Here is a 51,161-nt window from a genome sequence, read left to right as displayed (position 1 = left end):
GCGATGCTCTACCAACTGAGCTACGCTCTCAGACCACAATACCAAGTTAGCACATTTAGGCGATGACCAATAGCCTTCAAACCATGCCAGCGCAAGCTGTTACCTTCACTGACCATCGCGCGTCGTCATCCAGAACAGCATCTCATCTTGAGTGGAACCGCGATGCGCTCCTCTTGGATTGACCTATGATCGCGAAGCTGCGTCCCATTGAATTCTTACACTTAAGTCGCACGACGGTTTCATTGACTTGAAGTGGCACCCACAGTAGCCTCAGGTTATTGCATAGGAACAGGTGCAATGGTCTTTTTGAGCTGGCAGCGAACCGGCGCAGTTCAAACTAAAAAGAAGTAGCACGATGGAATACTTAGGACCAAGAGCTATGGACTCTCGCGGTACAGGTAAGATCACCGACAAAATTGAGGATCTTTCAGCAGACGAAACCCCTGAAGATGTTGCTGTACTTTACTCTTGGGCAAATCTTCACGGCGCGAAGTATCGCGATTTTTCCGCGTCGCGTCGCGAGTATCGTGCACAACTTCGGCATCGCGCCGCAGAGCAGGTCAAGGAGCAAGCTTTGCTGGCGCAGGCCGAGGCGGAAGACGCTGCTCTATCCGCAGAGGCTGCGGCTCGCCACGCATCGAAGGCTGCTCTAAACCATATGTCTGAAGAGTCCGAATCCGTACGAAGACGTGCACTACGCGATGCTGATGAAGCCGCTCGCACGGCTGCTGCTGAACGGGTCGAAGCTGCCCGCCGGGCCGAGGCTGCCGCGGTTGCCGAAGCTGCTGCCCGACGGGAAGAGCGTGAGATTGCAGAAGCCCATGCCTCCGCTCAAAGACAGGCTGCCAGGTATGCCGACTCAGAGATCCGCCGCAGAACTGTCAACGATCAACGTTCTGGGTCGGAGCTACCCGGCCAAATCTCTGACCCTTATAATTCTAATTCTCAGGCACGTGTGCTGACACCTTCAGAGCCGATCTTGCGCTCTAATTTTGAGACCGACCCTCGGCAGCCGATCATTTCATCCCAGGAACCGCCCTTGAGCAGTGATCATAAAGAATCCGCTCCACCTTCTTCCATAGAGCCTGAGCGGCGTGTCTTCGTCCAAAAAAATATGACACCGCGCCGTCCGCAAGGATACCGGCCCGACGATGCATCAGGCGTCCGTCAGATTTACCGCGGCCCTGATGACTCTCAAGCCGAGTACACTACCTCTGATTCAACCAGACATTTGAGTTCACCCCAGAACCGTGCCGTGCCTGGAACTGTCGCACCCCCTGAAATGAAGCCGGCCTCCGAACAGTCCGCAGCGTTGCCGCGTTCGTTTTCCAGCGCTAGCGATGGGACTTCCTTATTGGGTCAGCGTCGCACCGACCCGTATCCGCATGCTGAATCCCGGATGCCACCGAAAGATTCATTGCTCGCAAGCTCTGCAACAAATCCAGAGTCTCGAGTCCCCTTCGCGAAAGATCGCTCTGGCGTTAGTAGTGATTTGCCACTCGATCCCATTCGGGACTCTTCGGCGAGTATTTCCCCAGCAATGCCTACTCCTCCCAGGCTGTCGGGAACCTTTCGCTCTACGCCACACGCCTCTTCTACTTCTTCGAGGCCTGTCTCTCCGTTCTCACAGGCGTTGGTACCCTCCGATTCCACTCGTGGCCGGCGTGCGCAGGACGACTTCGATTATCAACAGCCGCATCCCCCCCCTGATCTCTCTCTCCGTAACTCTGGGGAGTCTTCGCCTGAGCCTGCTCCGCTGGCCTCTGCGCGACCTGCCTTCCAGTCAGATCCGGCTGGTCCAGCGTGGCTGTATGCTGCACCGGTTCAACCCACCGCCGCTAAGTCTCTTGTTTCGCCTTCTTCGGCTTCCCAATCGTCCGTGGCCGATACCCTCCAGCACTCCAGGGAGCGTGTTGCTGCTCGCTGGTATGCCCTTAAAGGAGTTTTTGAGCACCCCGGGCATGATCAGCCAGAGGCAGCACCAGTACGTCAGAAAGAGACTCGTACACCGGTCCTTGCCGTCTTCTCTCTCGCAGGTGGAGTCGGTAAAACCAGTCTCGTCGCAACGGTTGGACGGGCACTCTCCTCGATGGGAGAGAAGGTTCTGCTCACCGATACTACTTCGCACGGTCTTCTGCCGTTCTACTTTGGTGCCAGTGAACTGCGTCATGGCACTGTCCGGACATTTTCTCCTCCTAGCGGAAGCACCGACGCGCCGATCTACCTGGTCAGTTACGATGTAGACCAGAAGCAGACAGCTGATGAGGCACAGGAACTTCTTGCGGAAGAGATCATCAGCAATGGCCGCGGAGCGCATCGGATTCTCCTCGATCTCACCGTAGGTTCAAGTTGGATTGTTAGTCGCATGTCGCGGATGAGCCCGACAATTCTCGTTCCTGTCGCACCGGACATGAACTCCGTCATCAGCTTGCAGACCGTTGAGAAGTTCTTCAGCGGTGTCAATGATGGCGATGGGCGTCCTCTTCAACCTTTCTACGTGCTTAATCAGTTCGATACTTCGTTGCCGCTGCACCTCGACGTTCGCGAGGTCATGCGTCGGCAGTTAGGAGATCGCCTCCTTCCCTTTGTCATTCGTCGAGCGCAGTCCGTAAGCGAAGCTTTGGCAGAAGGCATGACCGTAGTGGACTATGCGCCAGATGCACCTGTCGCCGAAGACTACCTTAACCTCGCCACATGGCTTCGCACCGTCGCTGCACCAGCTACTGCAGGCTTCCGCAACGTTCGCTGGAGCGAGCGATGAGGTCGTCGCCTCTCTTTGAACAGGTACAGTCAGGTAATGCACTCTTCTACAAAGCTCTTCGTTTTCTCATCCTTTTCTGTGGGGTATTTTTACTAGCGTTCACCGGCATTCTGGAACTCACGTGGCCCCAGCAGATCGTTCTGGGCATCCTTACCATCGCGCTGGTCATTTGGATGGACCGTAGTTCCGGTTCCTACCTCGTTACGTTGACTTTGATGCTGGCCTCGATGTTTTCCACTTTTCGCTACGGCTTTTGGAGAGTTTCTACCACACTCAAATTCTTCATGGATCCGGGTTCGACCTGGAGTTTCCTAGACGGCTTCTTTATCTGTCTTCTGCTCTTCGCCGAGATCTACGCCTTCGTCGTTCTCTTTCTCGGTTATCTGCAAACGCTCTGGCCGCTGCGACGCACCCCTGTCTCGCTGCCTGACCAAGTGAGCCAATGGCCGGCGATCGATCTACTTATCCCCACATATAACGAGCCGCTTAATGTAGTCAAGTACACGGCACTTGCGGCGATGAACATCGACTGGCCGGCTGCCCGACTTAATGTTTATCTCCTTGACGACGGTAAGCGTGAAGAGTTTCGTCAGTTCGCGGAAGAAGCCTGCATCGGCTATATGACGCGAGATGACAACAAACACGCGAAGGCTGGCAACATTAATCACGCTCTCGCACATCTTGAGGCTCCCTATGTCGCTATCTTCGACTGTGATCATGTCCCCACGCGAAGCTTTCTGCAGGTCACCATGGGCTGGTTTTTACGCGACAAAAAGCTCGGCATGCTGCAGACCCCGCACCACTTTTATTCTCCTGATCCCTTCGAGCGGAATCTTGACCAGTTCCGCACAATCCCTAACGAGGGAGAGCTCTTCAACGGGATTGTTCAGGATGGTAACGACTTCTGGAACGCGACGTTCTTTTGCGGATCCTGCGCGATTCTCCGCCGCTCCGCGCTGGACGAGATCGGCGGCATTGCGACTGAGACCGTAACCGAAGATGCACACACTTCACTTCGCATGCAGTCAAAGGGTTGGAACACAGCGTACATTAACATTCCACAGGCAGCAGGTCTTGCGACCGAACGTCTAAGCGGCCACATTCGACAGCGTATCCGCTGGGCTCGCGGGATGGTCCAGATCCTGCGCATCGACAACCCGCTCTTCATCCGGGGACTCAGCGCGGCACAGCGGCTCTGTTACTTCAATGCGATGACGCATTTTCTTTACGCTCTGCCGCGTCTTATCTTTCTTACTGCGCCGCTCGTCTATCTCATTTTTGGACACGTCAACCTACCCGGCTACTGGGTACTTATCTTCGCCTATGCGCTCCCGCATCTAGTTCTTGCGAACATCGCCAACTCTCGCATCCAAGGTCAACATCGACACTCTTTCTGGAATCAGATTTATGAGACAGTCCTTGCACCCTATATCCTTCTTCCCACGTTGTTCGCTGTTATCGCTCCGAAGGCTGGCAGCTTCGATGTGACTGCCAAGGGCGGTGTAGTAACACGAAGATTCTTCGACTCCCGTGTTGCCCAACCTTTCCTCTTCCTGATAGCGATTAACGCTCTAGGCATCTTCTGTGCCGTCCCCCGGTTCTTTCAGTTTCCCGGAGCCGGGACGCCCTCGCCTCTTCATTTCATTGCGGACCTCTACGACGGCAGCCATCCTGGCACTATTCTGATGAACCTGCTGTGGGCATGCTTCAACATGGTGATTCTTGGCGTTGCCACCTCCGTTGCCTGGGAGAGCCGTCAGCGGCGTCAGTCCGTGCGTCTTCCGATGTCTGTTCCGGCCGACGTGCAACTCGCTAATGGGATGATCGTTCGTGGCGTCACCAGCGACATGTCCAGCGGTGGCCTCATGATCCGCATCGAGCGAGCCTTCTCTGCCCGCACTGGCGAAGCGGTTAAGCTAACGCTGCCGGTTCTCGACGGCAACGCTACCTTGCCAGCAACACTCGTAGGCATTGACGGCAATGTACTCCGCGTGCGATTCGATCCGCTGACTCTTCGAGAAGAGGAAGCCCTCACCATGGTCCTCTACTCCCGTGCTGACACCTGGTTAGGATGGGGAGAAGCCCACGAAGCAGATAAGCCATTGGCCAGTCTTGGCCGCATCATCCAGCTCTCTGCTCATGGTCTTGTTCAGACATTTCGACTTGGGACAGGGGTGAGGGAACGCTCGCCGAAAGGAAAGCTTTCCCCCAGCGTCGTTCCGCTTCTTGGGTTGGCCCTCCTTTTGAGTTCTTCTCTCCTATTGGCTCAAGCCTCGACTCCTGAAGAAACCAAAGCTGCAGGAGTTGGTCAAAAGACGGCGCCGATCAAGCCAGCGCCGCAGACGAAGTTGCTCCCCAGCAATAGTTTAACGTTACAGGAGGCTCCGGCTGCACCCAGTACTTTCGATAACACCGTCTCGCTTTCAGAACTCGGAGTTCGCCAAACCATTGTGATGCAGGGCATGGATGACTTCAACACGATCCACTTCTCGTTGCCACAGAACCAAACAGTAAAGACGGCGACAATACACCTTCGTTACCATTTTTCTCCCGGCTTGATTCCATCAGTCAGCCATCTCAAGGTCAGCCTTAACGGTACCTTGTTCGCAACTCTTGCTGTTGAGAGCAAAACCTCGGACACAGTTCAACCGAACGCATCACAAGGCAATATTGTCTCGAATCAAAACAGCGACCTCCTTGAATCAACCGTAGTTCTTCCAGTCGATACTCTGGCACGCGATAACAGACTTACTTTTGAGTTTGTCGGACACTACGCCTCGCAGTGCGAAGACCCAACGCACTCTACTCTTTGGGCCCACATCGACAACAACTCGACTATCGAATTTGCAGGAAACCTTACCCATTTGCGGGATGATCTCAAGCTCCTCCCCGCGCCATTCTATGACTCCATGGTGAATCTCCGGCCAGTCATTCCGATAGTTTTTTTGAGCCAGCCCTCACCCAAAATCCTACAGGCTGCCGCAGTAGTAGCCTCATGGTTCGGCGTTCTCACCGACTCACACCCTGTTCGCTTCCCGGTCACAATCGGCGCCATCCCCAAGGGCAACGTCGTTGTCTTCAGCCAGAGTGGCGCCGTTCTGCCTGCCTCGCTCCAGATTAACTCTATTGCTGGGCCCACCATTGTCATGCGGCCGAATCCTTCGGATCCTTACTCAAAGGTTCTTATCCTCACGGGAGAGACGGATGGCGACGTTCTCAATGCGGCCTTGGCGCTTGTGCTTCAGCGCGATTTGTTCCTTGGAGACCGGATTCGTATCCCAAGCTTGACAACTCCTGCTCCCCGCGAAGCCGACGACGCACCGCGTTGGCTCAGAACGGATAAGAACATCCCTATCGGTGACCTTGTTCAGACAAGTAACCTTCAGACGAATGGCTCCGACCCGGTTGCCATCTCCATGCGATTGCCTCCTGATCTTTTCTACGGCGCGCGGCAGAATCTTGGTTTCCACCTTGAGTATCGCTACAACGGTATCCCTCTCTCGGACGAAAGCTCTCTTCAGGTCTACCTGAATGATTCTTATGTCAATTCGTCTCCGTTATCGCATAGCGATAAACCAGCACCTGCGCGCATTATTCCATTTCCAGTCTCAGATCTGCGGCCCTTCTCGAACTCAATCCTGCTGCGATTTCTCTTTCAGCTTGCAAAAAAGGATGATTGCCCTGGTGCAGCACCTTCTAATTTGCAAGGCTCGATCCTGAAAGACTCCTTTCTTGACCTCAAGGGCATTCCTCACTTAGCTGTTCTGCCAAATTTAGAGATCTTTGCCAACGCCGGCTACCCTTTTACGCGCAAAGCCGATCTCTCCGACACAGCAGTGGTATTACCCAATGTTCCGAGCGGTGAGGAGATCGAGATGTTCCTTACTCTGATGGGTCACTTCAGCGCTCAGACCGGCTATCCCGTTCTCAACGTCTCCGTCATTAATGCGGATGGAATGAAGCCCGAGATTCACAAAGACTACCTCGTTCTTGGTACAGTTGACGATCAAGCTGCGATCAACCGGCTTAATCCATCGCTACCTGTCAGTGTCGATGGCAGTGGTCTCCATATCCAGGACACCCAGGACTTCTTTGCGCAACTGCAGCATGCCTGGTGGAAGGTACGCAGCGCAGACCGGGTCCAGTCCGGCCAACTCGAGATTGCTGGCAGCATTCCTGATGCGCTCATCGAAGGTGTCGAGTGGCCCAGTGGATCAAAACAGTCCGTCGTCGTGATTACCCTTCGTGAGAAAAGCGTCATTTCTAACTTTATCTCTGCCTTCCTCCAGACGTCTCAGTCCTCGGACATCTCTCAGTCGGTCAGCGTTCTGCATGGCTCCCGCTTTTCCTCTTATCGCATAGGCAACGATGTTTACAGGGTGGGATCACTTTCGCTGTGGCTTCAGCTCAACATGCTTTTTTCGGACTACCAATGGCTGATGGTGATCTCCACCCTGGTCTCCTGTTTTCTTCTCTCCGTCATCCTTCGATCGGCATTGCGCCGACGCGCCCGCGCCCGTTTACAGGGAAGCAATTAGGACCGGAACCGAGGGAGACTAACTTTTAGAAGAAGCTTAAGACTTGCTGCCGCTTGGCTTTCTTTTCAGGGCAGGCGGCATACCTTTACAGTTTTATTCTCATAAACGCAGCCGAACCCAACCGATGCACCACGCTCCAGAATTACCCATGTTGCACCAACGGATTTCAACGCAGTAAAGCGCGTGGGATCGGACCTTTTGTCGATTCCTGTCTGCAGCGCCATTCCCTGTGCCCAAGCCTCCGCCAATGCAGGTCGGTTGGTTGCGGTTCCACCATCTTTGGAGTCGGGTACAGAACTCCTCTCGCCAATAGCGCGGAAGTTCTGTGCGTCCTCCCCATCCTTAACCGTGTAATACGCATCGAGTGCGATGATGGCGTTCTTTGGGGTGTTATCTCGAACCCATACAAACGCTTGCTCCCAGTAGTTATTTCCGCTCGCTCGGTCCCACGACAGAGCGTCCGGAAGCTCAAGGTGCTTGGAAGCAGGAAACGTCTCTCGATTTACCAGGAACATTACTGTCGCCAGCAGAGAAAACGCTGCAATCCAGCGCCACGCGCGGCGCCGCAAAGCCCACTCTCCCAAGGCTGCTCCGGCAGCCAGAATCATTACTATGTACACCAGTTGAAAGATTCGTAGAGGCTGCAACCTCGCAACCTGGTGCACTGGCGCCCCCATTCGCGCAAAAAGGACCGCGACGGCCATCGCCGTTATGCCTGACGCTATGGCAACGTGAGCCAGGCCCACGCGTGGAGCCTCATCTTCGTAGGCTCTTTTCGTGACAACGATCGACAAAATAAGCAGCGGTCCAATGAGTCCAGCCCACTCGTACCAATGCCATTGGCTGAGGAACCAGTAGCTTCGCGTCATCATTACCATTTTGTAGGCAATGCTCTCTGCCGGAGCTGCTCTTTGCACTATTGCCGATATTACCAGTGCTGTCAGGCACAATCCGATGGTCCCCCATACTCGCACCTGTCGGATCCACGACATAGCCGTGATCAGTAGCAAAACAGATCCGAGTGCGTATGCGGACATCAGAGGGTGCATCGTCCCACCCGCCACAAGCGCTCCACCACAAAGAACTAATCCACGCCGTCGTTCCCACGTCTCCCCATCACTCTCAAATCGAGGTAACAGATACTGCAGTATCCCTACCATGGCTAACAGAGCACAAGGAGTTGAAAGACTACGTGCCGTCACGTAAGGATCCATCAACATCAGGGAGGTTCCTGCAATGGGTATCGTCAGCCACACTGCCAGTAGAGTCACTGCGCCGCTTCTAGCCTCACGCGATCGATAGCAGCGAGCCGCCAGCAGCCATGCTGCAAAGAGCGTCATCCAGATGCTCGCCAGATAAACCAGCAGCAACACCAACCCCAGACTTAGGTGAGACTTGCGAACTAGTCCAGCTATCAGTTGTGCGAAAAAAGAATATGCAAGGTGACCTACTACAAACCCGGTACCAGACGGATATAGCCCAGGATCGAGCAGCTTTTTGATCTCGGGCAAGTAGATACCGCCATCCTCGGCATATGGATGATAACCATGTATGAGTAGCGCGAAGAAAGTCAGTCCTGTTACAAGCGCCGCGGCAAGGCGTCGCTCATGCCGATACTTTTCCAGGTCAAACTTTACCGAGGTGGGATGTGATGCAATTAAAGTAGCCAACTATCTGTTGCTCCTGCCTCGGTGATAGCTCCGGAATACTATGTCAGTCTGACGTAGCTTTAGAATATCAACGTATTAGACGGTCAAATTACCCTGGAGTCTCACTTCCACCGCCTCAAGCGAACATAAGAGATTTTTCCAGGTTGTTTTCGAGCTGCATTTTTCCAAGTTGATCGCCGTGAGCCCATGACAACGAACAGGGCAAAGCAACACGCAGAAGATACAATCAAAGTTGCATGCTTTATCGTTCCCATTATTTCCTAGACTCCCGTGAAACAGTCCATCGCACCCTGCGTTGTTGGTTGCCTTCATGAATGCCACCAATAGCCGCAGCCTGCTGAAGACCATCCCGGGCCTGCTTATCAGCGCTTTTTTTCTTTGGTATACCTTTCGGGGAATCTCGTTCAACCAGATCCTTGCCCTCCGTGTGGCTCATCCGGTATGGCTACTAGGTGTACTTTGCTTCACGGTTGCGAGCTACACCTTGCGGTGTGTTCGGTGGAGTCAGATGATGCCTCGCAACGGACGCACTCTCCGCGATCACTTTGCCGTATGCGCCCGTGTTCTCATGACCTCGCTTGCCGCCAACAACATTCTGCCTTTGCGGATCGGCGATATCATGCGCATCTTTACCTATGCAGACGACCTCGGTACCTCGCCGTCCGTCATCCTCAGCACCGTCATCATTGAAAAACTTCTCGACATCTTCATCCTTGTGCTGATGTTTGTCTCTACGGTAGGCAGTATTGCCACAGCGCGCCTCCGGCTGATTGCCAATATCTCTCTCGTCATTTCAACCGTTGGACTGCTGATCCTACTAGCGGCCGCGCGTAGTTTGCAGGAGCCAGTCCAGCGGCTCTTTGCTCGTCTCCCAGACAGTCCGCTACTGAAGAAAGTTGAACACTGGATCACCCTGGCCTTGGACGCCACTGGCCGGCTTGGCATCACGGGCTCACTGCTTCTTTTGCTCCAAACGACCATCATCTGGACTTGCGAGGGGATGATCTTCCTCTCTGCCATTCGTCTGCTTGGTCTCACCGTGGATGGGATTGCTGCGTGGCTTGCCGTCTCGTTCGCAAATTTGTCTTACCTGATTCCAAGTTCTCCTGGAGCGATTGGTCCCTTCGAGCTTGCCGTTAAAACCTCACTCGTAAACCATGGTGCCACCATGGCTCAGGCCGCAGTCTTCGGCCTCGCTATCCATGCCTGGATGCTTCTTTCCGTCACAGGCGCGGGGGGCGTCATCTTCCTGCTGCACCGTGTGCGTATTCATAATCACAAACCCCTTCTCGAAGAGATCGAAGATCTACCCGTCGAAATGCCCTAGTCTTTCCCCGATGTTCTGCCAAAGCCGAACAAAGATAGAGGCTGCAGGTCACTCCACCAGAAATACGCTTCAACGCCTCTAGTAAACTGAACCTATCTTCCAAAGTGGTGACCCACAAGCATGTACCGCACAATTCAGCAGTCCTTGATGGCTCGCATCCAAGCCATCCTTCTCGCGAAATATGACGTCACGCTCGCTCACCTTGCGGTCGAGCAGCCACCCAGTATTGCTCTTGGTGAATTGGCCCTTCCCGTAGCTTTTGAGCTCGCCAAACGTCTCCGCAAGGCCCCTCGTGCGATCGCAGCCGAGCTTGCCTCTGAGCTTACTACCGTCTTACCGGAACTCGAAGGTGTCGCCAGCGTCGAAGTAGCTGGGGCGGGCTATCTCAATATCCGCCTCGACCGAGCCTCTACTATTCGCCGCATTGCTGCAGACCAGCACGCAGACATAGGTGGTCCCGGCTTCCGTCTTGTTGAACACACAAGTATCAACCCTAACAAAGCCGCCCACATCGGCCATCTGCGCAACGCTATTTTAGGCGATACCTTCCAGCGGCTGCTCCGCCCCGACGCTTTTAAGACGGGCTATGCAGTGGGAGTACAAAACTATATTGACAACACTGGTGTTCAGGTTGCGGATATAGTCGTCGGTCTGGTTCACCTGGAGGGCAAAGATCTCTCCAGCACTCGCGAATTGCTCACCGAACTTATGGAGACCAATCAGCGCATTGATTACTATTGTTGGGATCTCTACGCTCGTGTCTCACAATGGTATACCGCAGATCCGGCTCAAATTGCCGCTCGTAAACAAATCCGTCTTGACACACTCCATTCTCTAGAGACAGGCAACAATGACACGGCTGAGATTGCTGATCTCATATCCACCGCAGTCTTGCGTCGTCACCTCGAAACCATGCAACGCCTCAGCATCGAATACGACTTCCTTCCCCGCGAGAGCGAGATTCTCTCTCTCCACTTCTGGGATGCCGCCCGCGAACTCATGCTGGAAAAAGGCGTTCTTTATCTCGAAACCACAGGGAAGAATAAAGGTTGTTACGTCATGCGCCGCGCAGGCAGTGCAGAAGAGATCGCTACCGAAGACACTAATCTGCCCGATGAAGACGCGAAAGTGATAGTCCGTTCTAACGGCACCGTAACCTATGTCGGCAAAGATATTGCCTATCATCTCTGGAAGTTCGGACTCCTTCCCGGAAAAGATTTTGGTTATGCAGGATTTCATGAGTACCCCGACCACACCTGCTGGATCTCCACAGTTGATGGTCAAGATCCGCATCCCACCTTTGGCAAAGCAGATGCTATTTATAACGTCATCGACTCACGCCAGAACGATCCGCAGAACAATGTGATTGCGGCTCTCCGAGGTATGGGCTATACCGAAGCTGCGGACCATTACACTCACTTCAGTTACGAGATGGTGGCACTCACTCCTCGTTGTGCCATCGATCTCGGCTATGTCATTAGTGATGAAGACAGGGCCAAATCTTATATAGAAGTTAGTGGACGCAAAGGCTTTGGCGTCAAGGCTGACGATCTTCTCGATCAGCTCATCGCGGCCGCGAAGGCCGAGGTCGATACCCGCCATCCTGAGATTGATCCCGCCGAGCGCGTCGCCATCGCTACCCAGATTGCGGTGGGTGCGCTTCGCTACTTCATGCTCCGATTCACGCGCAACACAGTCATAGCGTTTGATTTCAAAGATGCTCTCAGCTTCGAAGGCGAAACAGGACCTTATGTGCAATACGCAATCGTCCGAGCTGCCAACATCTTTCGTAAAGCCAATACAACGGGAGCCGAATCCCTTGCTTCTGTTGCCACGCTTGATCTTTCCAATATCCTCGACGGCGAGGAGGGAAGCAGTCTGTGGGAGACCTGGCTTCTCGCCTCAAAGCTCACGTTGCTTATCGAACAGTGCATCGCTACTGCTGAGCCAGCCTATCTTGCAAAGTATGCCTTCCAACTAGCCCAGCAATTCAATAACTTCTACCACCGCCACCATGTCCTTAACGAAACCGATCCAACTCGCAAGGCGTTACTTTTGGCTACTGCAGCCGTAGCACAGCGCGAGATGACTCGGGCACTCAACTTCCTAGGCATCGAAGCTCCACCGGTTATGTAAAAGACGGGAGCCCAGTTGATCTGGGCGAATGCGCCAGGAGCAAAGTTTGCGAAAAGCTGTAAGTTTCCCCTCGCAGAGACCGCAGCGTTCTGCTTTTACGCTTCCGGCAGCTTAAACAAGACGAGGCCTCCATTTGGAGGCCTCGTCTGTCTTGCTGCAAGCGATTTAGTCCGAGTAGCTCCATACCCACTCCAAAATCGAACGTACGGCAATACCACTTGGTCCATTCGCAATCCAAGGTCTACTCTCGTCGTTCCAGGCGCACCCTGCGATATCCAAGTGCAACCATGGGGTCTCGCCGACAAACTCCTTGAGAAACATCGCCGCCGAGATTGCGCCGCCCCACCGATTAGCGCCAGTATTTCTCATATCTGCGATCGAACTCTTGATCTGATCCTTGTAGTCATCGGTGCAGGGAAGCCGCCAAAACTTTTCGCCCGATATTGCTGTAGAAGCCATGAACTTCTGCCAGGTCTCTTCATCGTTCGAAAACAAACCGGCATTCAAAGTTCCCAGAGCCACTACGCAAGCTCCTGTCAGGGTAGCCGCGTCGATCAGGTGAGTACAACCTAGTGTCTTTGCGTAGTGCAGTCCGTCCGCCAACACCAATCGGCCCTCGGCATCTGTATTGATTACCTCGATTGTCTTACCTGACATTGCTGTCACGACGTCACCTGGCCGATATGCCTTACCATCCGGCATATTTTCTGCAGAACATACTACGCCGATCACCTTCACCTTAGGTTTCAGCTGTGAGATGGCCCTCATCGCGCCGATCATCGCGCCCGCGCCAGCCATGTCATACTTCATCTTCTCCATGCCATCGCCGGGCTTTATCGAGATTCCTCCGGTATCAAACGTAATCCCTTTGCCTACCAGACCCAGTACTGGAGCGTCTTTTGCTAGCGTCTCGCCCTTAGCCAGCTGCGGCTCATAGGTCATCACTATCAGCGCCGGAGGCTGCTCAGAGCCCTGAGCTACTGCAGCAAACGCACCCATCTTCAATTCGAGCAACTTTGCGGTCGAATGTACCTCGCACTTCAACCCCATCTCCGCGCACATTGCAGCAGCACGTTTGCCAAGTTCTGTTGGTGTCAGTATGTTTCCTGGCTCATTTACCAACGACCGCGTAAAGTTTTGCGCTGCAGCCACTATCAGGCCCGCATCGAAACCTTCCTGAATCTCGGCTCTGGTCGACTTCTCGACGTCTTTGGCGATCACCGAGAGTACCCGTACCGACCGGTCTTTCCGTTCGCTTCGATAGGTGTCCCAATCTAGTTCCGCCAGCTCCGCTCCCTCGATAAGCACCCGCGACAGCAGTGCGCAGGGCAGTGTCTCGAGGTGTTCGTCATCCAGTGCATGGTCTTCAGGAAACGCGATCGCCAGCTCTCTTACTCCGAGCGGTTTGGCTGCACGAACCGCAGTCCCGGCACCCTTTCGAACCTCGTCGACTGAGAGCCCCTTGGCCTTTCCCAAACCCACCAGTAACAGCCGTTCAGCCTTTAGCCCGTTGGGAGCATGCAGTAGCAGCGTTTCTCCCAAAGTTGCTTTGAACTCACCCGACGCCAGCACCTTCGCCGCCGCCCCTGTCACCGCGTCCGAAGTTGTCAACAAAACCAACAAAGGCTCCGCATCCTTGCCGATAGCGATATCCACGACAAATACTGCCAGCAGGGGTGTCTGGAAACCGGCAGCATCCTGAAAATTTAGCTTAGTATCCATGCGTCTATCGTAACCCGGCTGCATGTTGATCATTTCGAAAGTCACAGTGCAACGAAAGTAGAACTAATTTCGTTGGCTTCTAGCAACTGCGGCCTTGGCTTCGTTATCGGCCTCGCGCTTGCGTTCGGTGGCGCGCTTGTCATACTCCTGCTTGCCCTTTGCCAGAGCAATCTCGCACTTCACGCGACCATTCCGAAAATAAAGTCGTGTCGGGATCAGCGTAAATCCCTTCTGCTTCGTCATACCCTCGAGTTTGCGAACCTCGCTCTTATGCAGCAGCAACTTACGCGTCCGCAGGGAATCGTGATTCATAGCATTCCCATGGGAGAACGGTCCAATGTGTGCATTCAGCAGAAAACACTCGCCGTCCTTCAGCAATCCATAGGCATCTTTCAGATTGGCCTTGCCTTCGCGAATCGATTTAACCTCGGTCCCCCGCAAGGCAACGCCCGCCTCAAACTTGTCTGTCAAAAAGTAGTTAAAGCTTGCAGATCGGTTAAAAGCAGCATCTCTCTTGCCCGCCGCCACCGGATCGCGGTCCTTCTCCTTTACCGCCGGTTTCGGCTGGTGAGCTGCAGTCGTAATGGACATAGAACGAGCCATGCAATCTCTTACTTTAACATGCCTGCAACTTTAGGTTCATGCAGGCTCCTCACCCGGCAACGTTGCGTGCGTCTAACCAGAAAACTCAACTGCCTAAAAACTTATATAGGCTTGAGTCCGACTAATCTGACAGCCGCGAGCCGTGATGCGAAACGACCGCGGACCATCCACGGTTCCTATCTGTTTTTGACGAGGTCGATATTGGAGCGAATGCTATACTCACCCGAGCGCAGAAGCGGGGAAAGCACGGTCGTTACAAGGAGCGCCGAAGCCGAAAAAATCTTCCCGGCGGGCGTTATCTCCGGCAAACGCCATACTCTTCACGGTGTAAAGGACGAAAACGGAAGCAGCATGGGTCGCGGGTACAAATCAATCAACAAACTATCGACATCTCTCCGTCACGCGCTCCCAGCTTTGCTTCTGTGCGGCGTAGCGGGCTTCAGCGCAGCAACTGCGTGTGCCCAGTCAGCTGCTAAGTGGGATAAGCGCGGCGTCGACGCAGAGGCACGTCAGGACTTTGACGCGGCCTACGAGGACTACCACAACGCTGTTCTCAAAAAGCCCAAAGACCTGAGATTCCAAGAACACTTCGAGCATATGAGGTATCAGGCGTCGGTGACCCACGTCGACCGCGGCCGCGTTCTCCGTCAAAACGGGGATCTCAACGGCGCCCTTGCTCAGTACACCCGCGCCCTCCAAATCGACTCCAGCAACCAGAGCGCACAGCAGGAGATCGATGCTATTCAGGAGCTACAGAAGCAGACTCACGACAACACGCCGCAGGCCAAGGAGCAGATGTCACGGCAGAATGAGACTCTGAGCACGATCAGTTCCATCTCTGGTCCGGTGGAACTCAAGCCCGTCTCGAACGATCCCATCACCCTCCACATGGTAGAGGATGTCAAAGTGATCTATGAGGCTATCGGCAAAGCAGCCGGCCTCAATGTCTTGTTCGATCCTGACTACAGCTCAAAACGCATTCCTGTCGATCTCACCAACGTCACCCTGTCGGATGCCCTTCGTATCGTCGGAACGATTTCCGGCACCTTCTACAAGCCCATTACCTCGAATACGATCTTTGTCGCCACCAACTCCCGCACCAAGCGCACGGACCTCGACGAGCAGGCCGTCCAGACCTTCTATCTTACGAATGCAAGTCAGCAGAACGACGCAAACGAAGTCGTTATCGCAATCCGCAACCTGCTCGATCCGAGCGTCAAGATCTATCTCGTTCCCAGCCAGAACGCTATCGTCATGCGAGCGACCCCCGACCAGCTGCTTCTCGCGCAGAAACTTTTGAACGACCTCGATCGCGCCCGTCCTGAAGTGGTTGTCGATGTCGCCGTACTTGAAGTCAACAAAAATGTCGAACGCAATCTAGGTATTACGCTTCCCACCTCCATCAGCCTTACACCCCAGGCCAACCCAAACACTGCGGCGAGCGGCAGCAGCGCAGCAGCGGGCAGCGCCGCCTCCAACACCACCTCAAACTTCACTCTCAACTCTCTGGCACACCTCAATGCAAATAACTTCGCCGTGGGAATCACTGGAGGCACACTTAATGCGCTGCTCAGCGATGTCGACACCCGTGTTCTGCAGAATCCCAGCATCCGGGCTACTGACGGTCAGCGCGCGACTATGAAGATTGGATCCAGGATCCCTGTCGCTACCGGCTCTTACAACGCGGGCGTTTCTACAGGTGTCGCCAGCATCGGAGTGCAGACCCAGTTCACCTATCTTGATATCGGCGTTAACATCGACATGACGCCAACGGTCCACTACGACCGCGAGGTAACCCTTAAGATGAAGATTGAGGTGCTCTCGCATATCTCTGACCAAACAATTAGCGGTGTGACCGAGCCGGTCATCGGCCAACGTACCTCGGAACAGGTCATCACGCTAAAAGATGGCGAACCCAGTCTTCTCGCCGGCATCATTACAAAGTCGGATAGTCTCAATATCAACGGCACCCCAGGTATAGGAGAACTTCCGCTCCTGAAGTACTTTTTCAGCTCGCGCGACAAAGTCAACGACAAGACTGAGATTGTCTTCATCATCATTCCGCACATCGTCCGTGAATCTGTCCTCACCCGTACCAACCTTCGGGCCATTGATACAGGCACAGGCCAGTCGATCGAATTGCGTCGCGATGTCTCCGCTGACGACAGTAACTCAGAGCCTGTATACGCCAATAAGCCTCGAACCCCCGGCTCCCCTACCAGCGCGGCCAACGCGGCCAGCGCCATGGTGCAACAGCTCAGCCAGCAGGCGCAGCCCGGCGGTGCTCCTGCTTCTTATCTTCCTGGGGCCGATACCCCTGCAGCTCAACCATCTACAACGCAAGCCCCAGCGCCCAACGCCGGTGGTCCTCCCGTCAGCTTTACCGTAGTACCGCCAGAGTCTAATCAAGCTGTCGGCAGTACCTTTCAGGTCGCTGTGATGCTTGGCAACGGACGCGACGTCTTCTCTGTGCCGTTACAGCTCCAGTTCAATCCGGCTCTTCTCCAGCTTGTAAACGTCGATGCGGGGGACTTTCTTGGTAAAGACGGCCAACCCGTTTCACTCGTGCACCGTGAAGACAAGGGTCTCGTCGCTATCTCTTCCATTCGTCCGCCAAATACAGCCGGGGTCAGCGGGACAGGGAACCTCTGTATTCTTACCTTCAAGGCTGTAGCTCCTGGAGATTCTTCCCTCGCCCTCGTGAAAGTCGGCGCCCTCAACAGCGCGCAGGCCAATCTTCCGGCCGTCGGTTCGCAGGCCGTGGTACATGTCAAGTGAGACGCCGTACCAATTCAGGTATCCCACGTCCAAACTCCTGGACGTGGGATCGAACTGTGGACTCCCCGCCGTTTACCCCACAGGCTGGCCTTACCCTGGTAGAACTCATCATCTGTGTTGCCATCGTTGCACTCCTTGCCTCCGCTGCGATTCCTATCGCCCGCTTTCAGGTCAAACGAACTAAGGAACGCGAACTCCACCGCGACCTTTGGGAGATGCGTGACGCCATTGACCACTATAAAGATGCCGCCGATAAAGGAGCCTTCCAGATCAAGGCAGACTCGCTGGGATATCCTCCCGACCTCCAAACCCTCGTCGACGGAGTTGAGGTAACGGCTGCTCAAGGGAAGAAGGTAAAATTTCTTCGTCGCATCCCCATCGATCCAATGACAGGGACGACCGACTGGGGAATGCGCTCCAATCAGGATGACACCGACTCCGACTCCTTCGGTGGACAGAACGTCTTTGACGTCCATAGCAAAAGCACAGGAACTGCACTTGACGGGACGAAGTACTCCACATGGTAGTCAATCGCTCAAACCGCGTCATCAGCCCGTCTAGGCTCTCTCTCCGCAGCGTATCGGAGGGAACACACTCTCTCCAGAGCCAACCCGGTACAGTGGACGATGGGTTCACTCTGCTTGAGCTCATGATCGTCATGGTCGTCATTGGCCTTCTCGCTGCGATCGCCATCCCCGCGTACACCAGTAACATTCGCAATGCCAAGGAGGCTGTCCTCAAAGAGGATCTTCATACCCTCCGTCAAGCTATCGACTCTTACACCGTCGATAAAGCCAAAGCGCCGCAGTCTCTCGATGATCTCGTGCAATCCGGGTACATCAAAGTCATGCCAGTGGACCCATTTACGCATCGTTCCGATACGTGGCTGCCCGTCCAGGAAGACACCCTCTCGAGCCTCGACCAGACAGAGTCCGGTATCGACGATGTCCACAGCGGGGCTCAGCAAACCGCCTCCGACGGTACCTCCTACTCCACCTGGTAGGATCGCCTTCTCGCCTCCGCTCACCAAAAGGCGCATACTATGGTCTAAGACACGTCGAGCTGCGTCCGGTCAACAGGGAAGCGGCCCACCAGGAGACTCCCATGCGTTACGTCGCGCACTTTGGCCTATGCGCTTTCCTTATCCTCTCCGTTGCCGCCTACTCGCAGAGTCCGACTGCAGCTCCGGCACCGCCAGCGCAGACCCCGGCCAAGACAACCCCAGACACAACTCAGTCGACTACCCCTGTTACGGACACAATCCCCTCGGATGTGCCGGCAGAAAAGCCCATTCCCGGCCATCCCACCGCGACACCCAAAGAGAATAAGGACGCGGCAAATAAGGTTAAAGCAGAAAACAAGACCGACCGTCTGCCATCCCCAGGCGAAGACATGAAGACTAACATCAAGGCCGGTAGTGAGGATGATGTCAATGCTGTAGGAACACGCAACATCGGCGGTCGCGGACTTGCCAACTGGTACTCCACTGACTGGGAGATCCGCACTGGTAAGCAATACTCCATGGAGATTGAGAAGTCCGCTCACATGGTCAACGACCCCGTGATTGTGGAGTACGTCAACCGCGTCGGCCAGAACATCGTCAAAAACTCCGACTGCAAAGTTCCCTTCACCATCAAGGTCATCGACTCCGATGAGATTAACGCCATGGCTCTTCCTGGCGGCTTCTTCTACGTCAACTCGGGCCTCATTCTTGCGGCCGATGAAGAGGCGGAGTTAGCTGGTGTTATGGCCCATGAGACAGCACACGTCTGCGCTCACCACGCTGCTCGTCAGATGACTAAGATGAACTACGCGCAGATCGGCTCAATCCCGCTCATCATCTTCACCCAGGGAAGCTGGACTGGGTATGGGATTTACGAGGCAACACAACTGGCTATCCCTCTCAGCTTCCTTCAGTTTTCCCGCATGGACGAAGCCGAAGCTGATTGGCTTGGCGTGCAATACATGTACAAGTCCGGCTATGACCCACAGGCGTTCGTACAGTTTTTTGAGAAACTCGATGCGCTTGAAAAACATAAACCGGGCACGCTTGCCAAAGTCTTCGCCGACCATCCCCAAACCCCAGACCGCATAGGCCACTCCGAAGAGGAGATCGCCACCATTCTTCCCGCGCGTCCTGACTACATGGTCACCACTTCAGAGTTCGACGACGTTAAAGCCCGCCTTGCTCGCCTAGAAAACAAACGCAAGATCACCGATGGCAAGGGTGGCAACAAACCTACTCTCCGCCGCACCGCCAGTGGTAATGGCAATAACGATCCTAATAACCCAGCCAGCAGTACCGACGACCGTCCAACCCTGGGCCGTCGTAACTAGATCTGGGCCCTGAATGTGACCAAAGGGAGGACCGAATCATTCGATCCTCACAAAGGTATAAAGTAGCGAAGTGACCGCCCGCGAGGAACGGGTTCGGCCGATGGGACGCCAATCAATTCCTCACTTTCAGCAAATCCACACCAGTCCGACCGTGAGCTCAGCCTTTACGCCATCTTTACGAAATAAGGCATAGCGTTAACGCTTGCTGTCGGTTATAAGGGCCTTTGCAGTTCAAGGCCAGGAAGTGCAATGCTGTTTTGGAAATCGTTAGTCTCTTTGCTCGTCGCACTGCCCTTGTACTGGGGTATGGTGACCGCGTTCCACCTACTCAATTTGCCGAGTGATCGGGCTGTCCTAGGAGGACTGTGCCTGCTGCTTCTCATCGCAGCAGGTGGATTCATTGCGTTTCGTAAGATCTGGAGGCTGTCGTGACTCTCTTTGGTGAAACTATCAACCCTGGCAATAATCGCAATTTCAACGCTCAAATCCCCGGTGTAACCCGACTCCTCAAGCTCGCAGCAGCCGCGGTTGCCGCACTGATCTTTTGTCTCATCTTCTTTAACTACATCGCCTCCATCACACGCATCGGAGCAGGCTATGTAGGCGTTGAGGTCGTTCTAAGCGGCTCGCAACGCGGTCCCGCAGAGATTCCTATCCGCACGGGTTGGGTCTTCTACAGTCCGTTGCGCAGTCAGATCATCGAGTTTCCAACCTTTGTCCAAACTGTGAAGTGGACCCACGATCTTAACGAAGGCCATGCCTCCAACGAAGAGATGAGCTTCAACACGAAAGAAGGGATGGAGATCTACTCCGACGTCTCCCTTAGCTACGCCATCGATCCGCGCCGCGTGCCCGACTTCTACGTGAAGTATCGTCTCAGCGACCTCGATCTCTTCACTCACGGTATCCTCCGCGACGTCGTCCGCAATTCACTCAACGAGGTCGCCTCGACCTACAGCGTGGAGCAGATCTATGGAGAACAAAAAGCCGAGTTCCTCACTAAAGTCCAGGCCCTCATCCAGTCGAAGATGGAGCCGGTCGGCGTAGGCATCCAGCAGTTCGGCTTCATTGGCGCTCCCCGTGTCCCGCCCGTAATAGCCGCAGCCATCACCTCGAAGGCCCAGGCGATCCAGGACGCGGAGCGCGCACGCAACGAGCTCGCCAAGACGCAGGCCGAAGCAGCCAAGACCATCGCCGAAGCAGAAGGTGAAGCTAAAGCCGCCGTCACCCGTGCCAACGGCGAGGCCGAAGCGAATAAGATCCGCCAAACTTCGCTCACCCCGCAGCTTCTCGAACTCCGCAAGATCGAGAACCAGAAGGCTCTCATCGAGCGGTGGAACGGACAACTTCCTACCGTCCAAAGCGGCAGCGGCGGTCTCCTGATGGAACTGCCAAAGACGCAATAACCGACAAGGAGGAAGATTGCGCCAGCAGTGTCCTCCTTGTTGCTTCATAACAATTTAGAATTGCGAACACAGCAGCGAGCAACTAATCAGAATTGGTGAGGCAATCGATGAAGCTCTCTAGAAGGCAGTTCAACCAGGGGATAAGTGCACTCGCGGTTGCAGCCGCCTACTCGCGCGAGAGCTTCGGATTTGTGGAAAATGGCCTGAGTCTTGGACTGAATACATGGAGTCTGCGAGCTCTTTCACAAGAGGAAGCAATTCCCGTCATCATTCAGGCGATGAAACAGGCGAGTCTGCACGACTGTCAGATTCTATTCACCCACGTGGAACCCGCGAAGTTCAATCCCGTGTTTCCAGACGGAATTTTCAGCCCACCCAAGTTATCTCCAACGGCACAGCAACTCGAAGAACAGAAGGCGACCGCAGCAGCGCTGACGAAGTGGCGACTCTCCGTTCCGATGAGCTACTTTGGAAACATCCGGTCCACTTTCGAAAAACAGGGTCTCAGAATCAAATCCTATTCGGTCAGATTGGGAACCTCTGAGGCAGAGATCGACCGGCAATTCCTGATGGCGAAAGCTTTGGGAGCGGACTCGATCGCTACCCGCCTCCCGTCAACATTGACAAGCATGACAGCTGCCGCAGCGGATAAACATCGAATGATCGTTGGTATCCAGTTTTCTGATGTGAATGATCTGAAGGAACAGCTCGCCGCCTCTCAATACTTCCGTATGGACCCCGACATAGGCGACCTGACGAAAGCAAAGATCGACGCATTACAGTTTGTCCAAACTAACTATTCATCCATGTACGCGTTTGATCTCAAGGACGCGATGCCCGGAGGTCCAAGTGTTCCGTTTGGAGAAGGCGCATCGCATATGAAAGAAGTTCTTCAGTTCTTGAAGAAAAAGCAAGCTTCGATCACAGCCTACGTAGATTGCGACTACGCCGGAACCGGTCGTTCACCGGAAGAAGTAGAGAAGTGTGCCTCGTATGCGAGAGGCATAATCGGCTAAGGAATGGTCCAACGATGACATCCTCAACGACCCTCTGTCGCGTTAGGTTCTTGTAATGCGGTTGATGGAGGCACACTCAGCAATCGGATCAGATTGAAGTCGTCGCTTTATTAGCGGACATTCTATTTAGACATTCAGTTCCATTATTTCGCCTTAGAGGAAATTCATGAACGTGTCCAGATTTCATCGCTTAGTTATATTTTTGCTGGTTATCTTTAGTTTGAGGGTTACCTATGGAGCAGCTACCCAATCGCCTTCTCCGACCGATGGATCCCTTTATCTTGGCACAGCGTGGTATCCCGAACAGTGGCCAGAGCTACGTTGGGAGACTGACCTTGCATTGATGGAAGCCGCGCATATCCGCTTTGTCCGGATTACGGAATTTGCTTGGAGCGCGATGGAGCCAAGCGAAGGCCATTACGATTTGGACTGGGTTGAGCGTGCAATTCGGTTAGCAGAAAAACATCATATCGCCGTTGTACTTGGTACTCCAAGTGCGGCACCCCCGGCTTGGCTAACGTTTAAGTACCCGGAAACACTGCGAACCAAAGAAGATGGACGCAAAGATGAACACGGAAACAGACAACAGTTCGATTGGTCAAATGCGAAATATCGAGAGTTAGCTGGGAACATGGCGGAGCAGATGGCAATTCACTTCGGGCACGATCCGAATGTCATTGGCTGGCAGATCGATAACGAGTACGCGAACGAATCCTATGGAGCTGACACTAGGAGTCAGTTTCAAGCATGGCTGAAGGCACGATACATTACACTCGATAACCTGAATGCCAAATGGACGACGAGCTATTGGAGTCAGACCTACTCAGACTGGAGCCAGATTCCCATCGAGACCTTTGGTGGAAATCCCGGCTTATTACTTAGTTGGAGAAGGTTCGTCAGCGATACATGGCGCAGCTATCAGAAGATTCAAATTGAAAAGATCCGAGAGCACAGCGATCCGCGACAGTTCATCACGACGAATATGATGGGTTTTTTTGATGCGTACGATCACTACACCGTCAGTCAGGATCTAGACTTCGCATCGTGGGACGACTACGTTGGTACCGGTCAGTTGGATCCGGTACGCAATGGTGCAGCACACGATTTAACACGCGGATTCTTACGCAGAAACTTCTGGGTGATGGAGACTCAGCCAGGATTCGTAAACTGGTCAAAAGACAATAATGCCCTCAATAAGGGAGAGACGCGGGCCATGGCGTGGCACGACATAGGTCATGGAGCTGATGCTGTCTCCTATTGGCAGTGGCGCAGCGCGTTGAATGGCCAGGAGGAATATCACGGCACCTTAGTGGGAGCAGACGGTACTCCAGTCCCTCTCTACGAGGAGGTCGCACAAATTGGAAAAGAATTTGACAAGGCTGGACCCGCGTTAAAGGGAACCGAACCTCACTCAGAAGTGGCCATTCTCCACTCGTACGATAGCCGCTGGGCAATTAATTGGCAGAGGCATAATCAAAAGTTTGATCCCATCGATGCACTCATAAGCTACTACGGGCCACTCCGTGACTTAGTTCACACCATTGATATTGTTTCTCCCTCAGTTTCCCTGACTCAATATAAGTTGGTGGTTGCACCTGCCCTCAATGTCTTAACTGACGAACAGGCAAAAAATCTAATGGACTATGTTCGTGGCGGGGGACATTTGGTATTGGGCCAGCGCAGCGGAATGAAAAACGTAGACAACGGGCTAGAGATAGAGCGGCAGCCCGGTCCTCTCGTGGAGATGCTTGGAGGTCGTGTGGAGCAGTATTATGCGCTTGACCGAGATGTCCCAATCTCAGGGGATTGGGGGATAGGCAACAGTAAAATTTGGGCGGAGCAACTAAGCTTAGGGGATCCTCAAGGCAAGGTGCTAATGCGCTACGGCAAAAGCAATGGTTGGCTTGATGGGCAACCTGCGGCCATCACAAGGTCGGTTGGTAACGGTAGCATTACCTACATCGGCGCATGGCTTGATGAGGGTACCATGAGCGCAGCAGCAAAATGGATGGTGATGACCAGCGGCATTCACCCTCCAGTAATCAAGCTGCCTAAAGGCGTTGATCTCTATGTTCGCTCTAACGGACAGAAGTGCATCTGGATCCTCATTAACTTCGCCGCAGATTCTGCAGAAGTTACCTTGCCCCAGCAGATGACCGACATTCTCGCTGGCAGCAAAGTTGGTGCGGTTACATTAAAGCAATACGGAGTGGCAGTTCTCAGCAAGGAGTGAACGATAGCACAGTACTTTGAAGAGAACAGCCATCTGATCTATAATCAGTTTGTTTCCGGTGTCTGTTGATTCACAGACTAAAAGGGAATCCGGTGAGAACCCGGAACTGCCCCGCAGCGGTAATCAGGAACGAAAGCTCTAAACATGGTACTGGTTCTTTATGAATTGGGAAGCCGGAGCAAGTAGGTAGCCTGTAAGTCCGAAAACCTGCCGTAAACGATGCCGATCTGGGGCAAATAGACACGCCTTCGCGGGAAGGGCTGGGTGCTGCGGAATCTTTAATGCCGTATTTTCCTACCCATCACTGCGAGAACGGACGGCTTTTATAAGGGTCAGAGAAAGAGACGCACAGCTTTGTTTCTAAAGCAGTCCGTTTTACCGCAGAATGAGAAAGAAAGCCTCACGATGAGAGTTGGAGACAGTTTCTGTCCTGGAATTCTTCATGCGGTTCCGGCAAAAGACGGTTTGCTCATTCGGATAAGAATGCCGGGTGGAGTGCTCATCCCTCAGCAGCTCGAAATAATCGCAGAGCTCTCGGATGCATATGCGGATGGACAGATTGAAATTACCTCTCGTGCCAATCTACAGCTGCGAGGCATTAAGGCTGAGGATCTCTCTCAATTAGTGCAAGAGTTTGAATCAGCAGGATGTCTCCCTTCACGACAACACGATCGAGTCCGTAATATAGTCACTAGTCCCTTTGCAGGTTTAGCTCCTGATGAGATCTTGGACTCGCGGTCTTTCGTTAGAGAGCTAGATGACCGTCTCATAGCGGACACTATATTGGCTAACTTGCTTCCCAAGTTTAACTTTGCAATAGATGGTGGCGGTACATGGTTTAGCCGTGATGGAGACGATCTGGCATTGCGGGCAGTGATGGTCAATGGCGTTCCGTTGTTTCATCTCGCAATCGGTGGTGCTTTATCAGGTTTTGGTGTGGGAACTGAGAGGGCACTTGACTGTCTGCTGGAGGCTGCAAGGATGTGCCTTCAAATTTCGAAGAAATTGGGCGTGCCTGCTCGAGGACGAAATATCGTGTCAAGGCCGGAGGCACTTACGCCCCTCCTCAACGGGCTGTCTCGTTTTCTTGTGCACTGTCCAGAACCGACTTCGAATAACTCAGGTGATACCCCTACAGGGATCTATTCGACAAAAAGGGTTGGCTTCGTAAGCGTCGTACCATCGGTTCCACTTGGACGATTGACGTGCCAGCAAGCTCGAGGTCTTGCTTCGATAGCAAAGGAGTGGGGTGGAGATCTTCGGCTAGCTCCTTGGCGCGGCATTCTACTTAGCTCTATTCCTGATGATTCGGTTGGTCTAGTTTCCGCAAAACTTAAAGCCGTCAATTTATCACTCGACGGCAAAGACGGGTATCAAGGGGTCTCCGCCTGCGCGGGTAGCGATTGCTGTGATGCTTCTTTGGCGAATGTGCGGAGGGATGCAGTAATTCTTGCAGCTCATTTGTCCGGTCGTGAGCCAAAACCAGGCTGGACGGTCAATATCTCGGGATGCGAAAAACAATGTGCGATGAGAACCGAAGCGACGGCCAAGTTGGTAGCCACTCCCAATGGTTATAACCTAATGATCAATAAGCATTTCCTTGGCTCTGGCTATTCGTTTGAAGCTGCCTTGGACGCTATGCTCACATACCAGGCCGAAATGCCGCTTGAGGTTTCTTCGTGTCAATAAGTTACAAAAAAAATGCTGCTGACATCTACCGTGAATCTTTCGAAATCATTCGGGCAGAGTCAGATCTTTCTGCTTTTCCACCAGATCTTTCTCGCGTGGTCGTACGAATGATACATGCTTGTGGCATGACAGACTTGCCACAATATGTTTCCGCTTCACCCTCTGCGGTCGAGACCGGTCGACAGGCTCTGCTTGCTGGAAAGCCTATATTTTGTGATTCAACTATGGTCGCAAATGGGATTACTCCATCTAGACTGCCCCAGAATAACGAGGTCATTTGTACGTTAAATGACCCGCGAACGGCGGAACTGGCGAAAAGATCCGAAACTACGCGCAGCGCCGCAGCATTGGAGCTTTGGCGCGATAAACTGGGCGGCTCTCTAGTGGCGATTGGAAACGCCCCTACCGCCTTATTTCATCTCTTGGATATGATTGAAAATGGGGCGCCAACTCCTGCGCTCATTATTGGTGTTCCCGTTGGGTTTGTGGGCGCGGCCGAATCGAAGGCAGCACTGGAAATGAATAAGCTGAATCTTCCTTATTTGACGATCCGCGGGCGACGTGGTGGAAGTGCAATCGTTGCTGCTGCTGTAAATGCTTTGGCAAGTGAGGAAGAATGATTGAGAGCACGATACCAGGACGACTGTTTGGTGTCGGATTAGGACCCGGTGATCCAGAACTCGTAACTCTTAAGGCTTTGCGTGCCATTAGGCAAGCCCACGTAGTCGCTTATCCAGCGGCTAAGCATGGGCAAAGTAATGCGCGTCACATTGTAAGTTCCGAGCTCACACTCAAACAGATTGAGTTGCCAATGATCTATCCGATCACAACTGAGTCTACGGATCATCCCGGCGGATATGAAGCAGCTATCGCCGAGTTCTATGACGAGATGGCGCATCAGATCGCAGACCATCTTCGTTGCGGTCGTGATGTCGCGATTCTCTGTGAAGGAGATCCTTTTTTCTATGGATCATACATGTATCTTCATGACAGGCTCGCTCACCAGTTTTCTACTGAGGTAATTCCCGGAATTCCATCCGTGATGGCCGCAGCCGCAAGGCTAGGAGTTCCGCTCGTAAGAAGGGATTCAGAATTAGTAGTATTGCCTGCAACTCTCTCAGAGGATGCACTCACAAATAAGCTCAATTCTCATGGTGCATTTGCCATTATGAAGCTTGGGCGCAATTTCGCTAAAGTGAGAAATGCTTTATCGAGGGCTGGGGTAATAGAGAGAGCGCTCTATATAGAGCGTGCAACAACCAGTCAGGAGCGGATTACTAAACTTATCGATGTGGACCCGGCTACTGTTCCTTATTTTTCGCTCATACTCGTTCCCGATTCACATCTCGACCAGAGCAGGAATCTCGTCGACAAGCCAGGTCAGGTAACAGTCGTCGGACTGGGACCAGGTTCCACGGAATGGATTACGCCCGAGGCTCAGCAAGCGTTGGCGGAGGCGACGGACCTAATAGGCTACCAGCCCTACTTAGATCGCGTACCGACTCGATTTGGCCAATGCCGCTTCGGTTCGGATAACAAAGTCGAAGCGGAGCGGGCACGTCACGCTCTGTCTCTCGCGGAGGCGGGACGCCGGGTGTGTGTCGTATCGTCTGGCGATCCAGGTATCTTCGCCATGGCAACTGCTGTATTGGAGTCAATCGACCAAGGACCGGAAATATGGCGCTCTCTGGATGTTCGCATCGTTCCCGGAATTTCAGCGATGCAGGCCGCGGCAGCAAGAGTAGGTGCTCCTTTAGGCCATGACTTCTGCGTAATATCACTTTCGGATCGCTTGAAGCCATGGGAGGTTATTGTTAAGAGGCTGCATGCTGTAGCTTCCGCTGATTTTGCACTCGCGATTTACAATCCGATCTCGTCACAGCGCGAATGGCAACTGGCAGAGGCGCAGGCAATTCTTTCAGGCTACAGGTCTCCTGAGACACCCGTTGTACTTGCTCGCGCCGTAGGTAGGTTTGATGAAAAAATAGTAACCACAGATCTGGGCCGATTTGACCCCTCCATGGCTGATATGCAAACCATAATTCTTGTGGGTTCTTCAACAACACGTCGCCTTATAATGTCGAATCACAGGGAGTTAATCTACACTCCGCGAAGCTATGGAGCTTGACCACATGCTAACTCCGCAGTCGAAAGTTGCGAGAGAAAATGGCAACGAGTGCTGGCTATCGATCGTTGGCATCGGAGAGGATGGTTGGGAAGGTCTCAGTGCCGCTGCAAAACAAGCTGTGGAAACTTCGGAGATTCTTTACGGTGGAACACGACATCTCGCTCACATCCCTATAGGCAAGTCGAGGCGTCTTGCATGGCCTTCTCCCATGATATCCGCACTGAATGAGATTCTGACATTGCATAGAGGGAAGACTCGAGTCTCGGTTTTAGCGAGTGGTGACCCCATGCTATTCGGGGTAGGCGTAACGCTGACCCGAGAGTTGAATCCGGGTGAATTTTGTGTGATGCCACAGGTCTCCGCGTTTTCTCTTGCATGTGCACGCCTAGGGTGGTCTGTCTCAGAAACTATTTTGATCTCTCTTGTAAACCGTCCTATCGAGCAGCTGTTTAGATATCTGCATCGTGGTCAACGACTAGTAATTTATTCTGAAGATGGTATGACGCCTGCCAAGGTGGCACAATTTCTAGTAGATAACGGTTATGGATCAAGCCAATTAGCCGTCTTTGAATATATGGGTGGGTCTGCAGAAAAGCGCTTGGATGCCACCGCGAAGGAATGGCCCGCAAAACCATGCGGGGATTTGAACTCAATCGCTATAGCCTGTACTGCTGATATTGGAATCAAATCCTTTTCAGTTGTTCCAGGACTTTCAGAGGATTGTTTTGAAACGGATGGACAGTTAACTAAACGTGAAGTCCGCGCAGTTACATTGGCGAGGCTCGCTCCATTGCCAGGCGAACGGTTATGGGATGTAGGAGCTGGCTCAGGATCAATTGGTATCGAATGGATGCGCTCTCATCCTTCTTGCTCGTGTGTTGCATTTGAAGAACGGGAAGAGAGAGCTGCTAGGATTTCGATCAATAAGAAGCGCCTCGGAGTGCCAGGGCTAGAAGTCGTTTGTGGAAGCTTTCCGGAAACTCTCCATGGTTTTAAACTTCCGAATGCCATCTTTATTGGGGGCGGCCTGGGCAGGGAAGGGCTGTTCAGGGCATGCTGGGATAAGCTCATAACTGGTGGCCGGCTAGTTGTGAATGCGGTGACAATCGAGAGCGAAGCAACGGTAGCGAATTTACATAAACAGTATGGAGGCGACCTCGTGAGGATTCTCGTGGCCCGAGCTGAACCAGTTGGTGGAACTCTTGGATGGCGTCATTTGATGCCCATAACTCAATGGGTAGTTAACAAATGATAGATGAGGCCCACTCTATCGGTATTGGTTGTTCCTCACGCGCGACCGCTGCCGACGTAATCAAGCTGATTAAACATTGCATCGGAGAAGTTGCTCCCAATACTGTCATCGCAACAAGAGATGGCTGTTCGAGTATTGGAGAGATTGTTGCATCAACCCTTAGACTACGGCTCATGATATTTCCTGCAAGTGTTCTTGCTCAGATTCGTGGAGTAAAAAATTACTCTAGCATTGCGGAAACGAAGGTGGGAACTCCGAGCGTCGCGGAGGCCTCCGCACTAGCTGCTCTCGGGCCGCTCGCGCGCCTAGTTTTGCCACGCCAGATAGGATGTTTCTGCACTTGCGCCGTAGCGGTGTTGCCATGACGGTCCATTTTATCGGAGCGGGCCCTGGAGCTCCTGACCTACTCACGCTGCGTGGGAGAGATCTGATTCGCCGTTCTCCTGTGTGCTTGTATGCCGGTTCTTTAGTGCCAAGAGAGGTAATCGCACATGCACCGCCCGGAGCCAGGATCATTGACACTGCAGAGATGAACCTCGATGAAATTATTGAAGAACTAGCGTCAGCCCATGAACAAGGACTTGACGTGGCTCGTATTCATTCGGGAGACCTTTCGATCTGGAGCACGATGTCAGAGCAAATTCGCCGCCTGACAAGTCTTAATATTCCCTACGATGTAACTCCCGGCGTACCGTCTTTTGCTGCCGCTGCAGCTGCTCTTGGCCAGGAGTTGACTCTCCCAGGAGTCGCTCAATCTCTTATACTAACAAGGACCTCAACCCGATCTACCGCGATGCCGATTGGAGAAGACCTCACAACATTGGCGCGGTCCGGTGCAACAATGGCGATTCACCTTTCCATCATGAATCTCGATATCGTAACAACACAGTTGTCACCGCTTTATGGAGAAGACTGCCCTGTAATAGTAGTATTTCGTGCAAGCTGGCCAGACGAAATGATCCTGCGCGGGACCTTGTCTACTATCCAAGCGATCGTAACTAAATCAGGAATAGATCATAATGCTTTGATACTGGTCGGAAAGTCCTTTAGCGCTACCAGCTTTGGGGAAAGTTATCTTTACTCCATCTCTCGTGATCGCAGTTAGACGACTGGAGCGTGCATTTGGTGTTCTATTTGAAGTACGCTCTGATGCTGTACTTCGAAGGTAGTATTGTGAGCTCAATTGATCAGAGCCGAGGATGTGTTGATGAAGGGTGCATTTGACAGGGTTCTAAAAGCCCCACCCAGGATACTGATTCTTGGCGGCACCGCCGAGGCCTCACAACTTGCCGAGAGGCTTGAGCGGAGAAAAGATCTGAGCCTTATCTCCTCGCTGGCAGGACGACTAAGCAAGCCTCAGCTTCCGGTGGGACCGGTGAGAGTGGGAGGATTTGGTGGAGTTGATGGTCTTGTCTCTTATCTAAGAAGCGAGAATATACGGGCGGTTGTAGACGTAACTCACCCCTTTGCCGTCACGATAAGCTGTAATGCAGAAGATGCATGTGCACGGTTAGGATTGCCGCTAGTTAAGTTTGTTAGACCACCATGGGAAAAGACGAAAAACGATTGTTGGCATGAGGTTGCCGATATCAAGAGAGCTGCAGAGTTTTTCAAATTAAGAGAAGCGCGGGTCTTACTTTCCGTTGGAAGACAAGAAGTATCTTCGTTCGCTTTTTGTAGTTGTACATGGTTTCTGATACGCGCAATTGAAGACCCACAAGAACCCCTTCCTCTTCATCATCAGGTTCTCTTAAAACGTGGCCCCTTCGATCTTCGGGGAGAACTGCGGTTGTTACAAGAATATTCAATTGACTATATCGTTTCAAAAAATAGCGGTGGGTCGGCAACTTATCCCAAAATTGAAGCGGCGCGGTCTCTTGGAATTCCAGTAGTGATGATTGGCCGTCCTGATAGCCATAGCGTATCGAATTCGAAAACAATAGATGACATCCTGTCGAGAGTTGATCGCCTCGTTCAAGCCGAAAGCAATAGTGTTTGAGTTGGCCTTTCGTTAATGACCCTTTAGCAACTTCGAAAACAGGAGTATTTGTATGAAAACTAAAAGGACACTTGTATGAGAAAGCTATACGTCATTGGCATTGGCTCTGGCAATCCGGAACATATCACAATAGAGGCAATCAGGACGATGAATTTGGTAGACGTCTTTTTTGTAATGAGCAAAGGTGAAGCTAAAAGCGATCTTGTGCGTCTACGAAAAGATATCTGCGAACGCTACATCGACAAGACATCTTACAGGACTATTGAAGTCGTCGATCCTGAACGCGATCCCTCCATCGCTTCTTATGTGTCGCGCGTTGAGGTATGGCATGAGCAACGGACATTAATATGGGAAGCGTTGATCGAGAACGAGCTAAAAGAAGATCAATGTGGAGCTATTCTCGTGTGGGGAGATCCGGCACTATATGACAGCACTCTCAGAGTAATCGATCGACTGACTGCTCGAAACAAAATCTGTTTTGAATATGAAGTTATCCCGGGGATAACTAGCGTTCAGGCACTCGCAGCCCGTCACAAGATAATGTTGAATGGGATAGGAGAGTCGATTCACATCACAACAGGTCGTCAACTATCGACTGACTTAGTGCATGATCTGAAAAATGTAGTTGTAATGCTTGATGGAGAGTGCGCTTTCGAGCAAGCATTTGATAAAGATGTCGAAATTTATTGGGGTGCATATGTAGGCACCGATAAAGAGATTCTTCTGTCTGGCAAACTCATCGAAAAAATGGAGAGCATCAAAGCAATCCGCCAAGCAGCACGGGTAAAAAATGGATGGATAATGGACATCTATCTGCTCCGCAATTCTGCAAGCCGATAGGATTGCAAAAGCATGAATTCTACTCAGCTTCGTAATTCAAACCAACTTAGCTAAGAGTCTAGGCTGTAAAGCTTCTTCCGAGTCCGAGAGCGGACAATCCTTTGCGGTAGGTGATCGAGCTTCGGTCAGCAGGAAAGTGTGCCTCGGCGTGTAGGTCCAGGGGCAGGTCTTCAGGGTACTGCTGCTCGACAATAGCCTGGTCCTCGGCGAAGACTAAGTGGTTGAAGTCGAGTGAGGCCTGCAGCGGTGCATCTTTGTCGAAGTTGCGGCAGATGGGAACGAAGAGACGTGTCTTGCGGGCGGAGATGGGTGATGCTGCGTTGAGGATATGAAGACTTCCGTTCTCAGGAAAAGTGACCGTTAGCTTCGCCGTGAACGGGTAGAAGACCTCGAAACGGCGGTGCCAAACGAAACCTGGAGGATTCAGGTGCTTGAACTGGAGCGAGTAGTTGCTCACCGTGCTGAAGTAGTCAGCTACGAAGCCTTCCGATGTCTTCGTGATCCCATAGTCCGGAACCTCGGGGTTATCCAATTCACCGAAGGTGTCCACGTGTACAAATGCAAAATGGCTGACATCGAGGAAGCCTTCCATCTGCCGCCCTGCTGACGCGTTCATGTTCACGCTATTTGGAAGCACCTTAATGTAATTGGAATCAGACCACTCCTCCATCGTGGGCAACGATCGAGCGCCGTCGTCGACCAGACGCACCCAGATCAGTCCATACGCTTCTTGCACCGAAAAGAGGTGCAGATGAAGACGGGGTGAGATTGCTCCGTTAGGGTGAGCCGGGATACAGGTACATCTTCCCGTTGGGTCGTACCGTAGGCCGTGATACTTGCAGATGATCTCATCGCCCTCTACGCGGCCGAGACTCAGAGGTGCGCCCCTGTGAAAGCAGATGTCTTTTGCCGCGACGAGTGAACCATCAGAGAGACGGTAGACAACCACACGCTCGTCGAGAAGTTTGGCCGCGAAGGGTTTATCTCCAACCTCGTGAGAGAAAGCAATTGGATACCAGAACGGGGCGAGAGCACGCCAGTCTGTTTCCGTGAAGGTGCACTCGCGGGGAAGCGTAACCTGCGCCACAGATTCAGACGATGTGAGGGCAACAGTCGGAACGAACTTCGATGCAGGTGACATATCCCATTATGGAGCTAAATATACCGGCAACGACACTAAACTATATGATTTAAACCGAGACCAATTTCACGAATGATCATTCGACATCTTGAGTTCATGGCGGCTCTTGCACGAGAAAAACACTTTGCACGTGCAGCCGCCTCCTGTCATGTAACCCAATCAACCCTTTCGGCCGGGATCAAGCAAATGGAAGAAAGCCTTGGGGTTCTTTTGGTAGAGCGGGGGCAGCGGTTTGTCGGGCTGACTCCTGAAGGTGACAAAGTTCTTGAGTGGGCCCAGCACGTCATCACGGATTATCAAAGCCTCCGGCAGAATCTTGCTGAAATGCGGAGCGGACTTACTGGTCAACTGAAGATCGGCGCGATCCCTGTGACTCTACCGGTCATCGCGCTGCTCACAACTCCGTTCGCAAAACTTCATCCGCAGACTAACATCATCATTCGTTCTTTGACTTCAATTGAGATTCAGCGAGGTCTCGACGATTTTAGTCTGGATATTGGTATGACATACCTCGACAACGAACCACTGGCCCGGGTCCGCCGCTTCCAGCTCTACACAGAACGCTATGTTCTACTCACACAAGAGAATGAACTGATGGCAGATCGGAACAAGATCACTTGGTCGGAAGCCGCTGCTTTTCCGTTGTGTCTGCTTACCTCCGATATGCAAAACCGCCGCATCATCGACGCTCATTTTCATCAGGTGGGTGCTGAGGTTCACTCTCCCATCGAGACGAATTCTCTTATCACCCTGTGGTCACACCTTCGTTTCGGGCAGTGGTCTACGGTGGTGCCTAACTCCTTTCTGTCTCTCATCGGCAAGATGGAGGGGCTCAAAGCGCTGGCGCTGGTTGAGCCTGACGCCTCGCACAACGTTGGTCTGGTTGCATCCGACCGTGATCCGTTGCCTCCTGTTGCGCGTGCATTTCTAGACGTAGCGAAGCAGTCGAATATGAACCACGAGATCGTTCGCCAACTCAAGTCGATCACATCATAGACTTCTTGATTTACACGGCTGCAATAATGATCGAGATCGTCGATTGGCCGATTGAAGTCTCTTGTTTGACCATCGTTGTTGCGCTTTGACATCGTTGCTTCTGTAAGTGGAGGAAGCAAATGGCAAAGATTCTCTGTGTTTTATACGACGATCCAATCAATGGGTATCCCAAGACCTACGCACGCAACGACGTTCCCAAGATCGACGTCTATCCAGGCGGACAGACCGCTCCCACCCCCAAGCAAATCGACTTCATTCCGGGCGAACTGCTCGGCAGTGTCTCCGGTGAACTTGGCCTTCGCAAGTATCTTGAGGGTCTCGGCCACACGCTGGTCGTGACGTCCGACAAGGAAGGCGAAAATTCGGTGTTCGACTGCGAACTAGCGGACGCAGAGATCGTCATCTCGCAACCGTTCTGGCCCGCTTACTTGACACCAGAGAGAATCGCGAAAGCAAAGAAGTTAAAGCTCGCGATCACTGCGGGCATCGGCTCTGACCATGTTGATCTCGAATCCGCCATCAAAAATGGCATCACCGTTGCCGAAGTCACATACTCCAACAGCATTAGCGTCTCGGAGCATGTGGTTATGATGATTCTTTCGCTGGTACGCAACTACATTCCATCGCACGAGTGGGTCCTCAAGGGCGGATGGAATATCGCCGACTGCGTAGAGCGCTCCTATGATCTGGAAGCAATGAATGTCGGCACAGTTGCAGCCGGTCGCATTGGTCTTGCAGTTCTCAAGCGCCTCAAGCCGTTCGATGTGAAGCTGCACTACTTCGATCAGCACCGCCTTCCTGAGAGTGTCGAGACAGAACTCGGTCTCACCTTCCATCCGAGTGTGGAAGATATGGTCAAAGTGTGCGATGTTGTCACAATTAATGCTCCCCTCCATCCAGGCACTCTCGATCTGTTCAATGATGAGTTGATCGGGAAGATGAAGCGAGGGGCATATCTTGTGAACACGGCACGAGGCAAGATCTGTAATCGCGATGCCGTCGTCCGTTCGCTCGAGAGCGGCCAGCTTGCAGGCTATGCCGGCGATGTCTGGTTTCCCCAGCCCGCGCCGAAGGATCACCCGTGGCGCACCATGCCTCATCACGGTATGACGCCGCACATCTCCGGAACCTCACTCTCCGCACAGACTCGATACGCAGCCGGTACACGGGAGATATTGGAGTGCTGGTTCGAGCAACGTCCAATCCGCGACGAATACCTGATCGTCAATGGAGGCAAACTCGCCGGTACTGGCGCTCACTCGTACACTGTCAACAAGTAGATCAATGTCACGCTGAAGACAAGAGTGGGCGGAGTCTGTCTTCGCCCATCTCAGTTGCTAATGGGAGATTGCAATGGCTACACGCGAAGAACTCGCACAGAAGATTCAAGAGAAGAAGCGAAACAATAGACTGAGCTGGAAAGAGATTGCGTCGGCAATTGGTAATGGATCGCCGGTTTTGTACACCGCAGCCCTGCTCGGCCAGATGACCCTCACGAAGACCGAAGCCGAAAAAGCTGCGGGACTGCTAGGCCTGACCGAAGCCGAAACTGTCATGCTGACAGAGTCACCATATCGTGGTGCGTCCTCTGGAATGCCGCCCACCGACCCTCTCATCTATCGCTTCTATGAACTCGTCCAGACGTACGGGACGACGTGGAAGGTCCTCATCGAAGAAGAGTTTGGCGACGGCATCATGAGCGCCATCGACTTCAACATGCAGATAGAGCGTGAGCCGAATCCCAAGGGGGACCGGGTCAAGATCGGCATGTCTGGAAAATTCCTTCCATTCGGGCGATACTGATTTGACGGATGCATAGACAAAAAAATGCGAAAGAAGTGCGCGGCGTCGAACTTGATGCTCAGACACGCTGCCTTCACTACCGTTCAGCGCTCGACATAATAGCGATCAAGATGATGTGCTGCGGGATCTACTACGCCTGCAAGGACTGTCACGAGGAGTTGGCGGACCATCCGATCAAAGTCTGGCCTAAGGAGAGATGGGACTGCGAGGCAGTCCTCTGTGGCAGTTGCGGAGCAGAGCTGAGCATTGCGGAGTATATGGAAACCGGTTACAAGTGTCCCGTTTGCAGCGCGGCGTTTAACCCCGGCTGCCGAAATCATTATCACTTTTATTTCGGCGAGCCTACTTAAGCGGCGCGCACTCGTCTCTCGGCTAGGCGTGCTTCTTTTCCATGGACTTACCGATGATTCCGGCGCACTCCTCCAGAAAAATTCGGTCCTCCGTCCCGAACGCACTGAGATCATGGCTGTCGATGTCGATCTCGCCAACAATCTCGCCTTGCATGCGAATTGGGACGACAATCTCTGACTTCGTCTCGATAGAGCAAGAGATATAACGAGGGTCGGCAGAGACGTCCTCTACGATAACGGTCTGACCCTGGGCAACCGCAGCACCACAAATGCCCTCCGTAACGGGAATACGAACGTGGTCAGTCGGCGCCCCGTGAAATGGTCCGAGGACAAGAACATTCGCATCATTCGGGTCCAGCATGTAGAAGCCGACCCAGTTGCAGTAAGACAGTTTCGTCGCTATCAGGCGGACAGTGAACTCCTGCAAAGCAAGAACACTATCAGAGGTCGTGTTAAATCTTTCAATCTCGCTAAGGATCTCTTGAAACGGTGCATGAGCCATATCTCTATTGTCGCTCAAGTAGACTTTTAGAATCGCAATATCGTCGAACTCATACCGGATTTGAGCGCAGTCGATATTGCGTAATGAGACTGCTTACCCGAAGGTGAAGGCAAAGGTTTGAACCCCAGGATCCAGAAATTCGATTGTGAAGGTATGGTCACTGATCGCGCCTTTTTGCCGTACCAACTGATATAGACGGTTCTCGGTGACCACTCCATCCCCCTCGTCGTTCGCATCAACTCCGTGGTTAACGCCAAGTGCCTTGCCGTCTATGGTCACACGGAAACGGACTGGCTTGCCATCGGCCGATGGTCCTAAGACCAAATGTAAATCGCGAGCGTGGAACCGATAGGCAATCCGTCCCTTCGCGGAGCCAAGTACCGCGATCTGACCCTGGTCTGTCCATCTTCCAGCCAAAGCCCATTGATTGAGTTCGAGGTGCTGTGGAATCGAATAGAGTTGCGCATCGTCTTGATTCAGACCCCCAGGCGACGCAAAGTGCTGCGCCCGCTCATAGCCTACATATGTCTCCGGTGACCGCACCTCATCCATATCGGGAGCCGCTTCAGCTCCTTGCGCCTGGACATTGACTATCCCTCCCGGTAAGGTCTGTTGCGTATCTCGCTCCTTCAGTAAATCCTGAATACAGCGCTCGGATTCATCGTAGTTTCCCTCTCCAAAGTGGTGATAGCGCACCTTACCAGTCGCATCAATAAAGTAATGGGCCGGCCAGTATTCATTGCTGAAGGCGTTCCATATCTTGTTGTTGTTATCCATTGCTACGGGATAGGTAATGCCAAGGTCATTCACGGCCTTCTTGACGTTGGAAAGATCTTTTTCGAAAGGAAACTCCGGCGTATGGACTCCGATTACGATGAGGCCGTTATCTTTGTACTTCTGTGCCCACGCCTCAATATAAGGCAGGGTCCGCAGACAGTTGATGCAGGAGTACGTCCAGAAATCGACCAGGACGACCTTACCTTTGAGCTGATCAGCATTCAAGGGCGGCGAGTTGATCCAGTCCGTCGCTCCTGACAGACCAGCTAGTACAGGCCCTTGTGCAGCTCCTGCGACGGTGCTCTTGGTCATCATCATCTGGTCTGATGATTTATCGATTGGCCTGGGATGAAATCGGTCGAGAAGCCCTTGTTCAATGCTGGAGGTACTACCGAGCGAAAGCTTCGTCAGGATGCCGCGATCCAGCCCCAGGGCGACGATCGCTACTCCAGCAAGCACCGCGACGCCGAGGATGCGCCGTATCCATTCTTCTGCTCCCAGAGAGCGCTTCATTGCGGCGAAGACTCGTCCTCCTGCGAGCAGAGCTATAGCAAGCGAAGTGATTGAGCCAAGGGCGTATGTCAGTAACAACAACGTTGTATGAGCGCTCGCTCCTTGAAGCGCAGCGCCCGCGAGAATCAATCCAAGAATTGGCCCCGCGCAGGGTGCCCATAGCAAGCCAGTGGCAACGCCGAGTAACAACGATTGCAATACGCCACCACGCGAATCGGACGAAGCCGAGTTCGTCAGACGGCTTCCCAACTGAACAAAAGGTCGTGAAAGCCGTTCCGCAAAAGCGGGCCATAGAAGCGACAGGCCGAGGATCGCAAAAAAACAAGAAGGGCCATGATGCGGCCATACTGGTTTGCACGAACGAGCCAGGAGCCTCCCACTACAGCGAGAGACGCGACGACAGAGAATGTAACCGCCATGCTCAGTAGGAGAGGTAGTCCGGACTTCCGAAATGGTTGGTCAGCCCGCGCGAAGGTAAAAGGCAGAATAGGCAATATACACGGGCTCAAAATGGTGAGAACACCACCAAAAAACGCAAGGACGAACAAAATCATAAGACTTCCGATCTCCAGCGATGTGACGCTATAACTATAAGTACGTTACAAGATTTGGCCTAGATTGGAGAACTCATGATGACAGCGGAGGTAAAGCGGGTCGAAGAACTCAAATCTGCCCAGAATCAAGCGGAAGCCCTGTTTCACGAAGTAGAGCGCGTGGGCTTAATTCGTCCAGGCATCACGGAGGGGCAACTGAACGCCGAGATATACGCCTTGGCCGAAGAGATGTACGGCATTAAAATCTATTGGCACAAGCGAATCGTTCGCGCGGGAAAAAATACCCTGTTTCCTTACGCAGACAATCCACCCGATAGGATGATCGGCTCAGACGACATTCTCTTCCTCGATCTTGGTCCGGTCTTTGAAGAATGGGAAGCAGATTTCGGACGCACCTTCGTGATCGGAGACAATCCCGCAAAACTCAAGATCAAAAAGGATGTGGAGCTGGCATTTGCTGAAGGGAAGCGATACTTTCATGAAAATCCTACGATCAAGAGTAATGAACTCTTCGCCTACACTCAGTCTCTCGCGAAGAAGTATGGCTGGGAGTTCGGCGGAGTCATTGCAGGACATCTCATCGGTCAGTTTCCGCATGAAAGGATCGCTGACGATAAGGTGACCCTCTATGTTCATCCCAAAAGTTCTTTGACTATGCGCTCGCTTGATGAAAAAGGACAAAACCGGCATTGGATTCTAGAGATTCACTTCGTGGACCGGCAGCGAGAAATTGGCGGCTTCTTTGAAGAATTGCTCACCATTGACTAGATCGATTGGGATCGCAACGCAGCTTTGATTCTGGTGGGCAATTTACTCCAATATCCGAAATATCACGAATTCCGCATTTATTTCTCGCTTGAAGGCAGGGTGGACCAATGGTAGCTTGCGATCAATCTTCCATTAGTTTCTACCAAGAGCATAGCCGCCCTCCCAGGCGCCAAATCGCCCGAAAAGTTTTTGCCACTGCGACTGTCTCGAAACGTAATTGTGCGCTGTTGTGTCTCGGAGGTAAGAACATAGAGGGTGGCGTCAGGATAGGATGTTGGACAGATCAGAATTCCTGGATCGTTTTGGGCAGTTGTGAAGTCTGGCGATACCTTTGCCTTCTGCATCCCATAGGAGTACACGCGACCGAGCGCCTGCAGATTTGCGCCTAGCTCCAAAGGAAGGGAAGAGAAGAGGATGTTGCCCTTGCCGAGCTGCACCTCGTCCCATTCTTTCCCATCGTCGAGCCTCGCACTCATCAGCACGGTCGTCAGTTGACCACCGAAGGTGTAAAGATCATCGCCGCCCGGCCAACGCACCCTCTGCTCCCTTAGACCCAGCGGCTCCGTGGTGTAATGCAAGCCAATTTCGTCCTGACGATGGGTTGGATGAAGATGAGCATCGCCATCAAAAGGCCCTGTGACCAGCAAGGTGGCTCCTTCACGTATCCTGTGCTCTATAGCGCTCCATGCCTGTTCCGTGAGCCCCATCGGCGAGGGAAGCAAGATGAGCTTCGGATCTCCCAGCTTGTCGATTTGATACTCACCGACGGCATACGCTTGCCCGTGAGCCTCTTGATACAGGGCGCGAACAGCATTCTGCTGAGCCTCCAACGCATAGGAATTCAACACAGACATTTGCATGGATTGGGGAATGACGATTGCGATCTGAGGTTGAATCAGGGCGGTGGCATGGGGAGACACGGCCGCGCTAAAGCGTCCGAAGTCGCGCATCATGTTCTCCCAGAGTTTGGCCGATCCGTCACTTCGCTGCATACCGAAGTCCACTTCTCTCGCCCAATCCCACTGCATGGCTCCGCTGCTACCGTCAGCGAACCCAAGAGCCCACTTGCGCTCCGTCAAGCCCAAGCCGGTGAGCTCGTCGTAGCGCCATGTTCCATCCGGGGCCCATGCCGGCTGATAGCCAGTTTCTCCGGTAATGTTGGGCATGCCAGGACGTTTTGCGACAACCGAGTCCCAAAGTAAGGCATCATCTCGCCAATAAGTATGGTTGGTTGTAAACGAAACTCCCGCGTTGGCATAGAACTGGTTAAGCACACGATCGGTGACGCCACCTTCATCCTGCCCGACATCGATCAGTTGGATGCTTCCTGTGTTTCGAATGGTAGAGACGAGCGATCTGACCCAACCGGTGAAGGAGTCTTGCGCAAACAGATTGTAATCAAGTGCTCGGACCTGTGCTGGATTTCCGTATCTTTCATAGTTCAAGTCTGCTATCGATGGAAGCGGGATGTTATCGAACGCGCCAAGTTGCTCGGGTGTGACAGACCAGGCATCCGCCAGTGTTGTAAGAGTTACATAGTGTTGTCGCAGCCAATTGTGCCATGCAGCGATTTCATCGGGATCATTGTTTGGGTAGTTTCCCTTAAAGATATGGGCAGGATTGGAGAAGCTCGGCTCGTTGATCAGATCCCAGGAGAGCCAGGGAACGTCGCGAAAGCGCTCCACGACCGAGCGGACATACGCCTGCTGGGCACGCACTGAATCTCGATTAAGGAATGGATTGGGAGCGGCAACGGGGCTGTTGTCCTGTCTCTGATTTCCCGACTTTGGAGAGAAGGCGAAGAATGTGAAATTGACGGCGATCTTGTGCCGCTGAGCGGACAGTAAATATGCTTCGAGATTGCGCAGAAAGCGTTCGTTTGCGCCTCCCAGATCGCCATCGATAAACCTGGCATTGGGCATCCACACGCCGGTACGTACGAAACTGACGCCGTGGGCTTCCATCTCCGCGAAGTCTTTCTCCCATATGGCGGCATTTCGTGGACCCGAAAAGTCCCAGCCATTCTCTTCCGTGGTGAAGTAGTTTGTCCCGACCGGAAAGAAGGGCACTCCGTCCCTAGTCAGAAAGTCGCCGTGCACCCCGAGGGAAGGACCGCTTTGCAAAGCATCCGGAGGCGACACCCAGATCCCGTTTTGGTAGAACTCGCGAAGCTGCTGATGCTGAGTGTAGGTAGCCGCGATCTGATAGAAGCCGGGAGCAAGCGGCATGTGAAAGGAGATTGGCATCTCGATCGTATCGGCTGCGGAGAGTCGAAGCGTAATGGATTCGATAGACTTACCATTCGACAGGAGTTCCACTTTTGCTTCGCCGTCCTCCAGATGCGCCGCTTGGCGAAGAAGATGCAAGCTTAGTTGCGGCGACTCTCCGGGACGGAGCAGAGAGAAAAGAGACTCCACGGAGAATAGCGTTGCTCCCTGACGTGCATAGGCGGCCGACTGCCGAATGAGTGCGACCCCGTCCGGACTTGACCAGTAGCCGGGTTCCGGTGTGAAGTCCAATGCAACACTTCGACTTCCGCGCATGGGACCATTCGCATGATCGATCACGATCACCGGAGCGGCGACAAGCTGCCCAGTTGAATCTTTCATGTAGCCGAGACCGTTCAGGCGGCCTTCAACGGCGAAGAAACGCTTCGCTCTTATCTGTGGCGGGGGCCCAAAGTTATAGCCCGATCTCCAGGTGAAGGATGTATCCTTCGGCATCGGAACCTCGTAAACATGGCGCAGCCCTAGCACGCGCGCATAGCTGTCCTGCGGTCTGGCTGCCTCATAACCGTGTGCGGTCATGCTCACCGGAACGTGCAGCGGCTCTCCCCCCAGGAGCAGCAAGTTTCCTCCGGTCTCGAGATACTTCTGTATGGTCTTCCAGGCATCTGCCGGTACAGCAGAGCCGTAAGGTAGAACAAGCAAGTCCGCGTTGGAGAGAGTTTCGGGTTCGTTCAGAGTGGAGATGTCGGCAAACTCTGGATCTATTTCGCTGAGGGCAGTGCGCAGTGAAGCCTGATCTACTTGCTCGCTGGCCACAGTTGGAAAACCAGGTTGCCAAAACACTACGGTCTTCGCTTGAAGAACACTTGAAAACGCTGCCAGAACGCAAACTGCAAAAATGCTCTTCACAACGAACCTCCTGAGTACAACTCTGCGATGGTACTTCGGCTCTCTGCACCAGTTGTTATGGACTTGCCGGTGAGCACGGGGACGTGAGGTTTTTAGCGTAACTTACTTTTTTCAACAGCATGGGAGCCTGCTTGGCGTGAGCAGCCTGTCCTGTGAGTTCGTCCATCAATACGTTTGAGCAGGAGTGCAGCTCGAAGGCTGCACCGTAATAACTAGGGATTGTCCCTGACCATTGAACGTTGATATCGTCGAGTCGCAGCCCATCTACATCTGCGGCGAAGAAGCCGGCGGTATCTCGCTTGTCCAAACCGCTCTTTCCGAATGCATCTCCCGGACGCATGTCGTAGAATCCTCCGTCGACGGGCGTTGTTTTAGCGATTGAGAGCTCGACTCCGCGAAAGCTAATGTCTCGAAGAGGGGCTGCTGGCATTCCTCGCAGATAAATTCCGCTTTCACTCCTGCATTGAATATTCGCGAACTGAATACCACGAACCGTACCTGCGGAGCCTCCGGCCGTGCGGGGCAGACTCGACACGGCAATAGGTTCGCCCGATCCCCACCACTTGATGGCTCGCATCTTGGTTTCAATGATCAGGTCGGTGAACAGCAGGTCTTCGACGGTGGCGCCATCTCTGTTGAGAAAGCTAATGCCGCGGTTACTGCGCACAATCGAGCAATTACTGATGACTGCGGATCGAAGAGGGTACGGTCCCTCCGTCTCAATCTTAATCCCTGCAGAGGAAGACTCAAGGGTACAGTTCGTCACCGTGATGCCTTCAGAAGGTCCATATTCACCGAAGTTGCGCGAAGCTTTTAGCACGAGGCAATCGTCTCCGGCGACGATATTGCAGCCTTCAATGCGAACCTGTCGACAGTGGTCGATGTCGATGCCGTCACAGTTTGGAACATCGAGACTGTTGAGGATGGAGATACCTGAGATATGAAGGTCTTCGCAGCCTACTGTATGAATCGTCCAAGTGGGACTATCGCGAATGGTAAAGGATTCCAGCTTCACGCCGCGACAGTTCACAAAGAGAATCATCCTTGGTCGGCCATCGGGTGGGTTTCTGAAAGAAGAGTCGTAAAGAGGATCATAGGGTCCCAGGAAGGGCTGCGGAACGGAGTAGCCCTCGGGCCCTTTTGGTGGAAAGAAAGCAGGAAAGTTGCCGTCGATAGTTCCGGTGCCGCTGACGTGAATGTCTGCCGAATCCTTTGCGAAAAAGAGAGCGCCGAGGGTGCGGAAGTCATCACGATTCGGGCTGGCCAATAACCTGCTGCCACCCGTGAGGTGAAACTCTACATGGGGGCGCAGAATGAGCGTGCCGCTTAGGAACGCATGCCCCGCGGGAAGAGCTACGATTCCTCCACCTTTGGCAGCGCACGCATCTATCGTCCGCTGCAGAGCGTCTGTGTCGTTTGCGCGGCCATCGCCGCATGCACCGAAGGCGATTGGATCCCAGGGTGAGGGCCGATCTGCGGACTGCCCCAGGAGGGGTGACGTGGCAGCGATCGAGATTGCGGCGCTCAACTGCCCAGCAAACTGGCGACGATTTATTAAGCGCGACCGAAATGCTTCTAAGACCATGGATTGAATTTCAGGGGTTCTCGAACCGAGTATTGGATGTTGCCCGTAGGATCAGTAGCAATGATAGGGCCGGGCCGAAGGGGAAATTCCTTCAGGGCCGGTCTTATCATTGCTTATTAGAAGATGAACTTCGCTGCAAGTTGAACATCGCGCGGATCGCCGTTGGTCCCGGTAACCTTGCCGAAGTTCGAACCGTCTGTAAAGGTTGCATCTGGAGCCGCAAAATAGGGATGGTTGAGCGCGTTGAACGCTTCAAGCCTAAGCTGCAGGTTGTAACGCTCCTTACCGCCGATGTAAGTGTTTTTGAAGATCGAAAGATCCGCATTGGTAAAGCCCGGATTTCGTACATTCGGCAACGTGCGCGGTGCATTGCCAATGACAAACTGGTCCGGCAGTTCAAAGGCTGCGGTATTGAACCACTCATTGTTCGTTTGATGAGATAGCTTCGCACTCTGAAGCACCTGGTTCGGACGCTGACCTCCTCCTAAGAGGCCGGTCTTGTCCGACGAAAGTGCGCCGAGCACAACGGGAGTGCCTGAGTTGTAGTTGACGATACCGTCCACCTGAAAGCCGCTAAGCAATACATTGCCGATTCCGTTCAACCCTGACAAAAAGTGACGACCGCGCCCGAACGGAAGCTCGTAAGAGAAGCTCGAGACCAACTGTCGGGATACGTCATAAGCCGATACGGCGTACTCTCCGTTCGGATTGTACTGGTTCGCGAAAGTAGCGCTTTGAGGTCCAAGATAATTTACAGCAGCTGAAGCCGTGTCGAGGGTCTTCGATCCGGTAAATGCGATGAGGACGGTAAGGCCTTGTGAGAACCGTTTGTCGACCTTCACCGTGAGAGCCTGATAGTTGGACTGTTTATCCGGTTTGCGCACTGACGATACATTCGAATATTGCGGGAATGGGCGAAGCAATTGATTCCGAGAGATAGTGGGATTGGAAAGGTTCGAACCGGCGGTTGTGATGATTCCGTAGAAGGGGTTTGCAATCTGGTCGAAGAGATGATCGCCGAGTGCAAGGTAGTTTGTGGTCAGTTGATCGTAAGGCGTACCGGGATCGCCGTCAGGGAGGAAAAGGCCGCGATTACCGACGTAGCCAACTTCGAGAACAGTGTTGAGCGGCAACGATCTTTGAACGTTGAAATTCGTTTGGATGGAGTAGGGGTTACGTACCGAACTAAAGAAAGAATCTCCAATAGCATTTCCCAGGTACGTCCCTGGGCCGCCTGCCACACCCTGTGGCAAGCTGAAACCATCTTTGGCTGGATTATCAAGAGTTGTATTGATGGTCTGTTCCTGATCATGGGTGAAGGAGAAGTTAGTCTGACCCGCAAAACCTTGTGTGCCGGCGTCGCCAGTAGTACCTGCCGCCTGCAGAGAAGAAGGGGCATAGACAATCCCAAATCCAGCGCGGATGACAGTCTTTTCATTAGCAGAAAAAGACGCCCCAACCCGGGGAGCGAATCCCTTCCACTGCGTGGGAGCCTGTCTGCGGCCATAAGGTGAGCCGGGCTGATCAACGAAGTTCAGCGCTCCGCGAAGATTAGAGCATGCCGGACAGATGGTACTGGAAACATTCGTTGCTGTGACAGCCCCCTGAATGGGAGACGCTGCGTTGATGTCCCAATAGGAGAATTGATTGCGCCTCTCCGTGCGGGGCAGTTCCACATCCCAACGCAGGCCAGCGTTAAGCGTGAGCCGACTGTTCACTTTGTAATCATCTTGGGCATACAGCGCGAAGTACGAAGAAGCCTGTGCCGTAGTGATGTCGTGAGTAATGTTTCCATTCTCGGGCAGCCCGAGCAGAAAGTCGGCGAAGCTGTTGCCGTCGGAGCTGCCTTGGTTGTTATTGAGCTGAGATTGCGTCCAACTCTGTCCAAAAGTGTAGGTCCCCGAAGGCTGAGCGTACTGGTGGAAGTTCAGGAATAGTTTTCGGAACTCACCGCCGAACTTAAGAGAATTTCCATGAGTGATCTTGATGATGCTCGCGTTCACATCGTGCGCAAGAGGATTTTCCAGGAGAGCGACATAGCCACTTGAACCTAGGCTCGAGAAGCCATTCCCGAAGTTGTAGTTAGGAAAGACTTGCACATTCGCGACAGTAGCAAGATTTTGAGGGAACCCGAGGCTGGTAAGGGGGAACGACCCTCCGAAGGGTAAACGTACTGAGGACGAGCGGCTCAAGCCATAGCGAACTTCTCCCAAAAGTGTGGGCGAGAAGGTGAAGGTGTTGTCATAAGAGAGACTGTAAGAGCCGGAAGTCGTTGGGCCTCCATATCCTTCAGAGGCAACATTGTTGAAGTCACTGAACGGCACATTGAAATCAGCATAATGAGAGAAGCGAACAAAGGTGTGCCAGTTTGGAGTCCAGTTGTGGTCAATCTTCGTGTCAAAGTGATAATAGCTATCCGTATCGGTTCCGGTGGAGGTGAAGTTATAACCATTCCCAGCCACATTCGGCAATGGATAATAGGCGAGTGAGGCAATCGCGACCTTGCTGAACCGGGCGGGATCGATCACATTCTGTCTGCCTTGGTAAGAAAATGGTGTGCGGTTGTAAATAGTGGCTCCGGTCTTTGGGTCGATGGAGGAGGTCACCGTCGTTGGGTCGTAGATCGTTGAGCCTGAGGCAGAGAAGTCGCCACCGCGTTCTGCAACTGTCGGCACCAAAAAGTTTGCGGTGTCGCCATGAGTAAGATTCGATTTTTCGTAAGCAATGAAAAAGAAAGTGCGGTTATGACCGTTGTACACGTGAGGAATGACCAGTGGGCCACCGAGAGTTCCGCCCTCCTGATAACGGCTAACCGGCGGGACGTCGCCGTTGTTGTAGTAGTTCCGGGCGTCAAATATAGAATTTCTTGCAAAGATGAAGCCTGTGCCATGAAGCTGGTTGCTCCCAGACTTTGTGATAAGGCTAATTACCCCTCCTGAAAATCGTCCGTACTCGGCCGGAAGGACGCTAGTCTGCACGTTGAACTCCTGTACGGAGTCGACGATAGGAGTGTAGGCGCTAGAACTGTTGCCAACATTGTTTTCAGGAAGAATGTTCGTCTGCCCGTCTAGTAGCTGCTCGTTGTTTGCATTACGCGAACCTGAGATGTGTGGCGTCGACGCACCATTCGAGTTGCCTGTAATATTCACACCTGGAGCCAGACCAGCGAGATCGAAAGGATTGCGGCCATTAAGGGGAAGATCGACAATTCTTTTCTCGGTGATCACCGCACCCGTTGAGGAGGTATCGATCTCAAGGTTCGCAGTCGTCGAGACCTCAACTGTCTGGTTATCTCCGCCAGGGGAGAGCGCAAAATCGACAGGGTGGTTCTCCGACACTTCAACGTTGATATTGTCTTGTCGTCCTTGTTTGAATCCTGGCGCGGAGACCTGAACGCTATATGTTCCAGGAGGAAGTAGGGGTGCCTGAAAGCGCCCGCTTTTGTCAGTAGTGAGCACCTTCGAAGAGTTGGTAGCCGTCTCAGTTATCGTTACTTTCGCGTTAGGAATAACAGCGCCAGTGCTATCAGAGACAACACCTTGCAGAGCCCCGGTGGGACTCTGGGCAAACATTGGCCCGCACAACAGGGCGCTTAACAGCACAAGTTTTTTGATCGTCATCTCTGTCCTCGTAGAGTTCACTTCCAGTTGTTGAGAAGCCGGCAGTTTCAACGTCGGCTCCGTCTGTCGTAGGTGCATCAGTCTGATTAGGATTTTCATGATATCGATATCAGCTGACCGACGAACGATAAGACTGATGACGGATTTCTGTCAACAAGAAAGTTGTAACTTTTTTGACGACGGATGAAACGTCTGATTCTAAAACCATCCGGGTCACGGGTGAAGCTCAAACTTCCAGCAAATATCGCTTTTTTTGAACAACTCCTTCAACTCCAAGCCCAACGAAACGTCTTAAACAAAAACTCACTGCAGGGGGCTGAGCAAGCCGAAATCTAAAGACCGTCTTGATATCGATATCGGAGCAGGCTTTCCGAAGCTTCCGCTTGAGCGTTGGATTGGAAGATTAAATTGCGTTCAAAATGTTGACCGATTGCAGGATAGTTTTACACGGACAGCCAGCAATCTTATTGGGTTACGATCCTGGCTCTTAAGCAACTTTTGTCTTTTTTGCTTAACGCAGGCGCAAACACACGTTAGTCTGGAGCCGCTTTGAAAAGAGGTTCTATTGTTGGCTAGAAAAGCAAAGATGAGCGATGTAGCGAAATTGGCAGGCGTAGGCACTATGACTGTGTCCCGGGTTCTTAACGGGAGTGCCCCTGTCAACGAGGGAACCAAGGCCAGGGTTTATCAGGCGATCAAGAGACTTAGTTATCAGCCGAATCCGGTAGCGCGTTCTTTGCGCCAAGCGAAGTCGAACTCCATTGGCATCATTGTCCCTAACTTTTACGATCCCTTTTTCGCGACTTGCGCTCATGCCATCAGTCTTGTAGCCAAGCAACATCATTATTCCGTAAATGTCAGCACCTCCGACGAGGACGCCGGTATCGAATTCACCGAGGCAAATCTAATGGTGCTGAATCACGTCGAAGGGCTTGCTGTCATACCGGCAGCGATCGGAAAATCAAGTTTTGATCGGCCGGAGTTCCACTCGACTCATATCGTCACACTTGATCGCCCAATTCGTGGCCAGCGCTTCAATAGCGTTTTGGTAGAGAACCAGCAGGGCGCGATCGAGGCGGTGAAGCATCTCATTGATCATGGACATAAAAGAATCTGCTGCTTAGGACTTTCCAACAAGGTCTACACCATTCGCGCACGCCACGAAGGTTATAAGAAAGCAATGATGCGGTTTAACCTGATTCCAGATCAGTACTTTGGGGGCGTCACGGAAGAGGCGACACGTGTCCTTATCCAGAAAGCGATGTCAGGGCGCAAAAAACCCACGGCATTCTTTGTGAGCAACAACTTCGTTATGCGACACGCACTGCATGCGTTTTCTAAACTGAACATTCGGATCCCAGACGATATTGCTCTCATCGGCTTTGACGACTGGGAGATGGCCGACATCTTCGTGCCTGCCATTACGGTCGTTCGGCAACCTTCGCATGAGCTTGGCCGAGTAGCCGCGGAGCTGCTATTCGCGAGATTAGAGCATAAGGAAGTTTCTCTATCTGGCCAGCAGATTGTAATGCCGGTGGAATTAGTGATTCGACAGTCGTGTGGCTGCAACCGTCGCGGCCCTGCGAGAGCAGTTCCAGGAAATTAAAGATCGGTGTTGGCATCCTGGTGCCGATCATGGCCAAGGGTCTGCATGCAAAGGTATCGTGGCCTAAGGTATCGTTATCGCGCTGTACAGAATTATCTCTCTACGCTGAATATTATTCGGAGGTCTAAACCGGCTGACGTGCTTCATGTACCTGGGGACTATCTTGGTCGGCTGAAGGAACAGAGCTGAGAAAGTGCCGGAAAGCGTCTTCGGCAGCGGGGGCATCATGAAGCCTGCTGTATGTCTGCCAGAGGTGGAAATAACCGAGAGGATAGTTCGCATTGAGTTTCAAAATGCGATGGTACTCGGCAAGAGCTTCTGGGAGCATACCCAGATCCAGGTAGGCGTTCGCGAGGCAATCCTCGTGAGAGTCTATGCCGGAAGATGGCGGGAGATGTTCGAGTGCAGACTTGAAATAACTTATCGCAGCGGGTGAATCTCCGTTCTTCAAGGCAAGATAGCCGCGATAGAAGAATGCCATGCGTAGATCGGGCGGCGAGCCTCGCTCTGGATTCGGCACACTCACCAGGAGTCGTCTCCTGAGCGCGTCTGCGCGATCGAAGCGGTGATCTTCCAAGGCAAAGACAAGGGAGTCCCATACAGAGTTGTTGTTGTAACGCAATTCGTCAGCCGCAGCGTTGCGTGCTTCGGAGGCCCTATTCATGGTGCTGTAGACGACGGCTAGATCTCCATAGCCGACTGCCTTTGCATCGCTGTTGCCGGCGATATGAATGTAGCGTTGGTACTCTCGCACCGCATCCTGATTCTGTCCGAGCTGGTAGTAGGCTCCCCTAGATGGACGATAGAAGGTTCGAATTCAGGATCGAGTTTCAAGGCTTCGTGGGGAGGCCGATTGCGTCGAGGAAATGCCTGCGCTCTCGGTCATCTCAGCGAAGGTTGTGGGGACTTCTCCAGAGGCTTACGTCGGCAAGATCTTCCAAGGGGCTATGGATGCACAGAGAAAAGTTTGAATCTGGTGCCTCCGAGCTTCGCGTCACAGTCAGCTTACGGGAGGCACAGCCAAGATAAACAAACGCCTCTAGGTGTCCATTTCAGCAGTGACCTCCGAGTCACGAAGCTGGACATCCGCAGGATCGACCCACTCCTCCCAAAGCTTGCGGCACAACACCATCGAAGAACCAGCAAAACGCCGTGTCAAGTCCACAACACGCAAACACCCGCATCAACTAAGAACAATCGCGTGGCGTATGAGTTATCTCTGGCTCCCTATAATGGTTAGTAGAACAGATATCGCACCTCTCAAGCCCTTACAACAGTGCTAACCCTCCTGGATACAATATTTTGCAGCTAAGTCCTTTGAATGGAATATTTTACAGACACTCACCCCCTGTAAACTGTTGCAGCAAAAGCACT

36 protein-coding genes, 1 pseudogene and 1 riboswitch are annotated in these 51,161 nt (G+C 52.9%); of the genes and pseudogenes, 25 read left to right on the top strand and 12 right to left on the bottom strand.

Annotated elements, in window-relative coordinates; translation table 11 throughout:
• Positions 1 to 694: 694 nt before the first annotated feature.
• The gene (locus GSQ94_RS21685) at positions 695 to 823 is read right to left on the bottom strand and encodes a hypothetical protein (protein WP_256369988.1); all 129 of its coding nucleotides are present in this window, start codon (positions 821 to 823) and stop codon (positions 695 to 697) included.
• A gap of 717 nt (positions 824 to 1,540) precedes the next feature.
• On the opposite strand from GSQ94_RS21685, the gene GSQ94_RS19355 reads away from it, so the two are divergent.
• Together GSQ94_RS19355 and bcsA are read left to right on the top strand one after the other, a co-directional pair.
• Complete coding sequence (locus GSQ94_RS19355) at positions 1,541 to 2,761, top strand: cellulose synthase operon protein YhjQ/BcsQ (protein ID WP_158945498.1); 1,221 nt, start codon at positions 1,541 to 1,543, stop codon at positions 2,759 to 2,761.
• Positions 2,758 to 7,299, top strand: coding sequence for a UDP-forming cellulose synthase catalytic subunit (gene bcsA, locus GSQ94_RS19350; protein WP_158945497.1), 4,542 nt, complete (start codon positions 2,758 to 2,760; stop codon positions 7,297 to 7,299). The genes GSQ94_RS19355 and bcsA overlap by 4 nt, the downstream gene beginning before the upstream one ends.
• Positions 7,300 to 7,364: 65 nt before the next feature.
• Here the strand turns inward: bcsA and GSQ94_RS19345 are convergent, their stop codons facing one another.
• The gene (locus GSQ94_RS19345) at positions 7,365 to 8,969 is read right to left on the bottom strand and encodes a hypothetical protein (protein ID WP_158945496.1); all 1,605 of its coding nucleotides are present in this window, start codon (positions 8,967 to 8,969) and stop codon (positions 7,365 to 7,367) included.
• 310 nt (positions 8,970 to 9,279) lie between these two features.
• On the opposite strand from GSQ94_RS19345, the gene GSQ94_RS19340 reads away from it, so the two are divergent.
• Positions 9,280 to 10,296: a lysylphosphatidylglycerol synthase transmembrane domain-containing protein gene (locus GSQ94_RS19340; RefSeq protein ID WP_158945495.1), complete on the top strand. Its 1,017-nt coding sequence runs from the start codon at positions 9,280 to 9,282 to the stop codon at positions 10,294 to 10,296.
• Between the two features lie 120 nt (positions 10,297 to 10,416).
• Positions 10,417 to 12,432 (top strand): arginine--tRNA ligase, encoded by a 2,016-nt coding sequence (locus GSQ94_RS19335; RefSeq protein ID WP_158945494.1) that lies wholly within the window; start codon positions 10,417 to 10,419, stop codon positions 12,430 to 12,432.
• A 165-nt stretch (positions 12,433 to 12,597) separates the two neighbouring features.
• Here GSQ94_RS19335 and GSQ94_RS19330 read toward each other — a convergent pair whose 3' ends face one another.
• Positions 12,598 to 14,154, bottom strand: coding sequence for a leucyl aminopeptidase (locus GSQ94_RS19330; protein WP_158945493.1), 1,557 nt, complete (start codon positions 14,152 to 14,154; stop codon positions 12,598 to 12,600).
• A 63-nt stretch (positions 14,155 to 14,217) separates the two neighbouring features.
• Positions 14,218 to 14,757 carry an SsrA-binding protein SmpB gene (gene smpB, locus GSQ94_RS19325; RefSeq protein ID WP_158945492.1) on the bottom strand — a complete coding sequence of 180 codons (540 nt, stop codon included), beginning with the start codon at positions 14,755 to 14,757 and terminating at the stop codon, positions 14,218 to 14,220.
• Positions 14,758 to 14,967: 210 nt separating this feature from the next.
• On the opposite strand from smpB, the gene GSQ94_RS19320 reads away from it, so the two are divergent.
• The 15 genes from GSQ94_RS19320 to cobF all read left to right on the top strand — a co-directional run bounded on the left by GSQ94_RS19320 (position 14,968) and on the right by cobF (position 32,435).
• Positions 14,968 to 17,535: a cohesin domain-containing protein gene (locus GSQ94_RS19320; protein WP_158945491.1), complete on the top strand. Its 2,568-nt coding sequence runs from the start codon at positions 14,968 to 14,970 to the stop codon at positions 17,533 to 17,535.
• A 56-nt stretch (positions 17,536 to 17,591) separates the two neighbouring features.
• Positions 17,592 to 18,062: a type II secretion system protein gene (locus GSQ94_RS19315; RefSeq protein WP_254064000.1), complete on the top strand. Its 471-nt coding sequence runs from the start codon at positions 17,592 to 17,594 to the stop codon at positions 18,060 to 18,062.
• Positions 18,056 to 18,538 carry a type II secretion system protein gene (locus GSQ94_RS19310; protein WP_158945490.1) on the top strand — a complete coding sequence of 161 codons (483 nt, stop codon included), beginning with the start codon at positions 18,056 to 18,058 and terminating at the stop codon, positions 18,536 to 18,538. Before GSQ94_RS19315 ends, GSQ94_RS19310 begins: the two co-directional genes overlap by 7 nt.
• A 101-nt stretch (positions 18,539 to 18,639) precedes the next feature.
• A complete protein-coding gene (locus GSQ94_RS19305; protein ID WP_158945489.1) occupies positions 18,640 to 19,872 on the top strand; it encodes a M48 family metallopeptidase in 1,233 nt (410 codons plus the stop codon).
• A 428-nt stretch (positions 19,873 to 20,300) separates the two neighbouring features.
• A complete protein-coding gene (locus GSQ94_RS19300) occupies positions 20,301 to 21,278 on the top strand; it encodes an SPFH domain-containing protein (RefSeq protein ID WP_254063999.1) in 978 nt (325 codons plus the stop codon).
• A 191-nt stretch (positions 21,279 to 21,469) separates the two neighbouring features.
• Complete coding sequence (locus GSQ94_RS19295) at positions 21,470 to 22,294, top strand: hypothetical protein (protein WP_158945488.1); 825 nt, start codon at positions 21,470 to 21,472, stop codon at positions 22,292 to 22,294.
• A 166-nt stretch (positions 22,295 to 22,460) separates the two neighbouring features.
• Positions 22,461 to 24,527 (top strand): beta-galactosidase, encoded by a 2,067-nt coding sequence (locus GSQ94_RS19290; RefSeq protein ID WP_158945487.1) that lies wholly within the window; start codon positions 22,461 to 22,463, stop codon positions 24,525 to 24,527.
• A gap of 39 nt (positions 24,528 to 24,566) precedes the next feature.
• Positions 24,567 to 24,757, top strand: a riboswitch (cobalamin riboswitch).
• A gap of 124 nt (positions 24,758 to 24,881) precedes the next feature.
• Positions 24,882 to 26,216, top strand: a complete 1,335-nt coding sequence (gene cobG, locus GSQ94_RS19285) for a precorrin-3B synthase (protein ID WP_158945486.1) — start codon at positions 24,882 to 24,884, stop codon at positions 26,214 to 26,216.
• The gene (locus tag GSQ94_RS19280; RefSeq protein ID WP_158945485.1) at positions 26,207 to 26,836 is read left to right on the top strand and encodes a precorrin-8X methylmutase; all 630 of its coding nucleotides are present in this window, start codon (positions 26,207 to 26,209) and stop codon (positions 26,834 to 26,836) included. The genes cobG and GSQ94_RS19280 overlap by 10 nt, the downstream gene beginning before the upstream one ends.
• Entirely contained in the window at positions 26,833 to 28,344 is a 1,512-nt protein-coding gene (locus GSQ94_RS19275; protein ID WP_158945484.1) for a precorrin-2 C(20)-methyltransferase, read from the top strand. The genes GSQ94_RS19280 and GSQ94_RS19275 overlap by 4 nt, the downstream gene beginning before the upstream one ends.
• Positions 28,334 to 29,596: a precorrin-6y C5,15-methyltransferase (decarboxylating) subunit CbiE gene (gene cbiE, locus GSQ94_RS19270; protein WP_371417576.1), complete on the top strand. Its 1,263-nt coding sequence runs from the start codon at positions 28,334 to 28,336 to the stop codon at positions 29,594 to 29,596. The genes GSQ94_RS19275 and cbiE overlap by 11 nt, the downstream gene beginning before the upstream one ends.
• Positions 29,593 to 29,961, top strand: coding sequence for a cobalamin biosynthesis protein (locus GSQ94_RS19265; protein ID WP_158945482.1), 369 nt, complete (start codon positions 29,593 to 29,595; stop codon positions 29,959 to 29,961). Before cbiE ends, GSQ94_RS19265 begins: the two co-directional genes overlap by 4 nt.
• A complete protein-coding gene (cobM, locus tag GSQ94_RS19260; protein ID WP_371417575.1) occupies positions 29,925 to 30,701 on the top strand; it encodes a precorrin-4 C(11)-methyltransferase in 777 nt (258 codons plus the stop codon). The genes GSQ94_RS19265 and cobM overlap by 37 nt, the downstream gene beginning before the upstream one ends.
• A 102-nt stretch (positions 30,702 to 30,803) precedes the next feature.
• A complete protein-coding gene (locus tag GSQ94_RS19255; protein ID WP_158945480.1) occupies positions 30,804 to 31,595 on the top strand; it encodes a cobalt-precorrin-6A reductase in 792 nt (263 codons plus the stop codon).
• Between the two features lie 75 nt (positions 31,596 to 31,670).
• On the top strand, positions 31,671 to 32,435 hold the full coding sequence (gene cobF, locus GSQ94_RS19250; protein ID WP_158945479.1) for a precorrin-6A synthase (deacetylating): 765 nt from the start codon (positions 31,671 to 31,673) through the stop codon (positions 32,433 to 32,435).
• Positions 32,436 to 32,493: 58 nt separating this feature from the next.
• On the opposite strand, the gene GSQ94_RS19245 is transcribed toward cobF, so the two are convergent.
• Positions 32,494 to 33,576, bottom strand: coding sequence for an aromatic ring-hydroxylating dioxygenase subunit alpha (locus tag GSQ94_RS19245; RefSeq protein WP_158945478.1), 1,083 nt, complete (start codon positions 33,574 to 33,576; stop codon positions 32,494 to 32,496).
• Positions 33,577 to 33,648: 72 nt separating this feature from the next.
• Here GSQ94_RS19245 and GSQ94_RS19240 point away from each other — a divergent pair, with 72 nt between their 5' ends.
• The 4 genes from GSQ94_RS19240 (at position 33,649) to GSQ94_RS19225 (ending at position 36,725) form a co-directional block, all read left to right on the top strand.
• On the top strand, positions 33,649 to 34,572 hold the full coding sequence (locus GSQ94_RS19240) for a LysR family transcriptional regulator (protein WP_158945477.1): 924 nt from the start codon (positions 33,649 to 33,651) through the stop codon (positions 34,570 to 34,572).
• Between the two features lie 119 nt (positions 34,573 to 34,691).
• Complete coding sequence (locus tag GSQ94_RS19235) at positions 34,692 to 35,852, top strand: NAD-dependent formate dehydrogenase (protein ID WP_158945476.1); 1,161 nt, start codon at positions 34,692 to 34,694, stop codon at positions 35,850 to 35,852.
• Positions 35,853 to 35,925: 73 nt separating this feature from the next.
• Entirely contained in the window at positions 35,926 to 36,375 is a 450-nt protein-coding gene (cynS, locus tag GSQ94_RS19230) for a cyanase (protein WP_158945475.1), read from the top strand.
• Between the two features lie 8 nt (positions 36,376 to 36,383).
• Positions 36,384 to 36,725, top strand: a complete 342-nt coding sequence (locus GSQ94_RS19225) for a CHY zinc finger protein (protein ID WP_158945474.1) — start codon at positions 36,384 to 36,386, stop codon at positions 36,723 to 36,725.
• Between the two features lie 22 nt (positions 36,726 to 36,747).
• Here GSQ94_RS19225 and GSQ94_RS19220 read toward each other — a convergent pair whose 3' ends face one another.
• From GSQ94_RS19220 to GSQ94_RS21575, 3 genes and pseudogenes are all read right to left on the bottom strand, one after another.
• Complete coding sequence (locus tag GSQ94_RS19220) at positions 36,748 to 37,227, bottom strand: GAF domain-containing protein (protein ID WP_158945473.1); 480 nt, start codon at positions 37,225 to 37,227, stop codon at positions 36,748 to 36,750.
• A gap of 93 nt (positions 37,228 to 37,320) precedes the next feature.
• Positions 37,321 to 38,517: a thioredoxin family protein gene (locus tag GSQ94_RS19215; protein ID WP_254064010.1), complete on the bottom strand. Its 1,197-nt coding sequence runs from the start codon at positions 38,515 to 38,517 to the stop codon at positions 37,321 to 37,323.
• 6 nt (positions 38,518 to 38,523) lie between these two features.
• Positions 38,524 to 38,715 (bottom strand): annotated as a pseudogene (locus GSQ94_RS21575) (cytochrome c biogenesis protein CcdA); the annotation flags it as partial.
• Positions 38,716 to 39,146: 431 nt separating this feature from the next.
• Here GSQ94_RS21575 and GSQ94_RS19210 point away from each other — a divergent pair.
• The gene (locus tag GSQ94_RS19210; protein WP_158945472.1) at positions 39,147 to 39,839 is read left to right on the top strand and encodes a M24 family metallopeptidase; all 693 of its coding nucleotides are present in this window, start codon (positions 39,147 to 39,149) and stop codon (positions 39,837 to 39,839) included.
• Between the two features lie 77 nt (positions 39,840 to 39,916).
• Here the strand turns inward: GSQ94_RS19210 and GSQ94_RS19205 are convergent, their stop codons facing one another.
• From GSQ94_RS19205 to GSQ94_RS19195, 3 genes are all read right to left on the bottom strand, one after another.
• Entirely contained in the window at positions 39,917 to 42,976 is a 3,060-nt protein-coding gene (locus GSQ94_RS19205; protein ID WP_158945471.1) for a beta-galactosidase, read from the bottom strand.
• A 55-nt stretch (positions 42,977 to 43,031) separates the two neighbouring features.
• Positions 43,032 to 44,561 (bottom strand): glycoside hydrolase family 28 protein, encoded by a 1,530-nt coding sequence (locus tag GSQ94_RS19200; protein WP_158945470.1) that lies wholly within the window; start codon positions 44,559 to 44,561, stop codon positions 43,032 to 43,034.
• A gap of 116 nt (positions 44,562 to 44,677) precedes the next feature.
• Positions 44,678 to 48,181 (bottom strand): TonB-dependent receptor, encoded by a 3,504-nt coding sequence (locus GSQ94_RS19195; RefSeq protein WP_158945469.1) that lies wholly within the window; start codon positions 48,179 to 48,181, stop codon positions 44,678 to 44,680.
• Positions 48,182 to 48,767: 586 nt separating this feature from the next.
• Between GSQ94_RS19195 and GSQ94_RS19190 the strand changes: the two genes are divergently transcribed.
• Positions 48,768 to 49,787, top strand: a complete 1,020-nt coding sequence (locus GSQ94_RS19190; RefSeq protein ID WP_158945468.1) for a LacI family DNA-binding transcriptional regulator — start codon at positions 48,768 to 48,770, stop codon at positions 49,785 to 49,787.
• Positions 49,788 to 49,911: 124 nt separating this feature from the next.
• Here GSQ94_RS19190 and GSQ94_RS19185 read toward each other — a convergent pair whose 3' ends face one another.
• Entirely contained in the window at positions 49,912 to 50,541 is a 630-nt protein-coding gene (locus tag GSQ94_RS19185) for a M48 family metallopeptidase (RefSeq protein ID WP_158945467.1), read from the bottom strand.
• Positions 50,542 to 51,161: the final 620 nt, after the last annotated feature.

The organism is Granulicella sp. S190 (assembly GCF_009766095.1).
Classification (GTDB): Bacteria; Acidobacteriota; Terriglobia; order Terriglobales; family Acidobacteriaceae; genus Edaphobacter.
This window is presented reverse-complemented; position numbering and strand designations above follow the sequence as displayed.

What these genes read in the sequence shown, in the direction of transcription:
- GSQ94_RS19235 (WP_158945476.1), top strand. Translation starts at nt 34,692, where the DNA reads ATGGCAAAGATTCTCTGTGTTTTATACGACGATCCAATCAATGGGTAT.
- GSQ94_RS19200 (WP_158945470.1), bottom strand. Translation starts at nt 44,561, where the DNA reads ATGGTCTTAGAAGCATTTCGGTCGCGCTTAATAAATCGTCGCCAGTTT.
- GSQ94_RS19215 (WP_254064010.1), bottom strand. Translation starts at nt 38,517, where the DNA reads ATGAAGCGCTCTCTGGGAGCAGAAGAATGGATACGGCGCATCCTCGGC.
- GSQ94_RS19265 (WP_158945482.1), top strand. Translation starts at nt 29,593, where the DNA reads ATGATAGATGAGGCCCACTCTATCGGTATTGGTTGTTCCTCACGCGCG.
- GSQ94_RS19310 (WP_158945490.1), top strand. Translation starts at nt 18,056, where the DNA reads ATGGTAGTCAATCGCTCAAACCGCGTCATCAGCCCGTCTAGGCTCTCT.
- GSQ94_RS21685 (WP_256369988.1), bottom strand. Translation starts at nt 823, where the DNA reads ATGGGCTTCTGCAATCTCACGCTCTTCCCGTCGGGCAGCAGCTTCGGC.
- GSQ94_RS19355 (WP_158945498.1), top strand. Translation starts at nt 1,541, where the DNA reads ATGCCTACTCCTCCCAGGCTGTCGGGAACCTTTCGCTCTACGCCACAC.
- cynS (WP_158945475.1), top strand. Translation starts at nt 35,926, where the DNA reads ATGGCTACACGCGAAGAACTCGCACAGAAGATTCAAGAGAAGAAGCGA.
- GSQ94_RS19225 (WP_158945474.1), top strand. Translation starts at nt 36,384, where the DNA reads ATGCATAGACAAAAAAATGCGAAAGAAGTGCGCGGCGTCGAACTTGAT.
- smpB (WP_158945492.1), bottom strand. Translation starts at nt 14,757, where the DNA reads ATGGCTCGTTCTATGTCCATTACGACTGCAGCTCACCAGCCGAAACCG.
- GSQ94_RS19190 (WP_158945468.1), top strand. Translation starts at nt 48,768, where the DNA reads ATGAGCGATGTAGCGAAATTGGCAGGCGTAGGCACTATGACTGTGTCC.
- GSQ94_RS19290 (WP_158945487.1), top strand. Translation starts at nt 22,461, where the DNA reads ATGAACGTGTCCAGATTTCATCGCTTAGTTATATTTTTGCTGGTTATC.
- GSQ94_RS19305 (WP_158945489.1), top strand. Translation starts at nt 18,640, where the DNA reads ATGCGTTACGTCGCGCACTTTGGCCTATGCGCTTTCCTTATCCTCTCC.
- GSQ94_RS19210 (WP_158945472.1), top strand. Translation starts at nt 39,147, where the DNA reads ATGATGACAGCGGAGGTAAAGCGGGTCGAAGAACTCAAATCTGCCCAG.
- bcsA (WP_158945497.1), top strand. Translation starts at nt 2,758, where the DNA reads ATGAGGTCGTCGCCTCTCTTTGAACAGGTACAGTCAGGTAATGCACTC.
- GSQ94_RS19320 (WP_158945491.1), top strand. Translation starts at nt 14,968, where the DNA reads ATGCTATACTCACCCGAGCGCAGAAGCGGGGAAAGCACGGTCGTTACA.
- cobF (WP_158945479.1), top strand. Translation starts at nt 31,671, where the DNA reads ATGAGAAAGCTATACGTCATTGGCATTGGCTCTGGCAATCCGGAACAT.
- GSQ94_RS19255 (WP_158945480.1), top strand. Translation starts at nt 30,804, where the DNA reads ATGAAGGGTGCATTTGACAGGGTTCTAAAAGCCCCACCCAGGATACTG.
- GSQ94_RS19330 (WP_158945493.1), bottom strand. Translation starts at nt 14,154, where the DNA reads ATGGATACTAAGCTAAATTTTCAGGATGCTGCCGGTTTCCAGACACCC.
- GSQ94_RS19195 (WP_158945469.1), bottom strand. Translation starts at nt 48,181, where the DNA reads ATGACGATCAAAAAACTTGTGCTGTTAAGCGCCCTGTTGTGCGGGCCA.
- cobM (WP_371417575.1), top strand. Translation starts at nt 29,925, where the DNA reads ATGTTTCTGCACTTGCGCCGTAGCGGTGTTGCCATGACGGTCCATTTT.
- GSQ94_RS19220 (WP_158945473.1), bottom strand. Translation starts at nt 37,227, where the DNA reads ATGGCTCATGCACCGTTTCAAGAGATCCTTAGCGAGATTGAAAGATTT.
- cbiE (WP_371417576.1), top strand. Translation starts at nt 28,334, where the DNA reads ATGGAGCTTGACCACATGCTAACTCCGCAGTCGAAAGTTGCGAGAGAA.
- GSQ94_RS19245 (WP_158945478.1), bottom strand. Translation starts at nt 33,576, where the DNA reads ATGTCACCTGCATCGAAGTTCGTTCCGACTGTTGCCCTCACATCGTCT.
- GSQ94_RS19240 (WP_158945477.1), top strand. Translation starts at nt 33,649, where the DNA reads ATGATCATTCGACATCTTGAGTTCATGGCGGCTCTTGCACGAGAAAAA.
- GSQ94_RS19275 (WP_158945484.1), top strand. Translation starts at nt 26,833, where the DNA reads ATGATTGAGAGCACGATACCAGGACGACTGTTTGGTGTCGGATTAGGA.
- GSQ94_RS19340 (WP_158945495.1), top strand. Translation starts at nt 9,280, where the DNA reads ATGAATGCCACCAATAGCCGCAGCCTGCTGAAGACCATCCCGGGCCTG.
- GSQ94_RS19335 (WP_158945494.1), top strand. Translation starts at nt 10,417, where the DNA reads ATGTACCGCACAATTCAGCAGTCCTTGATGGCTCGCATCCAAGCCATC.